Origin of the sequence: Paenibacillus sp. GCM10027626 (assembly GCF_042676285.1) — a bacterium.
Lineage (GTDB): Bacteria > Bacillota > Bacilli > Paenibacillales > Paenibacillaceae > Paenibacillus_Z.
Genome location: NZ_JBHTHC010000013.1, coordinates 115343 through 173013, shown reverse-complemented (window position 1 = coordinate 173013; position 57671 = coordinate 115343). Strand labels below are relative to the sequence as shown.

Sequence of the window (57671 nt, the reverse complement as noted above, 5' to 3'; positions counted from 1 at the left end):
CGATGACCTGGTTGTTATTCTTCACTTTGAAGACAACCAGATTTTTGCCTTTATTCAGCCGAATCGGCGCCGCGGCAAATTTCGAGTCATTGGCCGTGTTGACCGTGTAGGTCTTGCTTGCGCCATTGGCGACAATCGTAACCTGCTGAGCGTTCGGCGCATTGCCTGTAATACTGATATCTGCATAAGGGCGGCCTTTGGATGTAGGCGACTGCACGACTGTCGTGCCGCTGTCTACAATCGGGTAATCGAAGCCGTCCAGGCTCGCTGTCAGGTTGTACAGCATCGGGCTGTTGCGGTACTCGATATAGATCGAGTTCGTAACCTCGCCGCCGCCTTGTGTACCCTTGAACGTTATTTTGTTGACGCCAGGGAATAAAGGAATATTATAAACCTGAATTTTAGAGCCGTTTACAAATACATTGCTCGTTAAATTTTCACGGCTATTCCCATATTTGTCCTCGCCATCATTACTGCTTACCACTTCAAACACACTGTACGAAATCGATTGCGGATCTACATTTGCAATAGTGCCGTCCAAGGTGACGCGCTCATCAGTCACGATGCGCGGAGATTTTACATCATCACTTTCTGCCGGGAAGATAAAATTCCCTGAGACGGCAGCATTAGCGGCCTGCCCGCCGATCGACGGCGTCAGTTGGACAACTAATGCCAGCATGACAATCCACATGGCTAGTTTTCTAATCACTGTATGCCTCCTCCGAATCTAATCCTTTTTCGAAAATACTGTACTCTCTTTATCGGTCCTTCTCCAGGAAAAGTTTAGCCTTTCCGGATATTCGCTGCACAAAAAAGCCCTTATTCTTCGCAAGGAAGAAATAAGGGCGCTGTTTATAGCCTCATCAGCTATTCTGAACGCTGCTCCGTCCGCAGCAGAACACGCTGTATAAAGTTGATCACCGGGCGGCGGGTTTTGTCGACAATACCGATCAATTCCGCGCCTATTTGCAATACAAATACAAGCACACATATGACGACAAATGTAATCCAGTTTGCTCCATTTGCCTGTACAATTAACGACTGGAAGATGGCGCACATTCCAAAAAATGCAGCAATCGCATAAATAATAAGTACAGTACGGCGATGGCTGAAGCCCAGCTCCCGCAGACAATGATGCAAATGTCCTTTGTCCGGGGCGAAAATTGGTTTTTTATTAATCCAGCGGCGTACAATCGCAAAGAAGGTATCGAACAAAGGCACGCCAATGATTAACAACGGTGTTACAAAAGATACGATTGTTACCTGCTTGAAGCCCAGCATCGACAAGGTTGCCAGTCCAAAGCCGAGAAATAATGATCCGGTGTCGCCCATGAAAATTTTGGCCGGATGAAAATTATATACAAGAAATCCGATAATGCCGCCAAGCAAAATCGCGCTTAGCAAAATAACCGGCACGAAGCCCATGACAGCCGCCATGACCAGAATCGTTCCAATGGCAATACCGGACACCCCGGCTGCAAGCCCGTCCAGACCATCAATCAAATTGATGGCATTCGTCACGCCTACAATCCAGAGGATGGTCAAAGGAATGCTGATCCATGCTTCGATTGGCTGCATCGTTTCGCCAAATGGAATATTCAATAAATCAATTTTGATGCCGAAGCCGAACACGACAACGCATGCAGCGATTATTTGCCCAAGCAGCTTCACCTTGGCAGATAATTCAAAGCGGTCGTCCAATACACCAATAATAACGATGATCGTGCCGCCAGCAAGCATGGCATTAATTAAATTTTCATCGTAATGACGAAGCAATCCTGCCGGCAAGAATGGCTTGATCGCAAAATAACCGCCTACGAATGCAGCATATATGCCTAATCCGCCTAGCCGTGGCATGACCTTCGTATGTACTTTTCGATGATTAGGCTTGTCAATCGCCCCGATTTTGTAAGCTAGCTTGATAACAAGCGGGGTGAGGGCAAGCGCTAGACATAATGCAACGACGAATCCTATTGCATAAAGAAAGCCAACAGCCATCTCCATCTCCCTTTCATAGTAGGAATCAGCAATCTATGCCGCTTCAGCAGGCCTAGACTCGATTCACCGCCGGAAGGCACAATAAATCGTGAATTTCAGAACATATTGCCACCGGAATGAATTATACTCCGTTTGAAAAAGAAACTCCACCCTCATTTTCAAGCAATTTGAACGATTTATAGGAACTTTTACGTGGTTGGACGATGTTTTGTTACATTTTCTTTATCACGCAATACTTTTACAACAAATTTCGGCAAGGCTAACATCCGTTTAAACCGGGTCGGCTGCTTCAGCAAGCGATAAAACCATTCCAGACGCAGCCGCTGAAACAGGACTGGAGCCCGCTTGACCACTCCCGCCACGACATCAAAGCTGCCGCCGACTCCCATGATGACCGGAACCGCCAATGCTGCTTTATGCTGCGAAATCCAAGGCTCCTGTGTATCAACCGAACGCGCGACAAAGAGCAAATCCGGCTTAGCGGCGCGTATTTGAGCTACGACCTCCGCATCCTGCTCTGCCCCAAAAAAGCCATTGCGAAAACCGGCAATAGTAATTCGTGGATAAAGCTCCGTTATCTTTCTCGCAGTTTCTTCAATGACTTGCTGCGATGTTCCAAGCAAATAAACTTTCCAGTTATACTGTTCGCCAACTCGCAGCAATTCATGCATCAGATCATATCCCGCTACGCGCTCCGCTACAGGTTGTCCCACCTTAGAGGCGGCCCATACCACACCGGTACCGTCAGGAACGACCAGTTCGGCCTCACGCATGGCCTGATCGAATCGCGGGCTTTCCAAAGCAGCCATCACCATAATGGGATTGCCGGTCACGACATGTGTCGGTACGCGTTGTTCTACGCATGCCGTTAAGTATTTGACCGTATCCGCCATATTTAATTTCGAAAATGGAATACCATAAATGGATACTGTCGGCACAGCCGGCAGCCCGGCTCTCATCTCGGCAGAGCTGGCCGCTGTATTATGCTGCTGCGGCGGCGCCGTTTGCGATTGGATCATCTTGGAAAGTCACCTCAATTGTATTTAACGAAGCAACCCGACAATATGTTGCGCCGGTTTCCGCGCTTCTTGCTTTAATTTGTCAAATTCCTCTCGATGCTGCACCAGCCATGCGTCCCGATTTTCCAGCAAACGCTCCGCTTCAGCAACAAATGCAGCTGCGTCAAGCGATTCGGTTGTGCCGATCGGCTTCATGCCAATACGCTTTAAAAATTGATCGATTTTGGGGTCGTAGGAGAGCCCCAGCATCGGAATCGCCTGATTCGCCGCATAGATGAGCGCATGCAGACGCATGCCAAACAATAAATCGCAGCGGCTTACTTCAAGCAGCATCTGCTGCGGATCATCCCCCGGCTCGGCCAGCTCGACCGAGCTTCCGGCTGGCAGCTCACCGAGCTGCTCCATCACCAGGCGCGACGTCTCCGCGTCGGCCGGCGTGTGAAAGGGCAAAAACCGCAGCCGCACAGCCCGGCTGCGGGCCAGCGCGCCAAGCGCGGCGGCGGCCCGCCCCAGATCGGCTCCATCACTGCGCCAATGGCGCAGCGAGACGCCGATGACGGGCGCGCCCGCCTCAGCCGCCGCTGTACGCCGCGGCGTATCCGCTGCCGTTCCGCCGGCGCCGGACGGCAGCGGCAGCCCCATGACCGGATCAGGTACTACCTCGATCCGGTTGCGCGCCACGCCGATCCGCCCAAGCAGCTCGGCGGATTCGGCATCGCGCACAGACACATATGCGCTGCGCCGCATCACGCCGCGAATGAGCGGATCCATCCAGCGGCGATTGACCGGCCCGATGCCTTGCGCATATACAAAGGTTGGCTTGCGGAGCAGCTGGGCGAGCCGCATAATGCCGGTGTAATACGGGATCGTCAGCTTGCCGGTAGCATCCTGCAGCAGGCTGCCGCCGCCGCTGATCAGGCCGTCGCTGCTCCGAATTGCCCGCATGAGATCGGCAGGACGCATGCGATGCACGGCTTCTACGCCGTACATCCTGCTTGTCCCTTCCGGATCGGCCGACAGCACCACCGGCTCGATACGAACCCCCTGGCGCGCACCTTCTTCCGCCAGCGCGGACAAGATCGATTTCAATACCGCCTCGTCGCCGCTATTGCGAAAGCCGTAATAACCGGATATAACTATACGTCGGACTTCATTTTCTGCATCAGCTTTGGCGCCAGGCGCGACAGCCATTGACCACACACCCTCTCCAAAATCTGCCACACACCGATAAAGACAATCCCGATGATAAGACCGGTACCGAGGCCAAGCAGCACACGAATCAAGGAAATATAGAGCGGTGTATGAATATGCGCGAATGTATCAACCATGGAAAGCTGCCCCATCGCGCCAATAATTAGCAGCACCCAGGCGGCGCGGTAACGCAGCGCTAGAAACAGTCCCAGGAGGAACGGCGGATGCGAAAGCATAAATTCTTTAAACCGCGGCCGTACCCCGAATGTCGATTCCAGTACATTACGGAATACCAATTCCAAAGAAGATACTTGTCCGGCATTGCCAGTACGGGACAAATAATACATGCCGGCAGCGCCGATGACACCGGCAATGATCACCCATAGCACCGTAATCTGCGCAGTGAGCACCTTGCGAATATTAGCAATAACCGATTCACCCGTATACAGCAGCACATAAATCGCCGTCAATCCGATTGGAGCTATATGCAGCAGGCCTACGCCGCGGAATTGCTCCAAGACGAGCGAATATTTAATATTATTCAACAAACCGAATACATATGGAACACCGATAAGCGAGATGACGGACGTAACCGCAAACAATGAAAGTGCCATTGTAAATCTGCGGCCTGCCGGCAGGCCCGGAAACAGCCAGCGCATTCCGCCGCCGGTGCTGACGGAATCGTTGCCCACCGGACGGAGATTGCCTGTTGTATGGGCTTTAACTCGCCCAATCGCCCATATCATGGCAAGTGTCGGCGCGCTTATTGCCGCTCCCAGCGCCAGTCCTTGCTCAAGTGTAGGCTTGGACAATACATAAAGCCCTGCGCTGCCGATTAAGCCGAGCACAAAGATTGGCAGCAGTGACCCTGGAATAAACGCATTTACCATAAGAGCGATTAGGGCAACCGCGCCTGCACAAATAATTAATTTCAACACTTTATGCCAGGATGGCGAGCTGTAGTCGAACGGTTCGGCAGAGCCCATTTTGAAGCCGCGTCCTTCCAGCTTCGCAACTACCCCGTCATTGCCTTGCAATGCACTGTAAATATTGTCAAGCGAGTGCACAAGCATCGCTTTTTCAAAGTTGCGCGATGGCGCCGTCTTTAAATAGAACATGCGAATATTGCGATCCTTTGCCGCCAACTGGAAACGGTCGGCGATGGCGTCCGCGCTCATCGTCGCCGCATCGCCTTCGGATAGCGAGTACAGACGAGCTACATTATAATTCGTTTGGAAGGCAAGTGTATTAAAGCCCTTTTGCCCCTTCGAATTTTCAATTGCTACGATACCCATGCCGTGTTTATTCAGCAGCTCGGCAAAGCTGTCCAGGCTTTTCAGCTCGGCATTGGCATTGACGCCCTTAACCGAACCGCCGTCAAATAAAATTCTTTTTACGCCCAGCTGCTCATATTCGCCCAGCATCTCGTCAACCCATTGTTCGTCGTAAGGCATCCGGTCTGACAAGCGCAGCAAAATAGCCAGATCGTGATCGCGGATCTTTTTCACCGACATTGGGTCGGGAGGCATCCGTTTTAGCAAAGCATTTTCAGTAGGCGTTTCAAGTATAAGACCTTTTCGTCCGTCAAAGCTCCATTCTTTCATTGGAATTTCCCAGGATGTAAATACCTTTTCGATCATCGGCCGCAGAGCCCGTTCCTCTTCGTCGCCTTTAAATAAAATATAAGTGAAGTTTTCATCCTTTGGTGCCGACTTGCCTTGCAGCTCGCTGGCGCTGACTGAATTATAGACAGAGAGGCGGTCAGACCAGATCAGCTCTTCGAGGTAAGTTTCATAAACCGCCATCGAATGTACGCCGGCTTCCTTCATTTTTGTCAGCTGCTCGTCGAGAAATTCCTTCGGTTTGGCCTGATAGGACGTCACCTGAACCAAAGAGCGGTAATCAAATACCAGCTCTACATTTTGCGAAGAATTCTGTTCCATTTGCCAGCGGTCGGCGCCCAGCGGCATAGCCGCGAGCACCCCCACCAGCGTCAGCACCCACATAATCGCGCGCGCCTTACGATTCCATTGCTGCCACCATTGTTGCACGCTTTCCACTCCTTAAGCCTTGTTGTCTACCCGTGTCATAACGACTTCTGCCAATCGCCCGATTGCCGCGGCCGCTTCCTCTGACGAATTGCCGCGTACTGCAAAATAAATTTTAATTTTCGGCTCCGTCCCGGATGGACGCAAGCAGAACCAGGAGCCGTCCGCCAGCATAAATTTCAGGACATTTTCCGGCGGAAGCCCCTCCAGACCAGGTGCGTAATCAAGCATCCGCTCTACGGCAATGCCGTCAATAGCCGCTGGCGGGTTGCTCCGCCAATCTTCCATAATGGCTGCAATCTGCTGAACGCCGTCAATGCCTTTCAACGTTCTAGACTCCAGCTTCTCCATATAAAAGCCGAATTGCCCGTATAATTGCTGTAATACATCGTACAGCGTTTTGCCTTGCGTTTTGTAGTAAGCGGCAGCCTCAGCGATGAGCAGCGATGCTACGACGGCATCTTTGTCGCGGGCATACGTTCCTGTCAGATAGCCGTAGCTTTCCTCGTACCCAAACAAAAACGACTTCTCGCCCGTTTGCTCAAACTGCGTCATTTTCTCCCCGATATATTTGAAGCCCGTCAGCGTATTCTGCACCTCTACCCCGTAGTGGTTGGCGATATCCGCTCCCATTTCGCTCGTTACAATTGTTTTGATAACGACTCCGTTAGCGGGCAGCTGGCCGCGCTCCTGCAAAGTGCTAAGTAAATAATAAATCATAATGGCACCGGATTGATTGCCTGACAGCACGACATACTTGCCTTCGTGATCGCGAACGACCGCTCCCATACGGTCGCAATCCGGATCCGTGCCGATAAGGATATCCGCGGCTACGCGCTCGCCAAGCTCCATCGCTAGCGTGAACGCTTCGCGCTCTTCCGGATTCGGCGATTTTACTGTGCTGAAATAACCGTCCGGCAGCTCTTGCTCTTTCACGATATGTACATTTGTAAAGCCCGCTTCCTTAAGTGCCTCTCTAACCGGCATATTTCCTGCACCATGCAGCGGAGTATAGACGACCGAGCAAGCAGCGCCCGCTCCGCCCTTCAACACAGCCCCGTTCAAGCTTTGTGCTGCAACGGTACCAACGAATTTGCGGTCTTCTTCCTCGCCAAGCCAGCATAACAACCCTTGCGCCTCGGCCTCTTCCCGGCTAAGCCGCTTCACTTCATCAAAGCGCTCTACTTCACGTATCGCGGCAATCGCCTGTTCAGCATCTGCCGGCACCAGTTGGCAGCCGTCTGCGCCATATGCCTTGTAGCCGTTATATTCGGGCGGGTTGTGGCTAGCCGTGACAACAATGCCGCCTGACGCTTGTAGCGCCCGAACCGAGAAAGACAGCTGAGGCGTTGGGCGCAATGACGGGAACAGATAAGCTTTAATCCCGTTTCCAGCCAGTACGAGAGCGGCATCAAGCGCAAACTCCGGCGACTGATTGCGCGAATCATGCGCGATCACGACAGAAGGCTGCTCGTGCTTGTTTTTCAGCCAGTTGGCCAAGCCCTGCGTCGCCTTGCCTACCGTATAAATATTCATGCGATTCGTGCCTGCTCCCATTACGCCGCGCAGACCGCCTGTGCCAAATTCCAACTCCCGGTAAAAGCGATCTTCGATTTCCTTATCGTTACCGGCAATGGCCGCCAGTTCCTCCTTTGTCTTCTCATCGATTGCCGCATCCGCTAACCAGGCAGCGTAGCGCTCTTTAGCCGATTGTGCCATCCACTCCACCCTTTCCATGTTATCTTCTTAACTATTCGCGGAAAATATGTATTTTACTTTCTATTTAGGGTCGGACAAAGCAAACATGATTTCGCCCTCGGCTACAATCTTATCGCCCACCTTGGCAGTCGCTTGTCCTTTGCCGACCGGGCCTTTCAGCCGCGTAATTTCCACTTCCAGCGTCAATGTATCGCCAGGCGTTACTTGGCCGCGAAAACGGAAGTTGTCAATGCCGGCGAAAAATCCGATTTTTCCTTTGTTCGCTTCAACCATCAACATCGCAACAGTACCGACTTGAGCCAACGCTTCCACGATGAGCACACCCGGCATTACGGCATACTCTGGAAAATGTCCGGTAAAAAACGGTTCATTCATCGTCACATTTTTAATGCCTACGGCCCGTTTTCCTTCCTCCACCTCCAAAATGCGGTCAACAAGCAAAAACGGCGGACGGTGTGGAATAATTTCTTGTATTTGGTGAATATTCAACATAATAATACGCTCCCTCCATAATTTTATGTGTAGAATCGTCCGGTTTGGTCCATAATAGTAAGTATCCTTCGTGAACTGCAGTCACGGAGGTTAAGATAAGGGAGTTTGCTCTACTGGCCTGAAGTGTCGATAGTGCAAACTCCTTTTTTCTTCAAATAAGACTAAGCTTGCCGAACGTCCCCGCCCGGTGCTGTCTCCTTCACAGAGACTGGCTCTTCAGCCTCTTCCTCCCTGCAGGCTTCTGCCGCTTCTCCTTCCTTTTGATTCAACCCAACAAACAGCAATATGTAAAAAAACGTGGTGACAAAAGAAAAGATAATCACTCCCCACAAATACGATTGCGCAAAGGGAAGCTCAAAGAAAATAAACATGATGGCAATATAATACAGCACAGTCGTCAGCTTGCCCATCCAGTTGGCCGGCACAGTCTTCATACCGCGAAAATGAAAGAACGCTGAGCCTGAGATCATGCCCAAATCCCGAATGAAAATGGCAGCCCCGGCGCTCCACGGAACGTAACCGGCAATGAGCAGTGACAAAATGACCGTAATCATCATCGTTTTGTCAGCCAACGGATCAAGCATCGCTCCCACCGTCGTTACTTGCCCATATCTGCGGGCCAGGTAGCCATCCAGTATATCTGTCGCGCCCGCGGCAACGACAATGGCGAAGGAACCAATCAAATTCCCGGTCGAAAATACAGCGATATATACCGGAATCAGCGCGAAGCGCAGCATCGTCAACATATTTGGTAAATTCAAACGTCACGCCCCCTACCTTTATCTCATGGATGACGCTTCAAAAGTTCCCCAACCATTATACCGCTACACCGGCAAAAATAAAACTCTGCAAAGCCCCGCAGATATGCGATTCCCTGACTTTATACGCGTTTTTTCAAAAAATCGATTGTAAATCCTCTCCAAAAAACTTCAATTATTGCGTTCATTAGCCGTTATATATTAAAAGGCAACGTACATCAATTGAAATTGGAGGAAACGATTAAAGATGATGAAACGAGTAACATCTGCAGCGCTGCGCCCGTTCGCAGCCGCAGGCATAGCCGTCATTCTTCTCTTGGCAGCACTGCACAACATAGCTGATGCAGCCGATGAAGTCGTCACTGGGGTTCATTTTGAAACGGTGCCCTCGCCGGCCGTAATCTATATCGATGATGAAACGGTGGTTCTGCGCGCCAATGCCAGCATCCAAGGCGCCACATCCGCCAAGGATGTTACCCTCGATGCCGCTTGGTCGTCATCCAACACGTCTGCTATTAAAGTAGATAAAGGCGTCCTGACCGCAATCGCCAGCGGCACTTCCACTATTCGCGCACAGTACAAGGGCTATACCGCCACTGTAGTGGTGACATCCGAATACAAGTTTGATCGCGTAACATTGCTGCAAAATGGCGCTGCGGTCAATGAGACAGAAGAAGTAAAACTGGGCGACAACATTACCTACACGTTGCAGGCGACCAAAGACAATAATAATACCGATGTAACAAAGTTGGCGACATGGACAACCTCGAATGATTCCGTCGCTACCGTCACTAACGGCAAAATAAAGCTGCTTGCCGCTGGTGAAGCAACCATTACAGCCAAATATAAAGGCCGCTCCGATAAGGTAAAGCTGAAAATCGAATCGCCTTTTAATAAGCTGAACTTATCCGGAGGCAAACTGATCGAATTCAAGATCGGCGATGCTGAGCAATCCGTGACAGCGGCAGCTGATTCTAAAACAGGCGGAACGGTTGATGTAACAACTGACGCAACATGGACCTCGTCAGCGCCTGCCGTCGCTACCGTCAAAAAAGGCGTTATCGCTCCTGTAGGCTCCGGCACCGCAACGATTACAGCAGAGCATCTTGGCGTCAAAAGCTCCGTAACCGTTGTGGTAAGACCTCCTTATGAAGCGATGCGCCTTACTCCTTCACAGGATCAGCATGTACTGCTGAAGGATAAGGATACACCGATTCAATTCATGGCCGAAGTGATGAACCATCCGGAAGCCCCAATCGACGTTACGGCTTCAGCCGTTTGGACCTCCGACAATGTATTCGCCGCTACAGTGAGCGATACGGGCCTTGTTGCCGCTAAAGGAATTGGCCGCGCGAACATAAAGGCGGAATACAAAGGATCAAGCAAGCAAATCGCAATCATTGTCTATCCGTCCGTCACAAAGCTGAGCGCGGCCGAGACCAAGGTGGAAGCCTTTGTCGGTGAAAAAATCGCCCTGCCGGCCATTTCAGCAACGACTCTCTCCGATGAAACCGCCGACGTATCGGCAGTTGTCAATTGGAGCAGCAGCAACAACAGCGTCGTTACTTTAGAAGACGACAAATGGGTCGCAAAAGATACAGGTATTGCCATGATGACGGCAACATTGGATGGAAAAGCCGTTTCCGTCAAAGTAGTTGTAAGCGAGAAGCCGCTTCTCCTTGTTGCAGATGTATCCGATCTCTCCGTTATTCTCGGCAAGGATACGCCCCTTCCGAAAGTAAACGTAACCTATGAAAGCGGCAAGGAAGAGGATGTCAGCAATCTGGTGACGTGGAAAAGCTCGTCCAACAATGTATTGGTCAAAGCGCCGATCCTTCGCGGTTTGGTCAAATCCAATGCCACTTTAACCGCCAGTTATTTGGGTAAAACAACAACCGTTCGCGTGACGGTAGAAGAAGAGATTACCAAAATTTATGTTGATGCTACATCGATTGTGCTGAATCCCGGCCGCTCCAAATCGATTAAAGTAACCGGCGTAACGAAAAGCGGCAAATCGGTTTCCTTAAGCACCAAAATGAACTGGACGCTTGACTCGGATACATTAGCGACCGTGAAAGGCAGCACCGTTAAAGCACTTGCCGAAGGAACCGGCAAACTGACAGGCAGCTATCAAGGCAAACCGGTGCAAGTAACGCTTATTGTTAAGCCAAAGCTTAAAAAGCTCACTTTATCGGATCGCGCACTCACAATGAGCCCAGGCAGCAGCAACACTCTTAAACTTACTGCAGAATATGACAATGGCAAGCTTATAGATGTGACTGCAGCTGGCACAGTATGGACATCATCTTCCTCTTCCGTAGCCACTGTCAAAAATGGCGTCATAACCGCGGGTGGAAAAGGAAGCACGACAATTAAAGCAAGCTTTGAAGGGAAAACCGCTTCAATCCGTATAACCGTCAAATGACGCTCTTGCTAGGCGTACAAAATGAAAAGAAGCCGGTAAGCATTGCCGCTTACCGGCTGTTGTAAGAAGAAACGGCTGATGCCGTCCTTGGCGCATCGCCAAGTTTCTTCCCTTAGAAATATAAGCTGTGTATAAGGTAGAACTTATACTTTCTTATACTTTCTTATATTTTCAAAAAAATAGGAGTCAGACCGGACGGCCCTTCTCCTTATTTTCCTTTCCTAAGTATCGGCAAATATTAGATCATACATGTGCTTCCAGGTTTCCCATTTCAGCGCATCGTCAAGAGACTGTTTACCGACAACAACAAAACCGACATATAACCCTCCGGCCAATGCCAATATACAAAGGATCGGGACAATACTTTTGAGAAGCAGCCATAGCACAATACGCAAACCGAGGTTGCGTTTTCGGCGAACCTTATGTTCAGCCGAGACCGTCTTTCCCTCGCTTTGCTCTGCACCCTGCTCATCCTGTTGTACAGTATCGTTAGAGTACGACGGCACGCCGCGCAATGCTGACTGCTCGGCCGCCGTAACTCCTTCTAATGCTGCTGCTGTTTCTTTCTTTGTTTCCATGAAAGCACACTCATTTCCTACCCGCGCAGATTGTTGGCAAGCCCCATCATCGTATCACTGGATGTTAATGCTCTCGCACTCAACTGATACGCCCGCTGCACGTTAATCAATTCGGTCATTTCTTCCGTCATGTTGACATTAGATTGCTCTATATATCCTTGCCGGATTGAAATGTCACTATCCACCCCAGCTACTGCCCGCTGCAAAACGTTATTCTCATTCATTCCCTCTGCGATAACAAATAAATTATCGGCAACCTGCGACAGCATAGCCGGATTGGTCACTTTCACCAGACGAATTTGGCCTAATGTAAATGGACGTCCGGAAGTTGTAACCCCAAAGACAGAACCGTCCTCTTCGATGCGCACAGAATCAGCCTCTTTAGGAATTTCGATCCGGTTGCCGTCCGTTCCAACCACAGTATAGCCATCCTTCGTTGTCAAATAAGCGATACGACTAGTCTGGTCTATAGTCAGCTGCATCGCCCCATTGCGGGTATATGCGCGCTTGCCCTCTTTCGTTTGCAGCTCAAACAGCGCATCTCCGGCAATTGCCAAATCAAACGGTTCGTTTGTTTGAACCAGCGCGCCTTGCGAAAGATCTGGCTGAATGCCTAAGAAACGGGCGCCGCTGCCAAGCTGAAAGCCGCGGGGAGAAGTCCTGCCTGACAATTCAAAGTCTTTCGGCTGATTCGTCAATGTTGTCAGCAAATCAGCGAAAGTCCCCCCCTTACGTTTATATCCTACCGTATTCAGGTTTGCAATGTTATCCGCCAGCAGGTCCAATTTTTGTTGCGAACCATTCATTGAGACCATCGCATTAATCATTGAGCTGTTCATCAGGTACTTCCCTCCTATACGCGGCCGACTTCATTAACCGCTTTATCAAGGCTGCGGTCATAGAATTGAACCACTTTTTGATTAGCTTCATACGCACGCAAAGCAGACATCAGTTCAACCATTGATTTAGCGGGATCTACATTCGAACGTTCAATATAGCCCTGTCTAACCTCAACACGATCCCCTGCCCCAAGCGGCACGGCCTCGTTCTGATTGCCCATCAATCTGAACTTGCCATCCCCTTCGCGCACAAGGTGATGCGGGTTATTCACTTTGGTAATTAAGAGACTGCCGACTACTGTACCGTCTTCCAACGTAAGCTGCCGGTCGCTGTTTAATAACAATTGATTGGCCGCCACGCCTGCCGGCAATTGCTGCGGCCGTCCATCCTGACCAAGCACGCGAGTGCCGTCGCTGGCAATCAAATACCGGTCAGCATCGACCGAGAATTGGCCGCTGCGCGTATAACGGATTTCTCCGGCTGCATTTTGCAGCGTAAAATATGCCGACGGCTGATAGACGACATCGCCGTTCGGTTGTACCGCTTTGCCAGATAGGTCAAAAGTCACACCCGGCACTTGAATATCAGACACAATGGCAAAATCCGTTGAGCGGTTTGTCTGCATTAAATCGCCTTGCAGCTGCAAGGCGAGGCTTTCCTCGGCAAACACGCCCGTATTCAAACGTCCTACCTTGCCTCCCTGTTCAGCCGAAACGCCTGTAATGGCGAGCAGCATCTCCGGAAAAGACCGTGCCAAGGCATGCGTTTGCTTAAAGCCGGGCGTGTTTATATTCGAAATATTGTTTGTCACCGTATCATGCCGATGCTGCTGTGCGATCATCCCGGCAGCAGCCGTCTCTAATCCTCTTAACATGGAGCCGACCTCCTGATTATATCCGATTGTTGATGCCAGAAAATGCGGCATCTTCTATATATATCGGCATCCGTTCTTTCGGCATGAAGAGTGAAAACAGATCTTTCGCATCATTTGCACTTCGGCGCGCCCCCCTTTTATAGGCGCCCTACCTGTACAAATGCGGCTCTCTATATTTTACGCGGGGCGCGGTCCAAATGATCCAGCAGAAGGCCTGTCCCTTTAACGACGCAATGCATCGGATTTTCTGCAATCAGCACGGGCACTTTCAACTGTTCGGCCAGCAGCGCGTCAAGACCGTCCAGCAACGCGCCTCCGCCGGTTAAAATGACGCCCCGATCGATAATATCCGCAGATAGCTCGGGCGGTGTCCGCTCCAAGACTGATTTGGCTGCAGCTACGATAGATGAGATAGGCTCCCACAAAGCTTCGCGTACCTCATCCGAGTAAATCGTAACCGTCAGCGGCAGACCGGATACCATATCGCGCCCGCGAATGTCCATTTCGTTACGTTCGCCGTCCGCATACACCGTTCCGATCTTCATTTTAATATCTTCACTAGTACGCTCGCCAATGAGCAGCTTGTACTTGCTCTTAATATACTTCATGATGGCTGCATCGAACTTGTCCCCAGCAACCTTAATAGAAGAGGCGGTTACGACGTCGCCCATTGACAGTACAGCAACATCCGTCGTTCCGCCGCCGATATCGACCACCATATTGCCGCTAGGCTGATAAATATCCATCCCGGCGCCTATCGCGGCCGCTTTCGGTTCTTCTTCCAGAAATACATCGCGCGCACCACTGCGTTCCGCCGCTTCACGAATCGCCTTCTGTTCGACAGAAGTAATATTCGCTGGCGTACAGATCAGAATACGCGGACGGCTGTACCAGGAACGTCCACCGACCCGGTCGATAAAAGATTTCAGCATAATTTCTGTAATTTCAAAATCGGCAATAACGCCGTCCCGAAGCGGCCGGATAGCCACAATATTGCCAGGAGTCCGCCCTACCATACGGTGCGCTTCCCCGCCTACCGCAAGCACACGCTTGGAGTCGCTTTCGATCGCCACGACCGAAGGCTCATCCAGCACGACGCCTCTCCCTTTCACATGGATGGATACATTAGCTGTACCTAAATCAATTCCGATATCCTTGCTAAGCATAAGTCGTAAGTCCCCCAAAGCGAATAGTAGTCGATTCATTGCTCATCCCGTACATTATTCGCTGAGAGCTTGCAAAAATCCTCTATTTTTGTAGAAAAATTCGTCATGTTTTTGCGGCAGCCATCACCTCGCGCTTACGGCCAGTCGTTTTCTTATATTTAATCTTGGTTGCTTCTCCCCCTCTGAGATGCCGGATCGATTTGTGATACTCCAGTATATGCTTGACCTGGTCTGCCAACTCGGCGTTTATTTCTGGCAATCGTTCGGTTAAATCCTTGTGTACCGTGCTTTTGGAGACGCCAAATTCTTTGGCAATCGTTCGTACCGTATGCTTTGTTTCTACAATGCAACGGCCGATCTTGATGGTACGCTCTTTGATGTAATCGTGCACGCTCCCGCCTCCCTACTCGAGATAGTTTGGTACATTATATGAGGGGTACGGGTATATATTCTTTGTGGCCAAGCGTGACAAGCTAAGTTTGTGCAAATATTTTCATTCATGCCGGCAAAAAAAGGCAAAAGACAAGGATTCACCTGTCTTTTGCCTCTTCGTACAAAGAAATTTTTTTTACAGCTTATTGCTCAAGCAATGTATTCGGGTTGACCGGCTTGCCATTTTGACGCACTTCAAAGTGCAAATGGTTGCCGAGCTCTTTCTCAAGCTCATCGCGGCCAGACTTGGCGATTTGCTTACCTTGCTTCACTTTATCGCCAACCTTCACATTAACATTGGTGAGACTGTGGTAGACTGTGACGAGCCCGTCAGCATGCTTAATCTCAACAACACCGCCGTTTAGCGGATGAGACTCTGCCACAATAACAGTACCGCTTAATGCCGCCATGACGTCAAAAGGCTGATCATCCGCCTTCGACAGGTCGATACCCATATGCGGCGAGAACGTGTTGCCTGTCTGAATCATGGCAGCGGCCCGATCTTCATCGGAGGCTGTGGCATCATAATGCGACATTGCCACGTCATAATCACTATGTTTGACGACTGGCCATTGCATCGTTTCATTCGTTGACGCTACCTCGAGTGTATCGTCTACCGGCAAATCCAATGACTCCTCGCCCGTAACCTGACTCACTTCGGGGTTGCTGTCAGTTGTCGAAGGTGTCTGTTCCGTTCCCCGATAGATCCACATTAAGGTTACGATAATTGCTGCCGCGGCCATAAATGCTGCCGGAGCTGTCCATTTTTTCGACAGCAGCTTTCTCCATGCAGAAGGTTTGACGGCAGTTTCTCCTATCATCGTTTTAGGAGAATCTTCTTTTTTCAGCTTCGGTTTGTTTTGATCTTCCATGTTCGATCACCTCACTAGCCATTGTTGCCACAACCTAGCAGTTTATACGTGAGGTTTCGAATTTTTTAAGATTGCAAGTCTAGCTTGGAGGCAGTCTCCACTTTTGTCCCGGAATAATAGTGTGCCAGTATTTCCTTCGCCGTCTTTCCCTCCTGCGCCATCCCGTTCGCTCCCCATTGACTCATCCCTACACCGTGCCCGTAGCCGTATGTCGTAATTTCCACCTCGTCCCCTTTAAAGCTCCAAGTAAATTGCGATGAGGGAAGGCCCAGCTTCTCTCTTACCTCGCGGCCGCTCAATTGCTTGTCTCCTACTACTAACGCTTTCACCCTTTTTCCCTCCGTTGTTTCAAGCACGCGCATTTGCTTCACTTCACTCGGCTTCACGCCCAGCTTCTCCGCTACTGCAGCAATTTTAAGCTTGGTCGTCTCCTTGTATTCCGGCGAAATTAATTTGTCCCATGGACTGGTTACGCTTCGCAAATAAGGGATATCTGCCGACGCCCAATAATCGGAGGCATTTTCAGTATAGCCATTGCTGGTAGAAAAAAAGGTGGCCTGGATGGGCTCCCCGTCATACGTAACGATCTGCCCCTTCGTCTCCTCTACCGCCCGGTTAAGCTTGGTGAGATACGTCTCCTTCTGCTCTCCTTCCCAGCGGCTCAGCAGCTCCGCAAGCGGCACGTAGACCTGATGCTGTACTGTGTTTCTGACATCGGCTTGAATATTTGCCATTCCGCTGTGATCCCCGCTGCTTAAACGGCGATAAATATAAGTGCGTGCGGCGATCGCCTGCGCCTTTAACGCCTCCTGCTCGAATTCCACAGGCATTTCCCCGGCAATAACGCCGCGTACATAAAGCTCGAGCGGCACTGTTTCTATCCGTTTTTCCTTTTCAAGATACACAGATACTCTAGTACGGTCATAGTCTTTCGGCAGCGCTTTTGCCGGAGGCTTCTTAGCTGCTGTCGCCTTCGCAGCTGCTTTATCCTTCTGCAAATCAATCGATTCTATTTCTGCCAGTCGGGCAAAGCCGTCCTGCTCCACATGACGGCCCAGATCATTTATGTACATCACGCCTCTTGCAAGCACAGCAAGCAAAATACCTGCCGCAAAGCCTGTCCACCATCTTCTGGTATTCCATCTCAATCGTTTTCTGTTCATAGTCTGCTCCTTCCCTTTAACACTACTTCTATAGTCTATGAACCTCACAAGTAGGATAGAACGTGAGAAACAGTATCGGGGCCGGCTCTTGCGAGAATACAAGTTTGACAAGAAGAACTTCTATACGAAGTCCTCCGTGGAGGAGCGATCTAAAGTTTCGCCTGACAAAAATAGACGTACGCTACCCGCTAACGAACCTGACAATCCTTATTCGGCCCAAAATGGGGCCTTGTGGGCTGTAACGAATCTACCGATCGTTATTCGCCGAAAATCGGCCGCTTTCCCGCCTTTTTTCCTCTAATAACGTGTGTCTGGTTCGTTACGCGCTGAGCAAGCTGATTTATTGGCCAATAGCGTGTCTCAGGTTCGTTAGCCCCACTCGTCAACGTCGTGATGATGCCGTGTAGTCGCATGAGGGGGAACAGCTAACTGTTTTCTTCATAAACAGAAGCGGATCGTGGATTCGTTATCTGTTAACAAACGCGCCAAAACGACTCCCTTGCGGACCAGATTAGGCCGCACTAGAAAAAATAAAAAAGACTGTCCCTTATCGCCTGATTTGGCTTAGGAACAGTCTGTATTTGTAATTGCCCGGCAATTCTACGCCCATGTCGGCTGTGCTGTAATACGCGGTAAATCCTTCTCCCGCTTCTTCTCAGGAGCGCCTTCGCTAGCTGCCGATGCGGTAATGGGATCAGCCTGCTGCGCGCCTGCCGCTTGTACTGCCGCCTCAATGCCGGAGGCAATTGTTTGCATTTTATCTACTGTTGAAGCTGTCTCTACAAGCTCGATACGCTCAATATCCGCACCCAGACGACCCAGCTTGCCCGCTATATCGACATATCCGCGATCGATATGTTGCATGCCGGTAATTTCGGTCTCTCCCTCTGCACACAAGGCAGCGCAGATGAGTGCTGCTCCTGCACGCAAATCGGTTGCGCATACTTTCGCGCCCTCAAGCTGAACACCGCCCCGAATAATGGCTGTGCGGCCTTCAACCTTAATTTGTCCGCTCATCTTGCGGAACTCTTCTACATGCATGTAACGATTCTCGAAAACAGTTTCCGTTACAATGCTGGTCCCCTCGGATACCATCAGGAGCGCCATCATTTGCGACTGCATGTCTGTAGGAAAGCCTGGATACGGCAATGTCTTCACATCAACCGATTTCAACGGATGCGGCGCAGATACGCGCAGACCGTTTTCCGTTTCCTCAATCTCTACACCCATTTCCTGCATCTTGGAAATGACCGGAGCAAGATGATCCGCAATCGCACCTTCAACGTGGACATCTCCACCCGTAATTGCCGCTGCAATCATATAAGTACCCGCTTCTACACGGTCAGGAATTACTGTATGTTCAACACCAACCAGCTTGTCGACGCCCTCAATGCGAATAACGCCTGTGCCAGCACCGCGCACCTTGGCCCCCATCGCGTTCAAATAGTTGGCCAAATCGACGATTTCCGGCTCTTTCGCCGCGTTCTCAATCGTCGTCGTTCCTTCAGCAAGCACTGCAGCCGTCATAATATTCTCTGTCGCGCCTACACTTGCTACATCCAAATAAATCTTGGCACCCTTCAGACGGCCGGCCGAACGTGCCTCGATAAACCCTTGACCGAGTTCGATCTCCGCTCCCATCGCTTCAAAGCCCTTCAAATGCTGGTCGATCGGCCTGGTTCCAATCGCACACCCGCCCGGGAGAGCGATTCGCGCTTTACCCAATCTGGCAAGCAGCGGGCCCATGACCAAAAAGGATGCCCGCATTTTGCGGACGAGGTCATACGGCGCCTCATAGGAGGTTAGCTGCTGCGCGGAGATGCGCATCGTTTCTTTCTCATATGTTAGTCTTGCTCCCAGCGAAGCAAGTACTTGCTGAATGGTATTCACATCGTCTAAAAAAGGGACGTCGGTAATTACGCTATCTCCCTCTTGTGCAAGTAACGTGGCCGCGAGAATCGGCAGTACGGCGTTCTTGGCGCCGCTGACACGAACGTTTCCGGTTAGTCGCTGGCCGCCGCGGACGATTATTTTGCTCATCTTTAGGTTTCCCTCCGCGCGCAGTAGTTTCTTTTCCCTGATACTGCAATAATTGGCATCTCATTTTAGTGCACATTCTTCATCATATCATCGGGCTACATGAATCGACAAGCGTTATTTTTAAAAGATAAGGGCTAAGTTGTGACACTATGCTTCACTTATCTTTTTTAGCCGCAAAACGGCGGCCCTGCGCTTGAATATTATAAGCTTTTGCTTCATTAATTTGGCAGCATTTTATACTATTCGCACGGCCATCCTTTTTTTGTACCGTCTTGTACTATCCATTGTTGACATTTTTCAACATAGTTATTCGACAAGAAACTTCAACGCCGACGACCACTGCCAATACGAAAATAAAAAATTTGCAAACAAATGTCCAATAATGACGGCTATCATTACTTGTAAGATTCGCGCCTTCACACCTCGCGGCTGCCGCAAAAATACATCAAAGCGCACATCCTGAATGACGATCCAGGCCGCCAGAATGGAAAACAGTTCCACAATGATTCGCAGCAGTCCCATCAAGCCTGTTGTTGTTACCAGCTGATCAACATTCATATAGTTAATATAGCCTCCTTATAAAGATGTAAGAACCTTTTTTTAATCATGAGAAAAACTTCTGACGGAGTCCTTGGTGCGGAACAAGTTTCTTCCCCTGAAACCTTATTTGCCTTCATCGCCGGCAGCGGTGGTCAGTGGTTTGAGCCCCGGAGAAGAGGCAAGCTGCAAAGCAGTTTCATCTAGACGGAAGCCACAGACCTTATTTCGCCAATAACCCCTCTTTTTGAAGAGGGACGGAAGTGAGCGATCTTAATTCGACGTTTTCTTGCAAAATCAGGCTCAGCATCATCAAATAGCGGCGCATAGTTCCGTTACAATTTCAGACCGGTCGGATTTTCGGAAATAGCGTCCGTGACATCCGTTAGCATTTGCCGCAGCATAGGGTAACTGTGACACGCGGACATACGATCCTTTATTTGGTCGAAAACCGGCTCTTTCGGAGGTTTCGCGGACACACGATCCGTTATTTGCGGACTTTGCCAGGTTTACGCGGCGATTTGCGGCCAATAACGGATCTACGGTCCGCATCCCCGCCATTTTGGCGCGTTTGTTCACAGATAACGGATCCACGGTCCGCTACCGCCCGCTTCGCCCTACTTTCCATAGGAACATAGCCGACCTAGAGCCTCCTAGGTCCGCTCAGATCCACTTCAATCCAAAGCTTTTTGCAGCAACGCGGCGAATTCCGCGCGCGTCGCTATAACTTCCGGCTTGAACAAATTGCCGGAATAACCGCTGATCCATTTCAATCGCTTCATTGCAGCCAGCTCCGCAGCCGACCAGCGAGTAAGAGGAATGTCAGTGAAAGGCGCGCTGTTAAGCTTCTCTACCTTCAATTGAAAAGCTCTGGCCAGCATAACGGACATCTCTTCGCGCGTTATCGCTTTCTCCGGGCGGAACGAGCCGTCTACATAGCCGCTTGCCCATCCGGCATTAACAGCCTTCGCAATAACATCTCTGGCCCAATGCTTATCGGGAACGTCCTTAAAGCTAATGCTTTTGCCGCTCGCCGGCGAATTGCGCGCCCTGACGAGCATCGCGACAACCTCTGCACGCGTAATGCTGCGTGCTGGATAAAAACGCCAATCCAGGCTTTGGCTGACGATCCCCCGCCGGCTAAGCTCCGCTATTGGACGCTCCGCCCAAGTGCCGGCAATATCGCGAAAGCCGGCTATTAACGGCTCTGCCTGCACGCGCAGCTTATAATACTGTTTATCGAACGGTACACTGGCCGTTACCTTGATGTAGTACAATCCCGCCTCCAGCTTTCGCTCACCAGCCAGCGTCCTTCCTTTGGAGGTTAGTGCTTCCTGCAAGGACTGCCGCTTGTCGTACAATTCCGCTTTCATCCGCACCCCCTCGGGGATCTCGGTGATCGCGATCTTGGCAGCACTTTGCTTCGCCAATCTGACTTGGAACCAATCCTCATCGCCGCGAGTGCTAATGACGCCGGAATACGTTGATCCAAGCCGGATAACCGTCGACTCATGCGGCTTATCGTTAGGCTCATTCGGATCGATCAGCTTTTTCTGATACTCCAGCTTTAATTCATACTGGGCAATAGTAGGGCTTGCCTTCGACGAGATCGCATCATGAACGCGAATATAATAGATTCCTGGCGTTACGGCAATCTCCCGGGATATTTCGGGCTCCCCCTCTTTATTTTCATCCGTCTGGATTAATGCTTCCCCTGCACGACCAATCGCCAGCGCGGGGTCAATACGGACCGAATCAGGCGTGACACGTACCTGCAGTGTGCCGCTCTGCTTGAATTCAATCTTGAACCAGTCGCGGTCACCGGTCTGATGAAAATTGGCGGTCAGCGTCTGCGAGCGAGGCTCCAATTCATACGCTTCCTCCATTTTATCATTACTTTCATAGGCATCCGGCAAATGCTTGAACTTCACGGTTAACAAATAAGGAAGCTCATCCTTGCTATAACCGTCTGACAGCTGCAGCAAAATATAGTTTCGCCCTTTCTTTACGTTCCATTCCGCCGTTTGGTTGCCTATTTTCATTTGCTTGACAGATTGCTGCCTTGCCCCCGCAAAATGGGCAAGTTTTACATTCCCTTCTTTGCCGGCGGTCCCCAGCTCGAGCACCAGCTTGCCGTCAAAAGGAACATCAACTGCAAACCAGTCCCGATCGGCGCCGCCTGTCAATTGAGCCGAGATCATGGTTCCGATTGGAATTTTTTTCGCGGCGCTTCTTGTCTCGTTAGGTTCATAACCGTCGGCCTTCATATTCAATGTGACCGCTTTGCCGACCTGCAGCAAACCATAGCCGGTTGCATGATCAATCCCTGGCGGTCCGATATCTTTGGCGCTTTGCCGCAGCACTTCCCGAATTTGGTAAGGTTTATATTCCGGGTGAATCGACCAGACTAATGCCGCCGCCGCGGCAGCCTGGGGCGCCGCCAGCGACGTCCCCTGTTCCTTTTTATAACCGCCGCCCATAGCGGTCGTGTATACATTCCATGGCGCTGCCAGATCAACCTCCGGACCGGAGTTGGCTCGCGGCTCCGGTTTGTTGTCAGGGGTCGCTCCCGATACAGCCAATACAGTTGGATAGGCAGCCGGATACTTCACCTCTACCAAATCGCCCAGCTTTTCGCCATCATTTCCTGTGGCCGCTACAAGCAGGACGCCTTTGTTTTCGGCATATCTAGCAACGTCCTCCAAATAAGGAGAGTACCGATACAGGCCTACAGACAATACGACAATGCGCGCTTTATTTTTAATTGCATATAAAATTGCATCGCCCAACTTCTCCTCATCGCCATATCCATCGGCATCAAGCGCTTTAATCGGCATAATTTTAGCTTTCCAGAGAATGCCCGATACTCCTTTTCCATTGTTACCTACTGCAGCCAGCACGCCGGCTACGCCTGTGCCATGCCCGTTGTCATCCTTGGGCGGCTTGCCTGGGGCTACGAGATTCGTCCCCGCTACCAAGTTATCTTTCAAATCCGGATGCTGCAAATCTACTCCTGTATCTACCAGCGCAATCGTCAGATCGGTCTGATCATGGACAACCGTCCATGCCGCTTTGGCGCCGATTTGATCCAAATAATGCTGCTTGGGCAGCTCCGGGTCATTCGGCACGGAAGACGCTGCCAGCAAAGTTACTCGATTGTTGGGATGTACGTACTCAACCTGCTCCAACGCCTGCAGCCGCTTCAGCCATAACGCAGCGTCAACACCCGTCCCGGATGGCCGTACCACTGCAATCCCGGTCTCTGGCTGCTGATGAACGATTGTAGTCTGCGGCAATGGAACGGTCTGCTCACTGTCGCGCCATTTGAGCAGCCAGCTGGGAGAGCCTGCTTGCTCCGCCGCTGCGGCGCCCCTCCATAATTCGCCCTCTTTCCCTGTAGATTGAAAAAACAACCCTATAACCAGCACCAGCACCGCTAATGCAGTCCGCTTCAAATAAATGCTTTTCATTGTAGATCAACCTTTTTAACTTGCAAATTGTTATATAGAACCTTTCGCGTTCATACCCCTGAATCCTTCCCATTATCGCAAAAAAGACAGCCTCTGCCACCATATAAATCTGGCAGTTGAAGCTGTCTTTTCTTAAATTGGAACATTTTTGAGCCGTCAATAGCGGATCATAAGGTCTGTCAACAAAGAGAAGTGGTCATTTAACCAGCCTGCAAGCCAGCCTGGAACGATACCGAGCGCAACTGTGAGTACGGCACTGACCCAGATGACAACGCCCGTCGTCACCGGCACTCGTATTTCTGACTCCTCTCCAGTACCGCGCATAAACATTTGGCGTATAATTGCAAAATAAAAATAGTAGGAAATTACGCTGCTGATAACCATAATCGCCACAATCCAATACGCATGCGATTGCGCGGCTCCCAGTAAAATAAACAGTTTCCCGAAAAATCCGCCGCTGATCGGCAATCCTGCTAATGACAATATAAATACGATCATGGCCGCAGCCGTCCACGGAGCGCGGTAATATAGTCCGGAAAATCCTTTGACCTCCTCATGCCCGGCAGCTGCCTGAACAATCGATATCACCGCAAATGCCCCGACATTCATCAGCACATAAGCGATAAGGTAAAAGGCAAATTCGCCGAAATTGGCCATATGCGCCCCTTTAATGGATACCCCGATTGGCACAAGCAGATAGCCTGCGTTGGCTACGCCGGACAGAGCCATGAGCCGCTTCACATTGCGCTGCTTCAAAGCTGCGGTCGTACCGACAAGCATGGCGGCAGCGGCCAGGATGAGCAGCAGCAGGAATATATCCCCGCCCACCGGATTTTCCGAGGCCGACAAGGCAAAGGCAAGGTTGTAAATAATCCGAAACAGCACTGCGAATACCGCAGCTTTGGAGACAATCGCCAGGAAGGCCGTAACCGGTGTCGGCGCTCCCTGGTACACATCAGGAGCCCAGGTATGGAATGGAGCGGCGGCGATCTTAATGCCCAGTCCTGCAACGAGCATAAAGACAGCGACATAGAGCAGCTCTTGAAGTTCAGCTCCCGCCATTTGCAGCATACCCGCCATTCTTCCCAGATTCGTCGTACCCGTCAAGCCGTACAGATAGGACATCCCGAACAAAATGAGCGCCGACGATATCCCCCCGGTTACAACATATTTGAATGCCCCTTCCGCGGATTGCGCGGCATGCTTGCGCATGGCAACCAGAACATACGTTGTAACGCTCATCACTTCCAACCCGAGATACAAAGTGACCAAGTCACCCGAGGAAGCCATCATCATAGCCCCCAGAACAGCAGGGAGCATTAAATAATAGAACTCGCTTTTATGCGGAATCTCCTCTCGCCTTACAGTCCCCAGGCTCATTAAGACGATCAAAATAGCAGCAGCTAACAAGATCAGCTTTAGTATACTAGCAAACTGGTCGATTCGATAGCTGTCGCCAAGCAGGCGAATAATTTCCGGCGCCTCTCCTAGTGCGCCTGCGCTCATCTCCGCCAGCCGCCACAGAACAGCGCCCAGCGAAGCGGCAAACCCGGCAAGCGTCAGCCAGCCGATTACATTTCGGCCCATCCGCCGCGGCAGCGCCAGGTCCAGTATAATGAGCAAAACAAAAGCTGCAGCCAGTATCCATTCCGGGGTCAGATAGACGGCATCGGTCCATGTCAACGGCTCAAATTGCGGCATCGAATTGTCCACGCTCATCCTTCTATCCCCCCACTTTCATCGATAGTTGCGCTAAGGCCGCATTCAGGCTGATCTTCATCGGCTCAAGCAAAATCGACGGATAAACACCGAGCAGAATGATAAAAGCTAACAGCGCGATCATCGGCAAAGCTTCAATCAAGCGCACATCGCGTAAAGCCGCGAATCGCTCCGGCATTGCGCCGAATGTAATAGACAGTATACTCCGCAGCATGTAAACCGCTGTTAAAATAACACCCAGCACCGCAATTGCCGTTATAATCCGCATCGAATCGAATAATCCGAGCAGCGCTAAAAACTCTCCTACAAATCCTGACAAGCCCGGCAGTCCTAAAGAAGCCAAACCAGCCGTCAAAAAGATGCCGCTCATAAACGGCAAGCTCCGCGCCAAGCCTCCCAAGTCGGCCAGCATTGTCGTACCGGTGCGCTCCTGCAAGCTGCCCACAATCAAAAAGAGCAGAGCTGAAATCAAGCCATGGGACACTAATTGCACGATAGCCCCCTGCAAGCCGATTTCATTAAGCGAAGCAATCCCAAGAAGAACGATCCCCATATGGCTGATAGAAGAGTAAGCGAGCACAAGCTTTAATTCCGTTTGCACGAAGGCTAGAACGGCCCCGTATAGCAAATTAATAACACCGAGCAAAGCGAGGACAAGCGCCCATTCCTTTGCCTGTGCGGGAAAAAGCAATAATCCGAACCGAATGAGCCCGTATGCCCCCATCTTCAACAACACGCCCGAGTGCAGCATAACAATTGACGGCGGCGCCTCCACATGCACCCGCAGCATCCAGGTATGAAATGGAAAGAAGGGCAATTTAATGCCGAAAGCGATGAGCAGCATAATAAAGATGGACCACTTCATCGTCTCTGACATATAAAAAGGGTTCCCCGGCATTTGTTCCGGCGACAAATTGACATAAGACTCCGGATTGGTCAAATTAGCCTGCAGCGTTTCATAACTGCCGCTGTAAATATAGTGAACGTTTTGCGGGTCCGGCGATTCCATATTGAACCCCGCCGTCGAGACAAGCATTACGAATGCCGCCAGCATAATGGCAGAACCGATACCGTTGTAGAGCAAAAAGCGGGTGGCTGCCTTTTCCCGGTTGCCGCCTCCCCAAATCCCGATCAGGAAAAACATCGGAATGAGCGTCAGCTCGAAAAAGACGAAAAAGAGAAATACATCCCGCGCCATAAATATGCCAAGCATGCCGATCTCCAGCAGCAAAAACCATAGATAAAAGGCTTTCCATCTTTTCTTGATATGGACAGAAGCAAGCGCAGCCATCGACGCAACGATCGTCGTCAGCAGCACGAGCGGCAGCGAAATGCCGTCAATCCCCATGTGATACTGAAACTTGAACATATAGGTCGTGACGCCGCGCAGCATTTCTTTGTTCAGCGGCGCTTCCACCCACGTAGCCTGCTCCGCGTAGGCTGCTCCATTTCCATGATTCTCGAAATTGGCAAACAGCCAGAGCGATAGCAGGAGCGGAATAAGCGTAGCCACAATCGCCGTTGCTTTTAACGAACGAACCTGCTGTTTGGGCAACAGGAGCAAAACGAGAATGCCAAGCAGCGGAGAGAAGGTAATGAGCGTTAAAATAGGAATATCGGCAGGCATTACCAGAACCTCCTTCCGGCAATCGCAACAATGAGCACAATAAGTCCAAGCACTGTAATGACGCCATAGGTTTGCACTTGCCCGTTCTGCAGCCGCGTTCCGCCCTTGCCGAAGACGACAGCGGCGCCTCCGACGAGACGGACGAAGCCGCCGACCACATAATCATCGATCGCTTGAAGAAGTGTGCCAAGCGACCGCAAGCCGCGAACAAAAATAAGCTGATACAATTCATCCAAGTAATAGCCGCGCTCCAGCAGCCTCACCAGCCAAGGCATTCTCGACGAAATCAGATCTCTGGCAATCATCCCTTTGACAAAGACCAGCCAGCCCAAATATAAGCCTAAAATGCCTACCGCTGCCGAAATCACCATCACGAGCCCTCCGCCCGTATGGGCAGCCGTGCCATCGTCGGAAAGCCATCTGCCCAGCGTGTTGTTCCAGGGTGTCTCGATGAAGCCCGCTGCAATCGTGAGCAAAGCTAGTACGATTAAAGGCGTCGTCATCGTCCAGGAAGCTTCCTTTGCCCCTTGCTCTCCCTTGGATTTGCCCGCAAAAACAAGGAAGTAGAGACGCGCCATATAAAAAGCTGTGAAGAAGGCCGTAATGACGCCAATGGCGAACAGCACCGGATGGTTTTCCTGTAAAGCCGTGTTCAATATGGCATCCTTCGACCAAAAGCCGGAAAATGGCGGTATGCCGGACAGCGCCATAGCGCCGATCGCAAAAGTCCACGCAGTTACGCGCATCCGCGACCCGAGGCCGCCCATTTCTTGAATGTTCTGTGTATGTACCGCATGAATGACGCAGCCTGCGCCAAGAAACAGCAGCGCTTTGAAAAAAGCATGCGTCACAAGGTGGAAAATGCCGCCTGTCAGCGAGCCGAGGCCGAGCGCCAGCATCATATAGCCAAGCTGGCTAATCGTAGAATACGCCAGTATACGTTTCAAATCATTTTGCACAAGCGCGATCGTTGCCGCCAAAATAGCTGTAAATGCACCGATATAAGCGACAGTCGTCATCGCCGCTTGCGAAGCTTCAAAAATATCAAAGGTTCTCGCTACAAGATATACGCCTGCCGCAACCATGGTTGCAGCGTGAATGAGCGCGCTAATCGGCGTCGGCCCCTCCATCGCATCAGGCAGCCATACATGGAGCGGAAATTGCCCCGACTTGCCTACGGCGCCGACAAAGATGAGCAGCGCAATCAAAGTTGTGATCCCGGCCGTTATTGTGCCGGCTTGCTCGAACACATTTTGAATCGTTACAAAATCGAGCGCATGATTGGGCATATACCAGAACAGCAGCAAAATCGCCAGCAGCAAGCCGGCATCGCCGATACGGGTAACAATGAACGCCTTTTTGGCTGCCGCCCGGGCCGCCGGCCGCTGATACCAAAAGCCGACCAGCAGGAAAGAGCAGACGCCCACAAGCTCCCAAAAAATATAAAGTGCCAGCATATTGTCAGCAAGTACGAGTCCCAGCATGGAAAAACTGAACAATGCGATGTATCCGTAAAACACCGTAATCCGCTCGTCACCCTTCATATACCCGGCAGAATACAAATTAACCAGGAAGGAGACCGCCGTTACTACTGCCAGCATTAAAGCGGACAAATTGGTGACCTCGAATCCGATTGTCAGCTGGACATTGCCGATCCCGATCCATTTGAATCCGTCACGGTAGTCTTCCATATTCGCAGCCAGCCGCTCAAACAGCACAAGCAGCGCCAAAATGAGCGAAATGAGTGAAGCTCCCGTGCCAATCAGGACGCCTGCACCTTTGAAGCCGCGCCCGAACGCGAGCAGCAGCACAAATGCAGCCAGCGGAAATAGCGGGATAATCCAAGCATAATGTGAAAATACGGTATCCACGTGCGACTACCTCCTCATTTCATCGAATTCGTCGACGTTTACCGTTCCCCTCGCCCGGAACAATGCAATGAGCACCGCAATTCCTACTGCCGCCTCCGCGGCTGCAACCGTTATGGTGAACAAAGAGAACATTTGCCCTGTTAACGAAGGAAAGAAGCCATACTTGGAAAAAGCGACCAGATTCAGATTTACTGCATTTAGCATCAGCTCAATTGAGAGCAATACAACGACCGCATTGCGCTTGGCAAGCGCACCGTACAGCCCGACACAAAACAAAATGGCCGCTATAGTCAGATAGGAAGATAACATTTACTCCGCCTCCTTCTTCGCGACCGCAATCGCCCCGATAAACGCTACGGTGAGCAGCACCGAAACAAGCTCAAATGGTATCACATAAGTGGTAAAGAGCTGCTTGCCGATTTCCATAACATTGTTGTCGCCGCCTGTGAAGGCTTGTGCTTCGGGAAACTCCGTTTGACGAATGGCATAAAACAACATTCCGAAAAGCGCAAGCGCCCCGACACCGGCCAATACCTCCTGCAGCGGCTTGCTTTTCTCCGCCTCGGCATCCTGATGCTTCGTCATCATAATGCCGAATATCATCAGGATCGATACCGAGCCTGCATAAATAAGCACCTGTACAAATGCCAGAAATTCAGCCTGAAGCAATATAAACAGTCCGGCAATACCGATAAATACTGCCGCTAGCGACACAACCATGTGAACGACCTTCGTAAAGCTGACCATCAGTACCGCGCCGCAAATAATGATGACGGACAAGATAAAAAATGCGATGAACTCGCCGGTCATGGGCACGTTAAACATCTTTCTTGCCGCCCCCTTTCGCAGCCTGCGGCGCTCCAATATTGTTATTATCCTTGCGTACCAGCTGATTGTTATTGTCCAGCCACTCCATATCCTTGAACAGATCATCCCGGCTATAAGCAGCGAGCTCGAACTGGTTCGTCATGACGATCGCCTCCGTCGGACAAACCTCGGTGCAAAGATCGCATAAAATACAAATTTCAAAATTAATATCGAAGGTATCGATCACTTTCCCTTTTTTCTCCGGATCAGGGTTCGGCTTCCCTGTCAGCGTGATGCAGTCTGTAGGGCAAATGCGCGCACATTGATTGCAGACGATGCACAAATCCGGAATGAAATGCTGGATACCTCGAAAACGATCCGGCATAACGTATGGTTCATCGGGATAGGAAGTGGTAACTTTCTTTGCTGTCATCGATTTAAAGGTGACGCCAAGCCCTTTCAAGAGACCCTTCATTCCGCTTCCCTCCGTTATCCTTTAATAAAAAGCTCCATATAGATCGCTGTAACAAACACATTAAGCAGCGCAAGCGGCAGTAATACCTTCCAGCCGAGCCCCATTAACTGATCGACCCGGATCCGCGGCATCGTAGCGCGCAGCCAAAATATAAAGAATACGATAAACACAAATTTGAGCAAAAACCAGACAATTCCTGGAACAAAATCCAGAAAGGCTAACGGAGCATGCCATCCGCCCAAAAACAGCACCGTTGTCAACGCGGCAATCGCATAAATATAAACGTACTCTGCAAGCATGAAGAACGCAAACCGAAATCCGCTATATTCTACATGATAGCCGGCCACCAGCTCCGATTCCGCTTCCGGCAAATCAAAAGGCGTGCGGTTCAGTTCTGATATCGCCGCTATAATAAAGACTGCGAAGCCGATAATTTGTGGAAGAAAATTCCACTGCCAAAACCAGTCTCCCTGCTGCTCGCCGATCGAACGCAAATTCATCGTGCCTGACAGCATAATGACTCCTACGACGGAAATAACGAGCGGCACTTCATAGCTGATCATTTGCGCCGCGGAACGCATGCCGCCCAGTAAGGCATATTTGTTGTTCGAGGCCCAGCCGCCCAGTACAATTGCAAGCGTCGTGATGCCGGATAGCGCCACATAGTAGAGCAGCCCCACATTAATATCTGCAAAGTACAGCTTATTCGTATAAGGGATGACTGCCAATACCGCAAATGCCGGAATATAGGCGAGAGCCGGCGCCAGGATGAACAGCACGCGGTCTGCCTTGCGCGGGATGGTATCCTCCTTCATGAGCAGCTTGGCAATATCGGCAACCGTCTGCAGCAAACCAAGCGGTCCTACCCGATTGGGCCCGATCCGCAATTGCATCCAGCCGATAACCTTCCGTTCAAAGTAGATCGCATAGGTGACAAAGCCAAGTACAATGACAAGCAAAATAACAGCCCATAGAAAAAAAATCAAAGCGTTTCCCCATGTCAATGTTTCATCCAGCCATGCCCCCATCAGCCATCCACCTCCCCAACGACAATATCAATTCCGCCTAATATCGTAATCAGATTTGTCATCGTCTCGCCGACAAGCAGCTTCGGCAATATTTGCAAATTAACAAAGGAGGGCCTGCGGAATTTTAAACGGTAGGGCTCCGCCTTCCCCTTGGATACAATGTGGCAGCCGATTTCGCCGCGCGGTGATTCTATACTAACATATACCTCGCCTGCCGGGGGGCGAATAACCCGCGGAACTTTCCCCATCGTCTCGCCTGAAGCCGGAAATTGTTCGATCGCTTGCTTTAATATTCGCAACGACTGGCGAATTTCCTCCATACGAAGCAAATAACGCGCGTAACAGTCCCCCCCGCTAGAAACCGGCACATCAAATTCAAAGCGCTCATAGAGGCTGTACGGCTTCGCTTTACGCAGATCCCAATCTACCCCTGTGCACCGCAGATTCGCTCCTGAGAGACCGTACTGAATCGCTGTATCAGCGTCGTAGTGCCCAACACCTCTAATCCGGGCGAGAAAAATTTCGTTGCCGCTTACCAATTTGTCATACTCCAGCATCCGCTTCTCCATATGCGGGATAAAATCGCGCACTTTATCGATCCAGCCGCTCGGCGCATCCCACTTTACGCCACCGACCCGCATATAATTGTATGTCAATCTGGCACCGCACAATTCATTAAAAAGATCAATGATGATTTCCCGATCGCGAAACGCATATAGAAACGGGCTCATCGCCCCAATATCGAGCAGATAGGTTCCCCACCAGACCAGATGGCTGGCTACCCTCTGCAGCTCCATGACGATCAGGCGCAAAAACTCGGCCCGCTCCGGGATTTCCAGCTCCAGCATCGTCTCAACGGCGTGGCATAAGACATAATTATTCGTCATCGCCGAAACATAATCCATCCGATCGGTATACGGAATAATTTGCGTATAATTCAACGACTCCGCAAGCTTCTCCGTCCCGCGGTGCAAATAGCCCATCACAGGCGTCGCTTCCGTAATCATCTCGCCGTCCAGCTTGACGATAATGCGAAAGACGCCATGTGTGCTGGGATGCTGCGGTCCTACATTAAGCAACAATTCCTCGGTACGAATCACGGCCTTCTACACCTCCGGATCAAGCGGTTCGTAATCTTTGCGCAGCGGATGCCCCGCCCAGTCGTCAGGCATCATAATGCGCCTCATATCAGGGTGACCGGCAAAATCGATGCCAAGCAAGTCATAGATTTCCCGTTCATTCCAGTTTGCGGTTGCCCAGATTGGCGTCGCTGAAGGCACAGAAGCCGCTTCGCGCTCTGTGCGGACCTTCACCGCCAGTTCCTTCTTGGTCTCTAACGACACCAGATGGTAGACAACCTCCAAATACGTTTCATAATCGACACCAGACACATTCCGCAAATAATGAAATGCCAGTTCGCTCTTGAGCAGCTCCGCGGCAGCAGGCCAATGTTCCGGCTGAACGACGATATTCGGCATATGACCATTCAGCTCATTAATTTGCGCTTCCACAATCGCGCTATTATCCAGCTTTGTCTGTAAAAGCTGGACAATCTCATCCAACTCAGGCTGTTTAGGAGACGGCGCCTTCGCTTCCACGGCGCCAGCCGGCTCTCCCCCTGCCGCCGCCGCTTTCGCCGCAGCCTTCGCAGCGCGCGCCTCGGCAGCTGCCTTCAATTTGGCCTCCCGCTCCGGATCAGCCGCCGCCTTTTGCTTCTCTTGCTCCTCGCTCATCGGCCAGTCACCTGCTTTCCGGTCTTGGCTTCATAACGGATTTTTTCCTGCAGTTTATTTATCCCATAGATTAAAGCAGCCGGGTTCGGCGGACAGCCCGGAATATAGACATCGACCGGCACAACCTGGTCGACCCCTTTCATCACTGCGTAGGAATGGACGTACGGCCCTCCTGCAGTGGCGCATGAGCCCATCGCAATTACCCATTTTGGCTCAGGCATCTGGTCGTACAGTCTACGCAATAATGGCCCCATCTTCTTCGTTACTGTTCCGGCCACAATCATAACGTCGGACTGCCGCGGAGATGTGCGGAATATGACGCCGAACCGGTCCAGATCATAATGTGAAGCGCCCGTCCCCATCATTTCGATCGCGCAGCAAGCGAGGCCGAAAGTCAGCGGCCACAGCGAGTTGCTGCGCGCCCATGCCTTCAATTGTTCCAATGTGCCCATAAATACGTTGCGTTCCAATTCCTGACGCTCTGCCGGCGTAATCGAGGCTAAATTGAATTCCATTTGAACACCTTCTTCTTCCAGGCATAGATGAGTCCAGTTGCTAACAACGCCACAAAAATGAACATTTCAACAAGCACAAAAAGGCCGAACTGTTTGTACACAACGGCCCACGGATATAGGAAAACGGTTTCTACATCAAATACAACAAACATAAGCGCGAACAAGTAGTAACGCACGTTGAAGCGGATCTGGCCTTCCCCTGTCGGTTCATTGCCACTCTCATAGGTTGTCTTCTTCTCGTCAGTCGGCTTATTCGGCCGCAGCAAACGACCAACCGTCAAAGCAACGACCGGAAGGAGAATGCCCAAAATGATGAAAATCGTTACAATCACGTAGTTATTGATGTACTTCTCCATACAATCGCCTCCGTGCGCATCGATATTCGTGCAGAGCAAAAATACGCCCCGCTTGTCAAAATTCCCTCACAATTATAACAAAAGCTACCACTTCCGTCTATGATGGATTAGTTTTCCCCCTGTTCCTCAACCAAAAAACAACGCCGAAACATCATATTGAACATGATGTTTCGGCGTTGTTGACTGTACCATTATTTCCTAACCCTGCTTAACGCCCAGACGATTCATCGCCCGTTGCAATGCAAGTTCAGCACGACGGAAGTCATACTCGTCTTGTTTGCCGGTTAACCGTTGTTCAGCACGCTGTTTAGCCGCTTTGGCACGATCAACATCGATATCGCCGGCAAGCTCTGCGCTTTCTGCCAAGATAACGACCTTTTCCTTGCGAACCTCAACGAAACCGCCATTCACAGCAAGAACTTCTTCGGAACGGCCTTTCTTGATTCTCACAGGTGCAATATTAAGCGGCGTTACAAGCGGTACGTGATTAGGCAAAATACCCATTTCACCCTCGGTGCCTTTAACAATAACCATATCAACATCCTCAGCGTACACTTTACGCTCAGGCGTGACGATTTCTAATAAAAAGGTGCTCATGCGGATCCCTCCATCAACGGCGTATTACAGCCCTTGAGCAAGCGTCTTAGCTTTCTCGACTGCGCCTTCAATCGATCCGACGTTGTGGAACGCCGGTTCCGGAAGATCGTCATGCTTCCCTTCAAGAATTTCCTTGAAGCTGCGGACGGTGTCTTTAACCGGCACGTACACGCCTGGCATACCGTTAAACGCTTCAGCAACGTGCAGCGGCTGCGACAGGAACAGCTGAATGCGGCGCGCACGGTGAACGATCTGCTTGTCTTCCTCGGACAACTCATCCATACCGAGAATCGCGATAATATCAAGAAGCTCTTTGTATCGTTGCAGAAGCTTCTTAACACCTTGTGCAACTTGATAGTGCTCTTCGCCCAAAATTTCTGGAGCCAGAATACGGGAAGAAGAAGCTAGCGGGTCAACAGCTGGGAAAATACCCATCGCTGCAATGTTACGCTCCAAGTTTGTCGTTGCATCCAAGTGAGCAAACGCCGTAGCTGGAGCCGGGTCAGTATAGTCATCGGCAGGAACGTAGATCGCTTGAATCGACGTTACTGAACCTTTTTTAGTGGATGTAATCCGCTCTTGCAATTGTCCCATCTCAGTTGCCAGCGTAGGCTGGTAACCAACCGCGGAAGGCATACGGCCGAGAAGCGCCGAAACCTCGGAACCCGCTTGCGTAAACCGGAAAATGTTGTCGACGAACAACAGCACGTCACGGCCTTCTTCGTCACGGAAATATTCCGCCATTGTCAGACCAGTCAAGGCTACGCGCAGACGCGCGCCTGGAGGCTCGTTCATCTGACCGAATACCATTGCCGTTTTGGCAATAACGCCGGAGTCGCTCATCTCGTGGTACAAGTCGTTACCTTCACGAGTACGCTCGCCAACGCCTGCGAAAACGGAAATACCGCCGTGCTCTTGGGCAATGTTGTGGATAAGCTCTTGCATCGTTACCGTCTTGCCTACGCCCGCGCCGCCGAAGAGGCCGATCTTACCGCCCTTCGCGTATGGGGCCATCAAGTCGATAACTTTAATGCCTGTTTCCAAAATTTCTTGTTGCGTCGACAGGTTTTCGAATGTCGGCGCTTGGCGGTGAATCGGATTGGAGATCGAACGGTCTACATCGCCGTTGTTGTCGATCGGATCGCCAAGTACGTTAAACACGCGGCCAAGAGTTGCTGGTCCTACAGGTACAGTAATTGGACGACCTTGGTCGACCGCTTCCGCTCCTCTAACCAGACCATCAGTAGAAGACATCGCTACGCAACGCACCAGGTTGTCACCAAGGTGAGTCGCAACTTCAACTGTGAGGTTGATGTCGCGCTCATTAGCGTTTTGAGCTTTCTTCTCGATTTTTATCGCATTCAGGATATCCGGCAAATGGCCATTGTCGAATGCAATATCGACTACTGGTCCTGTTACCTGGACAACGCGCCCGTTGCTCATTGAGGTACCTCCTAAAAGTTTTCTCGCTTCCCGTGCGTTAGCTGCCGGGAACTATTATTGCTGTGCGTTTGCGCCGCCGACAATTTCCGCAATTTCTTGCGTAATCGCCGCTTGACGCGCACGGTTGTATGTCAAGCTCAATACATCTATCATCTTCGTAGCATTTTTCGTCGCATTGCCCATCGCAGTCATCCGCGCACCAAATTCACTCGCTTTGCCTTCCAGCAGAGCACTGTAAATAACAGTCTCCGCATACTTCGGCAGCAGCACATCCAATACCGCTTCCGGCGACGGCTCATATTCGTAGTCCGCTTTTTCGCCAGCTGGTGATTCCGTTACATCACCAAGCGGCAGCAGCTTTTTGAGCACCGGAATTTGCGTCATGGCATTGAGGAACTGGTTATAGACAATATACAGTTCGTCGTAGGCGCCTTCTTCAAAACCGCGTACTGCTGAGGCAGCTACGCTTTTAATGTCTGAGAAGCTAGGCGAATCGGAGAGGCCGGTAATTTCCTCCTTGATCGCAATGTTGCGGCGCTTAAAATAAGCACTGCCTTTGCGGCCAAGAACAAAAAGATCGTATTCACTCGCCGATTTATGGTTTTCCTTCAACGCTGTCGCTATTTTACGGAGTACGTTGACATTATAACCACCAGCAAGACCACGGTCAGAAGTGATCACGAGATATGCAGTCCGCTTTACTTCGCGGGACTCCAGCATGGGATGTTTGACGCTGCCTCCACTGGAAGCTATAGCTGCAACCACCTCCCGAATTTTATCGGTGTATGGTCTAGCTGCGACTGCCGCTTCCTGCGAGCGTCTCAGCTTTGCCGCTGCGACCATCTCCATCGCCTTCGTGATCTGTTTCATGCTCTGTTTACTCTTGATCTGGCGTTTGATTTCGCGCATTCCTTTAGCCAATCGTTGTCACCACCTTATTGCCGGGCACACTCTTTAGGAAGTACCCGGCTCGATTCCGCTATAATTATACCGATGCCGCAAAGCCTTTCTTGAAGCTGTTGATCGCTTCAACCAAAGCTTTTTCATTGTCGGATGTCAAATCGTTCGTATCGCGGATGGAAGCAAAGATCTCAGCCTTGTTCGCATCCAGATAGGACAGAAGTTCCGCCTCAAAACGGCGTACATCCTGTACCGGAATATCATCCACATGTCCACGTGTAATGGCATAGAGAGATACAACTTGGCGTTCTACTGGCATTGGCTGGTTAACGCCCTGCTTCAGAATTTCCAGTGTTCTCTCCCCGCGATTCAGACGGGATTGTGTTACTTTATCAAGGTCGGAGCCGAACTGGGCAAATGCCGCGAGCTCACGATATTGGGCAAGGTCGAGCTTCAGCGTACCGGCAACCTTTTTCATTGCCTTGATTTGCGCAGAGCTGCCTACCCGGGATACGGAGTTACCAACGTTAACGGCAGGACGCTGACCGGAGTAGAAAAGATCCGACTCCAAGAAGATCTGTCCGTCCGTGATCGAGATCACGTTCGTTGGAATATAAGCAGAGATATCGCCTGCTTGCGTCTCGATGAACGGCAATGCAGTCAAGGAACCGCCGCCCAGCTCATCGTTCAGCTTCGCTGCACGCTCCAGCAAACGGGAGTGCAAGTAGAAGACGTCACCAGGATAAGCTTCACGACCCGGAGGACGACGAAGCAGCAAGGAAAGCTCGCGGTATGCCGCTGCTTGTTTCGAAAGATCATCATAGATAACGAGTACATGCTTGCCATTGTACATGAAGTGCTCACCCATCGCACAGCCTGTGTACGGAGCGATGTACAGCAATGGAGAAGGCTCAGAAGCACTTGCCGTTACAACAATCGTATAGTCAAGTGCATCTTGCTTGCGGAGAGACTCAACAACTGTACGAACAGTCGATTGCTTCTGGCCGATTGCAACATAGATACAAATAACGCCATTGCCTTTTTGGTTGACGATCGTATCGATTGCGATTTGCGTTTTACCCGTTTGACGGTCGCCGATGATCAATTCCCGTTGGCCGCGGCCGATTGGAATCATCGCGTCGATCGCTTTGATGCCTGTTTGCATTGGCTCAAATACGGATTTACGCGCCATTACGCCTGGAGCAGCCGATTCGATCGGACGCGCTTCAGTTGTTGCGATTGGACCATTGCCGTCAACCGGCTGACCCAATGCGTTTACTACGCGGCCAAGCATAGCTTCGCCGACTGGCACTTCCATGATGCGGCCCGTTCTTTTTACCTGGTCGCCTTCGCGGATGCCTGTGTACGGTCCCATAATAACGACACCGACATTGTTTTCTTCCAAGTTAAGCGCCATGCCGACAACGCCGTTCGCGAACTCAAGAAGTTCGCCCGCCATTGCATTTTCAAGGCCGTGTACGCGAGCAATACCGTCACCGACTTGGATGACCGTACCGACATCAACGACTTGAATCTCGGATTTATATTGTTCGATCTGTTGTTTAATCAGCGTGCTGATTTCATCAGGTCTGATACTCAATTCCGCTCACCCCTATCTACAGTGCTTGAGATTTCAACGATTGTTCTAGACGTGCCAGTTTGCCGGACAAGCTGCCGTCATACAAACGGTCGCCTATGCGTACTTGTACGCCGCCGAGCAAAGATGGTTGTACAACTTGCTGAGCCTGAATGGCTTTACCGGCAATAGCACCAAAAGTTGTCTCAACCTTGGCCAATTCCTCCGGCGACAGCAGCTTTGCAGTGTAGACAGTAGCCTGGGATCTGCCCAGTGCTTCACCTGCCACTTTCGTATATGCCGCATACACAGAACCAATCTCTTTCTGGCGCCCACGGGCAATCAGAATTTCAACGGTGTGCATAACGACAGCGGACACTTTTTCCGCTAACACGCTTTGAAGCAGCGCGATTTTTTTCGCCACACTAATGTTAGGCAATCCGAAAAACTTGCGAATTTCGGCATCTCCGTCGAGCACGTTCACGACGAGTTGCAACTGCTGCTCGACTTCAGCGATTACGTTCTGCTCCCGCGCGATTTCAAACAACGCTTGGGCGTAGCGCTTCGCTACTGCGCTTTCGCGGCTCATTTGCTGCCAACCTCTTTCAAGTATTGGTCAACAAGCTGCTCTTGCGACTTCTCGTCGATTTGCTTCTCGATAATTTTCGAGGCGATTTGCACGGAAATGCCGCTCACTTCGCTGCGCAGGGCAGCGATTGCCTTGTTCTTCTCGCTTGCAATATCTTGAACTGCATTCTCTTTCAGGCGGTTCGCTTCGGCTTTAGCCGTTGCTACGATTTCATCCGCTTGCTTCGTGCTAGTCAATTTAGCTTGCTCGATAATGTCATAAGCTTCTTTGCGTGCTTGCTGCAACGCTTGCTTCTGTTCTTCCAGATGTTGTTCTGCGTTTTTACGACTAGTTTCAGCGGTGTTCATTTGCTCCAAAACAAGCTGTCTGCGCTTCTCCATAATGCCAAAAAGCGGCCCAAACGCATATTTGCTCAACAGCCAGTACAAAATCCCGAAAGCGATTAGCGCATAGACTGTCGATTCCCAATGCAAGTTATCCAAGCTGCATAACTCCTTTCTGTTCGCAGGTTCCTCTTAATCAAAACGAAGGCGTGGAGGGCTAAGCCTTCCCCGCCATGGTTCGTTATCCCGGTTTCTATTAGCTGAAGAACGCCAAGAAGCCGATAACAACGCCGATAATCGGAACAACCTCGACGATACCAACGCCGATAAACATAGTTGTTTGCAGTTTGCTTGCGTTTTCTGGTTGACGAGCGATACCTTCAACTGTTTTACTAACGATCAGACCGTTACCAATACCAGCGCCAAGAGCGCCCAATCCGACTGCTACTGCTGCTGCCAATACTTCCATTGTTAAAATCCTCCTCGAAAATGTTAAATAGTTTTGGGTTACTATACTTCCATATACTTACTCCCGATTTGTACTCACAAAGCAATCAACATTACTCTGTTCGTATATCGAGCCAAGACAGAATTAATGATCCTCGTTATGGACGGTTGCCTGCGAAATATAGACCATTGTGAGGATTGTAAACAAGAACGCCTGAATTGCGCCAACAAATATACTAAAGCCTTGCCATGCAATCAGGAATGGTATTCCTGTCCAGCCAAGCATCAAAATCGTCGCAATCAGAACCTCGCCGGCAAAGATGTTGGCGTAAAGACGAAGCGCCAATGTGAGCGGTTTCGACAGCTCCTTGATCACATTAAGTGGGAAGAAGATCGGAAAAGGCTCGAAATAGTGTTTGAGATAGTGCTTGCGATTCAATTTCAATCCCAAGTAATGCACCATGACAACAACAATCAGAGCTAACCCAGCTGTTACGGATAGATCGGCAGTTGGCGATTTCCACCAAGCTATCTCCGCATGTCCGCCATGTTTGTCCAAATCTGCTTGTGTAATGTTCAGTGTTTCATTGACAGTGCTTGTCTCCGTAACAATACCAAACGGCAGTCCCAGCAGGTTGGAAATGAAAATGAACATAATCAGCGTTATGCCGAGCTTCAAGAAAGGCTTAACTCTCTCAAGCGGCATTGTACTCGCGATCGTATTGTGTACGAACTCGACCACCCACTCAAGGAAGTTTTGCATTTTCGAAGGGTTTTCAACCGACAAATTACGTACTGCCAATCGCGCCACAATAAATGTTACAAGTACAGAAACTGTGATCGCAATAAACGTGGCAATGTCAATTTGTAATCCGCCAATATTCAGCACGGGAATTAAATGCATACCGTATTTCACCCCTTTCCGCTAAGAATTTCGTTTGTTCAGAATAAAAGCGTATGCCAACATTACAAAGGGCATAAGGAAGCAGGAGAGCAAAGCTGCAGGCAGATTGAAGTATTCGGGATAACGGTAGGCCAGCATAGCTACGAGTAGCACCATAGCCATCCGTCCTGCCGCGCCGAGCCCCACCTTGCGGGAACCCTGTTCGGCGACCATCCTCCCGATCCATTCCACCCTTCTGCGCAGCATAAGCGCATTCAGCACGCTCGCCAGCACGCCAAGTGCCATCCCGGCCATAACAGTGCGCCATTCCGGTACAACGCCCCAGACAATTAAGCAACACGCCATAAATAACAGAGCTGCCCGGATTGCCTTGTTCATCATCTCATCCATCGCTGTCCTCCAACACTTTCTTGACAATAAGGATGGCTGAGAAAATGCCGACAGCCAGACCAAAGAGCACGCCAAAAACGATCCACCCCGGCGTCCCGCCAAGCCATTTGCCGATAAAAAAACCGAGCAAAGTACATATTGCGACATCGAAGCCAAGCGCTCCGACCATGGCCAGCGCCCGCCATGGGTTATCTCCACTGCTCTTTTGCTTCATGGTTTGTACCCCTGTCAATCCTCATACATTTTAGCGGAGCATAGGGAAGTTTGTCAATTCACATATTATCAAACATTCCGTGAACAGACGCCTTCAAACCCTTGATATCTCTAGCTTTCTCATGATTGCAAACCGTACAGTACCACTGTATGCTGTAATGTTTTACATTTTGCTGCCGGAGCGGACCAACTTATGAACGTTGTGTGAACAACGCCGGCCGTTCGGCCCGTCTGCCAAAATGGTGCAAAATCGCTTGCACGATGCGAACAGACGCTTGTCCATCGCCATACGGATTAGCCGCCTTGCTCATGCGCTCATAAAGCGCTGCATCAGTCAGCAATGCATGTGCGCGGGCATACACATCGGACTCTTCTGTCCCGACAAGCTCCAACGTTCCCGCCTCTATTCCCTCAGGACGTTCGGTTGTATCGCGAAGCACAAGGGTCGGCACGCCAAATGACGGCGCCTCCTCCTGCAAACCGCCAGAATCCGTCATAATCATATACGTATGCGGGTAGAAATTATGGAATTGAAACACATCCAGCGGATCAATCAGCTTGATGCGCGGATGATTGCCCAAAATTTCATTAGCCGGTTCGCGCACTGCCGGATTCGGATGAACAGCGTACACGAAGGCGACATCTTCAAATTCATCGGCAATCCGCTTCACAGCACGGAAAATATTGCGATGCGGCTCGCCCAGCGACTCACGGCGATGCGCGGTCATCAAAATCATCCGCTTGCCTTGCGCCCATTCGATTACCGGATGGGAGAAGGACGGGTCAACAGTATACTGGAATACGTCGGTTGCCGTATTGCCGGTAATGTATATCGAAGATTCCGGTTTATTCTCTTTGCGCAAATTGCCCGCGGATAGCTCCGTCGGCGCAAAATGGATGTCCGACAGCACCCCTGCCAATTGGCGGTTCATTTCTTCCGGATACGGCGACATCTTGTTCCATGTACGCAGACCCGCTTCGACATGTCCGACTTTGATTTGCTGCAAAAACGCTGCATAGCTTGCCAAAAACGTCGTCTGGGTATCGCCGTGGACAAGCACGATATCCGGCTTCGCATCGCGCAGTACCGGCTCAAGCCCTTCGAGCACCCGGACAGTCGTCTCCGTGAGCGTCTGCCGATCCTTCATCACGTTCAAATCATAGTTTGGCACAATCTCAAAAAACTCCAGCACTTGATCCAGGATTTGCCGATGCTGCGCAGTGACGCATACAATCGATTGAATCTCATCCTCGTACTTTTGCAGCTCGAGGACGAGCGGCGCCATTTTTACCGCCTCCGGACGTGTGCCAAATATGGTCATTACCTTCAGTTTAGCCAATCTTTGTCACTCCTATGAATTATTTTGTACCATACATACGGTCACCGGCATCGCCAAGTCCCGGTACAATATATCCATGGTCATTCAAACGCTCGTCCAGTGCCGCTATATAAATATCAATGTCAGGATGAGCCTCCTGGAATGCCTTCACGCCTTCAGGAGCGGCAATGAGACACATCAGTTTAATTTGGGTGCAGCCGCGCTGCTTCAATGTTTGTACCGCAGCAATAGCCGACCCTCCCGTAGCGAGCATCGGATCAATGACGATCAATAGCCGCTCGGTTGCATCTGTCGGCAAGTTCACGTAATATTCGGTTGGTTTTAACGTTTCCGGATCGCGAAACAATCCGATATGTCCAACCTTGGCAGATGGAATAAGTTTGAGCATTCCTTCAACCATGCCAAGTCCTGCCCGTAAAATCGGTACGATGCCGAGCATTCTGCCGGAAAGGACTTTGCCTTCCGCCTCTACAACCGGCGTCGAAACCGGGATCGACTGAAGCGGCAAATTGCGTGTAATCTCATAGGCCATCAAAGTCGCGACCTCGTCGACCAGCTCGCGGAAATCTTTTGTGTTCGTATTTTTGTCTCTAATGTACGTCAGCTTATGCTGAATGAGCGGGTGATCGCAAATGGTCAATTGGCTCAAAAATATCGTCCTCCTGAAGATGCTTGATTGCCGGCGCTCTGCCCTCCATCTTTACGAATGGATCACAATCTTGTCTATTATAGCATTTGCTGTTTCTTTTTTGCACCAACTCGCATGATTTTCGGCAGATCACACAAAAAATATCGGCAAGTCGCACCTTGCCGATTCCTTTTTTTTCACTTTAACTGCTGCACCCTCCGCCGCAACTGCTGCCACAGCTGCTGCCGCAGGACGATCCGCCGTCGCTGCCGCCGCTATCGCCGCCAGAGCTGCATGAGGCGCCTGCTGCGCCATCATGACCCCCGCTTTCTCCGCTGCTGCCCGTATCGACCATTAACCCGCTATCTGAATGTGCTCCGCCCTTAATATGCCCGGACTCTGTCATAGCGTCATCCATTTGCTGGTCAAATTCCTCCCGTGGGCCTAAGGAGGAAAAAAACAATGCGCCGGACAGCACGCCGGTTACAAAGCCAAAATCGCTCCCGCCGCCATGCAGGCCAGCATGCTCTTGCCCGGATTCTCCGTCTCCGCCCCGTCTACTGCGCGCTTCTGCCGCCAAATTGCGCCCGCGCTCTAGCAAATAATCAATGACGTGCGAAATATCCGGAAAAGCTTGGGCCGAAGCCATGTTGAACAATCTGGCCCGGAGCTGCTCAGCGGGGGCTTCTTCCAGTTCCCCTATATTATCAAGCGGCTTCCGATAAAAGGAGCCCCACAATTGCTCGCTCGCCGCAGTTATTACAAATAGTTCGCCATAAATCCAATCGAACCACGCCCGGTCTGCGGGTTTGGGCTTGACGCCCGTTTCATGCGGGGCATGATGAATAAAAGCGCCGCAGAACTGCCGGCAAAACTCCTCATACTCTCTAGTGAACATAAGCATCTCATGCCATACGGCATCGACCTTCTGACTATACATCGGCACGCCGCGAAGCAAGCTGCACATTAAAAAATACCGTTTCAGCTCGAACCAGCGCCAGCGCCACTCATGATCCGTCAGGCTGGGCTCCAGCTTCAGCACCCGATCCTTTACGCGCTCCTCCAGCCCGCTTGGAATAGACGCCTCTAACCGCTCTGTAATTGATCTGGCCGGATGCCCCTCAGGCACTCCCAATTTCTCCGGCGGTGCTACAGGCACCCTCCGCAGCTGGGTATGCCTCCCGCCATACGCGCCGCGCTGCGTTCGCGGGCGGCCATCGAACCTCACGCCTGCCTTCCTTCTAATAATGAAGCCGATGGCCGTGACAGCAAGAATGGCAATAATGGTTAGCTCAGTCAACTGTGCATCACCTTCTTTAATTCATTTAACACTATCATACCATGCAGAAAGCAAAATTAAAAAAAAGCTTGCCGGCGTCCGAAAGACAACCAGGCAAGCTTCCTTCCCTTTATTATTAGTAGCTCATGCCCGGATAAAGCGGATATTGAGCTGTCAAGTCCTGAACCATTTTACGCGCTTTAGCCAAAGTAGCCTCATCCTTCGGATTTTTCAGCGTCATCGCAATCACTTCAGCAATAATCCGCATGGCGTCTGCGCCCATACCGCGGGAAGTTGCAGCAGGCGTACCAATGCGAATACCGCTCGTTACAAACGGGCTTGTCGGGTCAAATGGAATCGCATTTTTGTTCGCTGTAATTTGCACGGAGTCAAGCACATGCTCGGCATCCTTCCCTGTAATATTAAGATTGCGCAAGTCGATCAGCATCAAGTGGTTGTCTGTTCCGCCGGAAACAAGGTTTATTCCCTGGGCAATAAGCGCCTCGGACAATACTTTAGCGTTATCTACTACGTTTTGCGCATAGGTTTTGAAAGAGCCATCCAGCGCCTCGCCCAAAGCAACGGCTTTTGCAGCGATGATGTGCATCAATGGACCGCCTTGCGAACCTGGGAATACCGCTTTATCAATCGCCTGCGCCCATGCTTTGCGGCACAGGATCATGCCGCCGCGCGGACCGCGCAGCGTTTTATGCGTCGTCGTCGTTACAAAATGAGCATGAGGAACCGGGTTTGGATGCAGGCCAGCTGCTACTAGGCCGGCAATATGCGCCATGTCAACCATAAACAATGCGCCTACATCGTTGGCGATTTGCCCCATTTTTTCAAAGTCAATAATGCGCGGGTAAGCGGAAGCGCCGGCAACGATCATTTTAGGACGATGCTTGAAAGCCGCCTTGCGCACTTCTTCATAGTCGATTGTGAAGGAGTTCTCATCTACTCCGTATGCCACAAAGTTGTAAAGCAGGCCGGAAGCATTAACAGGGCTGCCGTGCGTCAAGTGACCGCCATGCGCCAGATTCATGCCAAGCACTGTATCGCCAGGCTTCAAAGCAGCCAGATATACAGCCATGTTCGCTTGAGCGCCGGAGTGCGGTTGAACGTTGGCATGCTCTGCGCCGAACAATTCTTTTGCGCGGTCGCGCGCAATATCTTCGACGATATCAACATGCTCACAGCCGCCATAGTAGCGTTTGCCCGGGTAACCTTCAGCATATTTGTTGGTCAAGACTGTACCCATAGCCTCCAATACTGCTTCGGATACGATGTTTTCAGACGCAATCAGCTCAATATTGTCGCGCTGGCGCTGAAGCTCAAGGCCAAGCGCTTGTAATACTGCCGGATCCTGTTTACGCAAATGTTCCATTGTTCAATTCCTCCTGTAATGTCGTATATATTTTTTACTATCTATCGCTCAGCATGAACGCTGGTTATCCTCCAGTCCATACACCGCCCGCTCACCGCCGATAAGCTTCGGCCTTGTGTATGCCATGGTCAAATGCGCTTCTCCGATCGAGCGAATTGTCGGACGAAGCGGCACCGCAACCCGCCGCAAATGCATCCCGATAAAAGTATCTCCTATATCAATTCCTGCGTGGGCCTGAACGGACTCAACGAGACAAGCATCCGGCAAAGTGCGGTAAGCGTAGGCAGCCATCGAGCCGCCGGCCTTGGCCACCGGCACGGCCGCAACCACTTCCAGGCCATAACGCTCTGCCGCCGCCCGTTCAATGACCAGCGCCCGATTAAGATGCTCGCAGCATTGAAATACCGGATGAAAGCCGATCTCCGCCCGCACCGCTTCAATGCCTGCATAGATCGCCTCTGCAGTTGCGCTTGTCCCTGATGTGCCGATCTTCTGCCCGGCAACCTCGCTGGTGCTGCAGCCGATCACGAGAAGCTGGCCGGCCTGCAGCCGCGCTGCCGCTGCCAATTCACGGACTACTGTCTCAATTTGCTTACTTATTAGCATGAGCCGCCTCGATATTCATCACTTTATTGATGCGCCCGATATGTCGCTCGCCGCCCGAAAAAGGCGTCTCCACCCATGTACGGACAATTTCCTGTGCCAGTCCCGGGCCAATTACCCGCTCTCCCAGCGCCAATACGTTCGTATCATTATGCTCGCGCGTTGCTTTGGCCGAGAACAAGTCATGAACAAGCGCACAGCGGATTCCAGCTACCTTGTTAGCTGCAATCGACATTCCGATCCCTGTGCCGCAAATCAGAATACCGCGGTCCACCTTGCCTTGAACGACCCGTTCGCAAACAGGAAGCGCATAGTCCGGATAATCGACTGACTGCTCACAATTACACCCAAAATCTTCCACCTCGTGACCAAGCGATTGCAGTAATGGAACAATCTCATCCTTCAGCCGATATCCTGCATGATCGGCGCCAATAGCGATTTTCATGGAAAAAACCTCCCGATTATTTCGTCTCCTGACGAAAAATGTCGAATTGCATCGTTCCAATTATACCCCAATTCGCCGTTAAAGTGCGTGTCCAAAAAGCAGGTTTTCAGCACCGGGGGGCTGCGGTCCCTCTTTACAAGAAAGTCAGCTTTTTGAACAGCCTTATAAAAGACAAAAAAGAGCATAACGTGCATCTACGCACGCTGCTCTTTGCCCAGGCGACCGGCCGTATGATCCGATGCTCCACCGTGGTTTGATCCACTTTCGTCGCCAGTCACATCGGAAACCGTCTTTTGTTGTCTTTATCATACCGGATCGGTACATAAAAATCAATCCGCTTTTATTCCCCTAGCGCATCGAGCCGGTTGCGGTCTTCCCCGCGCTCCAGCATATCCAGCAGCTTGTCGAGCGCTTGGCCAATTTCGGCAGCGCATTGTTCATACGTCTCCTGCGAGCCCCCGAACGGATCGGCAATATCGAATTCGGGAACGAGCCGCTCCAGCTCCAGCAGCCGCCTTCTCTCCACTTCCGACAGCTGCTGGCCCAATGCCTGCTTCATCTGCCATTCCGTGTATATCCCCTCAAGCTCGGCAATCGTCGCCAGCACTTCCTCATCGCAATTCACATATTCTTTTAATGTAAATGTCTTGTTCACCGCTTCAGGGAATTGATGCAGCAGCGATTTCTTATGTCCGCTCGTCATCGTGAGCACCAAATCTGCCCAATTGACCATTCCGCCATCCAGCGCCTTCGAGCAGCCTGTGTGCTTAATCCCTCTCCGCTCCAAAGCTGTGCGGGAATGAGCCGAGACCGGAAGGCCGTCTATCGTGGAAACTCCGGCTGACCGCACCTCAATCTGCAAGCCGCGGCGGCTGCCATTTGCATTTAACAGCGCTTCTGCCATAGGCGAACGGCATGTGTTGCCCGTACAGACAAATAAAATCCGTTTTACGGAGCTCACCTGATCTCCCCCCTCTTGCTGCTATAGTATAAACAATAATCCGAAAGTAAACAAAATAATACCGCCACACGCTTCGCCATATTCGCCGAGATTCGGGCTGACGCGTCTGCCGATCAGCAATCCGACAATAGACAGCACCCCGCCAAAAAAGCCGAACGACAGCACGGTCAAAACAATATCCGCTGAAAACATGCCCAGCGATAGTCCGACCGAAAAGGAATCAATGCTGACGCTGAGAGCGAATACGAGCATTCCCCAAGCTTTACGGTGATCGATTGAACGCACCGCCTCACCGCGCAAGGAGCTGTATACCATATGAGAACCGAGCAAAAGCAGCAGCGCCCCGGCAACCGTTGTAGCGACATGACCTAGAAGCGAGCTCATATACTTTCCGGCAAACATCCCCATCAGCGGCATTAAAATATGAAATAATGCTATGAGTGTACTAATTTTCAGTATATCTAGCAGCCGGATCCCTTTTAAGCCGATTCCGATTCCGAGCGAAAAAGCATCCAGCCCGAGCGCAACTGCCATAATAAGAATCGTGAGCAGTTGCCCGGCCAACAAGCCGGCCTCTAGCATTGTCATTCCCCCTGTCCCATACTTCTCCATCATATGCGGACAAGTAGGGATTCATGACGGGGGAAAGAGCTTCAGCCAAGCTATAAATCAACGATTTGATGTCCTGCCGCTTTCACAAGCCTGTTCATCAACGCGCGGCCGATGCCCGATTCAGAGCAAGCCTCCGCCCATATTTGCGCTGTCTGCCGCTCGTCAAATGTTCGTAAGGCGGCGTACAGGCCAGCTGCCGCTGTCTGCGGGTCAGCCGCGCTGCCAACGACAATAACATCGTCTGCGGCAAAATAACCGGCATGTTCAGCAAAAGCCAATACACCGGTTCGCTCTCTGCGCTGAGAAGCAGCCTTCACTTCAGCATTAATATAAGCGGCCACAGCATGGATTTCGCCGCGCACAATCCGCATCTTGCCTTGAGGCGCATAGTGGGCATATTTCATTCCGGGGGAGCGCGGCGCACCATCCAGGACACTGCTGGTGAGAGCGGCATCCTCTTCCACTTCAGGGGCGATCTCGCGCAGCGCCTCAGCCGTCACTCCGCCCGGCCGCAAAATGCGAACAAGCCCCTGGTCGACTTCTACGACAGTCGATTCTACTCCAACACGGGATGGCCCGCTATCAACTATGCCATCGATCAGCCCTTGCAAGTCATGCCGCACATGCTCAGCATGCGTCGGGCTCGGGCGTCCGGAACGATTCGCACTGGGCCCGGCAAGCGGGCACCCCGATCTGGCGATCAGTTCCAAAGCAATCGGATGAGCCGGCATGCGGACAGCTACCGTATCAAGCCCCGCCGTTACAGCCGGCGGGAGCGCACCGGGACGGACGGGCAGCACAAGGGTCAGCGGCCCCGGCCAAAAGCGCTCCATTAGACGCGCTTCAATCTCCCCATAGGGCAGTACAAGCTGATCCAACTGTCTGCGGTTGGCAATATGCACGATCAGCGGATTGTCCGAAGGCCGGCCCTTCGCCGCAAATATTCGGGCGACCGCCTCGGCGTTGCGCGCGTCAGCACCCAGCCCGTAAACCGTTTCGGACGGAAAAGCTACGGTGCCGCCTTCCCGCAGCATGTTTGCCGCTTCATTCAATGCCTGCGCGGCTGCCTGTGTAAAACCGCCGCTCTGAATGTCTGCCTGCTCCCGCTCCACATGCCAAATTTGAGTGTCAATACTCATGAATACTTCCCAATCCTTCGCCTCGATATTCAATCATGTCTCTCATTATAGCACACTGCTATTTTTGACAAAATTAATATATGAAAGACCGGGTCTGCAGCGAACCCGCTAGCATGCCCGACCCGGCCACGCAATAGATTTAAAACAAGTTTTTAAAGAAATCGATAATAGCCTCGATGAGCTCCCACAAGAAAAATTTTACTTCCGGCTGTTCCGAAGCGTCATGGGCACTCCCATTGTCCTGTGCCGCAGTGCTCGCCGCCGCATCCGCGGCAGCAGGGGCTGCAGCTGCCTCGCCGCTCACCGAGTCGACGAAGCAAAGCGGAGGAAACAGCACACACCACCAGTTTTGCCCTTCACCGCTTCCCAAAGTGATGCGCAACGCTTCATAATCGCCGGCAGGATATACAGTATTGCCGTACATTTTAGTCGGAAAAGGCACCACGCCAAGCTCCGCTTTAAATCCGTATGTGAAGCCGCGCTGCTGCAATTCGTGCGCGACAATCTTTTCGATTTCACCCATATGAGCGTGAATGGTTGCTCTGGCCTGTTCAATCGTTTGCGGCTCAGTCACCCATGTGTTCATCGCTTTGACGACCGCATCGCGGACAAACCGTTTGACGGCTTGATCGGCTGCGCCATCGGAATTCGCAAGTATGCGCAATCGGATTGATTCTGCAGGAATTTCGCTGCCGGCAAGGGCGGCATCGGCATGCTGACTCTCCCAGCTCATTAAGAGAACTGCAATCACAAACAATAGATAGCCAAACGATTTACGATAGGAAAAACGGGAATGAGTGCGAATCATATACACAAGCTCCTTTGTGGCACCCGTCGGTGCGTGGCTTGCGTTCCGGAACGTTTCTATCCCCTATTATGTCCGGCGAATCTATCATTTAAACCTGTGAGAAGAAAATGCTGATGCCTTCCTTGGCGCGAGGCAAGTTTCTTCCCCTTAAATTTTATCGAATTTATCAGGTAAACCATATAAACTCTATAAAATCGAAAAAATCCTATCAGGCTGCAATAGAAACTTGCAAAATGCCTGATAGGATCTATTAATTCTGAGTATCTTTCAATAGCGAAATAATCGTGTCAAAATCTTGGACGGTTGGCGCTTTGGCATCCTCCAAAATATCTTTGTAGCCGAACCGCACCTGCTCGCGCCAGAACTCCGCCAGTTCCAACGGCGTACTGCCCGACTCTGATTTGATCGCGGGATTAGCGCCTTCCTTCAGCAAAAACTCGACAACCTGAGGCAGCCCCTTCTTGACCGCATTATGCAGTAAAGTATATCCCGCATAATCCGCGCTGCGTTTATCAATTCCCATGCCATGCTTGATAAATAATCCAATGATATCGGTCGACTCATCGGCAAAAGTAAAGATCGCCGGTCCTACCGGGCCAATCAGCACTTCCGGGTCGGCTCCTTTACTTAATAGCTGAGCCACTTTATCCGTATCCTTGGCCTTTACGGCCTCGTATAAATCATTTTGCAGGGATGACAGCACCCAGACCACGTTCAGGCCCCCCTGATACAGCTCAACCTTGCCGCCGCTTGCTGTGCCGGCAAAACGAAGCGGAATATAGGTGACGCCATTTTTTATGACCGGCGCCAGCGGCATTGTCTCCGCCTTTCCATTGATAAGCGCTGTTGCAGAATTAACCGTGAGCACGATGCTGCGCTCTTCATTTTTACCTACTATTTGCTGCGTCTTCTTGTTCCAGCTTACGCGCAAGCCCAGCTGCTCGAACACCGAACGAAACGGCACCATCGTCGTGCCTTTTTGAATATAAGGCTGAATGGGCAGCTTTAATTTATTGCCATCCATATAAATATCGAAGGTCGGAGTAGTATCATGAATTTTCTCAGCGGCAGATACAGGAGCAACCGCCTGCGACAAAAGCATTGCCGCAGCTACTAAAATAGCGCCGAGCCTGATCTTCTTCATATCGCTCCTCCTAATCATAGATTGGGACGCATAGTACTTGAGGGCTGCTAGGAATGTTGGCAATTTACTCTATGTTAATCGGGCTGCGACGCATAGTCAATCGCCATTACATGACGTTTTATACCCGCATAGTCGCTAATAATCTTTATATCTCGCCATTTTTCACAATTACGAAGCAGCCTGGCCACCGCTTCCGCCTGCCCCTGGCCCAGTTCGAAAGCAACAATGCGCGGTACGTCTGCAAGACCATCGAGCTGCTTAATAATTGCGCGATAGGGATTCAAACCATCCTCACCGCCGTCAAGCGCCATAAGCGGCTCAAAATCGCGTACCTCCGGCTGCAGCTCCAGGATATCTGCTGCTGGTATATAAGGCGGATTAGAAACGAGCACATCGATCCGCTGCTGCGACTGCACAAAGGGCTGCAGCAAGTCGCCCTGCACAAAAGTAAGCTGCCCGGCAACTCCATGACGCTGTGCATTCAGCCGGGCGACTGACAAGGCATCCGGGGACAGATCAGATACGATCAGCTCCCACTGCGGCCGCTGTACAGCCAGCGTGACCCCAATCGCCCCGCTGCCTGTACCGACATCCAGTACAACCGGGCGCGCCGGCGCAGGCCACAAGCGGTCCGCCTCTGCGAGCACGGCCTCTACAAGCAGCTCCGTTTCCGGACGCGGGATCAATACAGCGGGCGTTACTTGAAAAGGCAGCCCGTAAAACCACTGCTCTCCGATAATATACTGTACCGGCTCCCCCTCCGCTTTACGCCCAATCCAATTTGCCCACTTTGCAAATCGTTCTTCCGGGAACCTTTCGCGCCAATCGCGCAAGAGGCCTGACCGCTCCAGGCCAAGCAGATGCTGCATAAGCAGCTCGGCATTAGCTCTCGCTTCTCCAACGCCATGCCCTTCTAAAAATAAAGAAGCCTGAATGCAGGCTTCTCCTATAGTCGCCGGCGTCTGCCGCAATGCAGCCTCCGCACCGTTATTGTTCAAGCGCTCCATTATACAGCGCCCCTCTCTACTTGTTACGCAAGATTTTCCTGCTCGAGCATCTCGGCTTGCGAAGCGATGGTCAATGAATTCACGATTTCATCCATATCGCCATTCATAACCGCATCCAGCTTATGCAGCGTAAGGCCGATCCGATGATCGGTTACCCGGCTTTGCGGATAATTATATGTTCTGATCCGTTCGCTGCGATCGCCTGTGCCGACTTTGCTTTTCCGCTCTCCGGCATATTTTGCTTCCTCTTCTTGGCGGCGGACGTCGTAGATCCGGGCGCGCAGCACCTGCAGCGCTTTGGTTTTGTTGTCATTTTGCGATTTGCCATCCTGACAGGTCGCCATAATGCCCGTCGGGACGTGCAATACGCGAACCGCCGATTTGGTTGTGTTGACCGACTGTCCGCCAGCGCCGCTGGAGCAGAACGTGTCGATCCGAATATCTTTATCCAAAATTTCCACTTCAACTTCCTCTACTTCCGGCATAACAGCTACCGTAGAAGTGGAGGTGTGAATCCGTCCGCCCGATTCTGTAACCGGAATACGCTGTACGCGATGCGCGCCGCTTTCGTATTTCATCTTGCTGTACGCGCCCTTGCCGTTAATCATAAAGATAACTTCTTTAAATCCGCCCAAATCGCTCTCGCTGGCTTCCATCAATTCGACGCGCCAGCCTTGAGAGTCCGCGTATTTGGTATACATCCGGTACAAATCATAGGCGAACAAAGCCGCCTCGTCGCCGCCGGCTGCGCCGCGGATTTCCACGATGACATTCTTATCATCATTCGGATCCTTCGGCAGCATCAGTACACGGATTTTTTCCTCCAGCTCTGCGTGGCGGGCGCTTAACTCTTCAATTTCCAGCTTAACCATTTCACGCATTTCATCATCTAGCTTCTCGCCCTGCATCAACTTCGCATCCTCAAGCTGAGAAGATACTGATTTATATTCTGTATATGCGCTGTATGCTTCCTCCAGGTCGGACTGCTCTTTCGAGTAGTCGCGAAGCCGTTTCGGATCACTTGCCACATCTGGATCACACAATAGCTCGCTTAACTTCTCATACCGGTCGGCGAGCGCCTGTAAACGGTCAATCACGTTAGTTCACCCCTAATGTCGCTTATCAAACTTTCCGATCAGTTCATTATAGCACAAAAAGGAACGGCTTGCGCCGTCCTTTCATCGTCCTTTATTTACACATTAAAGCGGAAATGCATAACATCTCCGTCCTGTACGACATAATCTTTGCCTTCCAAACGAAGCTGCCCCTTCTCCTTCGCCGCATTGATCGAACCGGCAGCTACAAGATCTTCGTAGGACACGACCTCCGCCCGAATAAAGCCGCGCTCGAAATCGGTATGAATCACACCCGCCGCCTGCGGCGCTTTCATCCCTTTACGGATTGTCCATGCGCGCACTTCCTGCACACCTGCGGTAAAATAAGTATACAGCCCCAATAATTTATAGGCCGCGCGAATCAAGCGGTCGAGGCCCGATTCTGTCAGTCCGAGCTCTTCCAGGAACATCTCCTTGTCTTCGCCTTCCAGCTCCGCGATTTCGGATTCCACTTTGGCGCTTATCGGCACCACTTCCGCGCCTTCTGCCGCCGCAAACTCGCGAACGCGCTGCACGAACTCATTATTATCCGCATTCGCCGCTTCGCCTTCGCTTACATTGGCCGCATAAAGCACCGGTTTGATCGTCAGCAAGTGAAGATCGCGAATAATCAGCTTCTCCTCATCGCTTAATTCCACACTGCGTGCAGGACGGTCGTTATACAACGCCTCTTTAATCCGCTCCAGCGTCTCCACTTCCTGCGCGTATTTCTTGTCTCCGCCCTTCATATTTTTGCGGCTGCGGTCGATCCGCTTCTCGACTGATTCCAGGTCGGCCAAAATCAGCTCGAGATTGATCGTCTCGATGTCGCCGATTGGATCTACTTTACCCGAGACGTGGGTAATATTTTCATCTTGAAAGCAGCGGACAACATGAACAATAGCGTCCACTTCGCGAATGTTCGCCAAAAATTTATTGCCAAGGCCTTCACCTTTGCTGGCGCCCTTAACAATACCGGCAATATCAATAAACTCAAACGCTGTTGGAACGGTCCGGTTCGGTACAACCAGTTCCGTCAGCTTGGTCAGACGCTCATCAGGCACTTCCACCACGCCGACGTTCGGGTCAATCGTACAGAACGGGTAGTTGGCAGATTCAGCGCCCGCCTGAGTAATAGCATTGAACAACGTCGACTTTCCTACATTCGGAAGACCGACAATACCACAAGACAGCGGCATATCGTAACACTCCTCATCTTCAATAATAGCCTTTCGCCATTATACATGATGACCGGTCACAAAAAAAGCCCCAGCCCGTCCCTTGCAATTGCACATGAAAGAGCCGCTCGCCGTTTGCGCCCTGCAGGCGCTGGATAAGCGAGCGGCTCGTGCGTATGACTAGCTAAATAATCGAAACGATGATCAGTACAACGACAGTGTAGATCGTAACAGCCGGTGCGATAAACGAGAATTGCTGCTCCCGTGAAATGCCGAACAGCTCCATAGCTGATACAAAGGACAACAAGAGCATAATAAGCAAATTAATAACAATTAAGAGCAGGGAAAGTTTATAGCTCATCAATGCCACCAGACCGGCCACCACGAAACCGGCTCCCGACAAATAATGCATGCTGCCAAAATACGTTACGAAAGCCTGAATCGATACTTTACGGCTGCCGCGCCAGGAGCCGACAAGCCACATCGAACCGAGAAACGCTACCATCGAGACAATGGCAACCAGCAGCATATTGCCGACGATTCCCCCTACCAACGATTGCGGCTTGACGCCGAAGCTGCCTAGGCCTCCAAAAAAACCGCCCACCATGCTGTCGATTTGCATGCCAACAATCCATGCATAAATGACAAAGCCGATAATCGATGCCGCAATGCCAAGCAAGCCATAGATTAGATCCTTTTGCGGATTGAGATTTAAGCCGCTTTGCGGATTTTTCAATAAACCAAGGATAAGATTGCCATCCACCTGTTTCATCGAATCAGCGACAGAACGGGAAACGCCGGAATAGCGGCTTTCCCCGGGAGCCGGTCTATCATGAACAGACTCTTCCTCGCTCACAGTGTGCTCTGCTCCGTTTCCATCTCCGCTTCCATTTCTGCTTTCGGTACCGCTTCCGCAAACATGCAGCTCGCCCTCAGTCAGGCGCTGGCCGCAATTTGTACAAAATGCCATATTATCTCCTCCTGAAGTCAAGTAATTTTTTCCTCAATATCCTTTCACCGCCACTCGCTACTGCTTAATATTACTCAATTTTTCTGTCGATTCAAGCAGAATTTTGATTTTTCATGAAATCTTGATGATTGTGTAGCAGCTTCCCTTACACAAAAAGACCTTTGCACCCAGCTGCTATCACAGCATAGATATAAAGGTCTGTCTTCTTATAGAACAACTTTTTAGAGGGGCTTGACCAAAGTAGTTCCAAATTGGCCCAATGTAAAGACGCATCGCCAGTCAGCAGAGGTCAGCGTTTCGAGCTCTTCATCTAACGGAAGCTACCGACGCTATTTTGCCAATAGAACCTCTTTTTGAAATCTAACGGAATTGAGCGACCTTATTTGGCCTTTTTCTTGCGAAATAGTGCTAACTGTCCTCAAATAGCGGCTCACAGTTCCGTTACAATTTCAAATCGGTCGAATTTTCACAAATAGCGGCCGTGTCATCCGTTAAAGTTCACGCGCCAGGCAGTATGTACGATACCGCTGAATCCCGCTTGCGATGGAAATCCAATTTTTGTCTACTAATTCATGAAGAATAACTCTCGTTTGGCGCTCTGAAAGCCTCAAATGTGCAGCAAGCTCTTTAGGAGCGAAAGGGCGAAACAGTCTGCGGGCAAATCGCAGCGTCTCCGCTTCTGCCCAGTTAAGCTGTGATGAAACTTCAATCGACAGAAACTTGCCTACAAAGGAAAGCACCAACTGCTTGCAAACTTCGGGGTTGTCACGAATCGACAAATAAGCGACAGGAAGGAAGTACCAATCATCAAGGACAAGCAATGCCTGCTTCATACATAAATCTTTAAAGCGGCTGACCTCGACATCCCTGGCATGGGATCGATAACCATGAATCTCTATGCAGCCTTTAGCACTACCCGGCATGTAGGCCAGATCCAGATAACGATATCCATTACTGAAGTCGCGCACCTCATATTCGGGGTATAGATGATCCAGGTTGCCAATAGCAGGAAACCAGATCGAGCGTAAAAACTCAATCGTTCCATGCCCCAATCCCTTTCGCAAAAGTTCTCGTCTTCTAGGGTTTTTCTCTTCGTTCATTTGTTTCTGCAGCCAATCTTCACAAATTTCGTCGAATAAGCTCATCTTCTTCACCCTAACTTAATGGGATAATAAAAAAAGCCGCCCTGACACACAACATTCGCTCATAAGAGCTGTGTGGTCAAAGCGGCATGTGCTTCACACCGTCAATTTTAAAATACCATATGCTGAAAAATGGATCAAGCAATCCATGGCCGAAAAAGCATTATGCTTCGGCGCCCCAGTTTATGAGAAAAACGTCTGACGGAGTCCTTGGTGCGGAACAAGTTTCTTCCCCTGAAATTTTATTAGCATTCATCGCCGGCAGCGTGGTCAGTGGTTTTAGCCCCAAAGACGGGGCAAGCAGCAAAGCGGTTTCTTACGGAGGCCACAGACCTTATTTCGCCAAAAACCCCTCTTTTTGAAATCTAACGGAAGTAAGCGACCTTAATTCGACCTTTTCTTGCAAAATCGGGCTTATCATCATCAAATAGCGGCTCACAGTTCCGTTACAATTTCAAATCGGTCGAATTTTCACAAATAGCGGCCGTGTCATCCGTTAGATTAGGCCACACTAGCCTGTGGTAATAAAGGCTATAATAGCTCTTGATACTTGTTCATCAAGAGCAACACTATTTACGAAAAGAACCTCTCCATCTTAAATAAGCGGCTCCATCCCCCACTCCAGCCATTGCTCCCGGGTAGGGCCGTATACGTCCGGCACCCGCAAGCCGGCCTGACGCATCAATATCGTCATTTGCCCGCGATGATGAATTTCATGTTTGATCAGAATGTCGAGCGTTAGCCCCTTCGGCCATTGTGCACCATACATATCGTTAGTCTCCTGCAAACTGGCATCCGTCCA

Annotated in this window: 57 protein-coding genes and 1 riboswitch (2 of these 58 running past the window's edge); of the genes, 1 reads left to right on the top strand and 56 read right to left on the bottom strand. The window is 50.9% G+C overall.

All coding sequences use genetic code 11. The features are described from left to right. The 8 genes from ACFQ0N_RS23750 to ACFQ0N_RS23715 form a co-directional block, all read right to left on the bottom strand. A protein-coding gene (locus ACFQ0N_RS23750; protein WP_379330920.1) for an S-layer homology domain-containing protein crosses the window boundary here: on the bottom strand, window positions 1–709 show its beginning. The gene continues 3500 nt to the left of window position 1, outside the view; 709 of the gene's 4209 nt are visible here — the first part of the coding sequence; the start codon lies at window positions 707–709; the stop codon falls past the left edge of the window. 158 nt (window positions 710–867) lie between these two features. Then, a complete protein-coding gene (locus ACFQ0N_RS23745; RefSeq protein WP_379330918.1) occupies window positions 868–1998 on the bottom strand; it encodes a glycosyltransferase family 4 protein in 1131 nt (376 codons plus the stop codon). A 188-nt stretch (window positions 1999–2186) separates the two neighbouring features. Then, window positions 2187–2957, bottom strand: coding sequence for a WecB/TagA/CpsF family glycosyltransferase (locus ACFQ0N_RS23740; RefSeq protein WP_379331061.1), 771 nt, complete (start codon window positions 2955–2957; stop codon window positions 2187–2189). Window positions 2958–3041: 84 nt separating this feature from the next. Next, window positions 3042–4208 carry a polysaccharide pyruvyl transferase CsaB gene (gene csaB / locus ACFQ0N_RS23735; RefSeq protein WP_379330916.1) on the bottom strand — a complete coding sequence of 389 codons (1167 nt, stop codon included), beginning with the start codon at window positions 4206–4208 and terminating at the stop codon, window positions 3042–3044. Next, on the bottom strand, window positions 4154–6259 hold the full coding sequence (locus tag ACFQ0N_RS23730) for a DUF5693 family protein (RefSeq protein WP_379330914.1): 2106 nt from the start codon (window positions 6257–6259) through the stop codon (window positions 4154–4156). The genes csaB and ACFQ0N_RS23730 overlap by 55 nt, the downstream gene beginning before the upstream one ends. A gap of 12 nt (window positions 6260–6271) precedes the next feature. Next, window positions 6272–7984: a phospho-sugar mutase gene (locus ACFQ0N_RS23725; RefSeq protein ID WP_379331059.1), complete on the bottom strand. Its 1713-nt coding sequence runs from the start codon at window positions 7982–7984 to the stop codon at window positions 6272–6274. 51 nt (window positions 7985–8035) lie between these two features. Further along, window positions 8036–8467 carry a 3-hydroxyacyl-ACP dehydratase FabZ gene (gene fabZ, locus ACFQ0N_RS23720; protein WP_379330912.1) on the bottom strand — a complete coding sequence of 144 codons (432 nt, stop codon included), beginning with the start codon at window positions 8465–8467 and terminating at the stop codon, window positions 8036–8038. 161 nt (window positions 8468–8628) lie between these two features. Then, on the bottom strand, window positions 8629–9228 hold the full coding sequence (locus ACFQ0N_RS23715) for a CDP-alcohol phosphatidyltransferase family protein (RefSeq protein ID WP_379330910.1): 600 nt from the start codon (window positions 9226–9228) through the stop codon (window positions 8629–8631). Between the two features lie 244 nt (window positions 9229–9472). On the opposite strand from ACFQ0N_RS23715, the gene ACFQ0N_RS23710 reads away from it, so the two are divergent. Beyond that, window positions 9473–11650 carry an Ig-like domain-containing protein gene (locus tag ACFQ0N_RS23710; RefSeq protein WP_379330908.1) on the top strand — a complete coding sequence of 726 codons (2178 nt, stop codon included), beginning with the start codon at window positions 9473–9475 and terminating at the stop codon, window positions 11648–11650. A 221-nt stretch (window positions 11651–11871) separates the two neighbouring features. Here the strand turns inward: ACFQ0N_RS23710 and ACFQ0N_RS23705 are convergent, their stop codons facing one another. The 48 genes from ACFQ0N_RS23705 to ACFQ0N_RS23470 all read right to left on the bottom strand — a co-directional run. Further along, complete coding sequence (locus ACFQ0N_RS23705; RefSeq protein ID WP_379330906.1) at window positions 11872–12228, bottom strand: DNA-directed RNA polymerase subunit beta; 357 nt, start codon at window positions 12226–12228, stop codon at window positions 11872–11874. A 17-nt stretch (window positions 12229–12245) separates the two neighbouring features. Further along, complete coding sequence (locus ACFQ0N_RS23700) at window positions 12246–13067, bottom strand: flagellar hook-basal body protein (RefSeq protein WP_379330904.1); 822 nt, start codon at window positions 13065–13067, stop codon at window positions 12246–12248. A gap of 14 nt (window positions 13068–13081) precedes the next feature. Next, a complete protein-coding gene (locus ACFQ0N_RS23695) occupies window positions 13082–13942 on the bottom strand; it encodes a flagellar hook-basal body protein (protein WP_379330902.1) in 861 nt (286 codons plus the stop codon). A 170-nt stretch (window positions 13943–14112) separates the two neighbouring features. After that, a complete protein-coding gene (mreB, locus tag ACFQ0N_RS23690; protein ID WP_379330900.1) occupies window positions 14113–15108 on the bottom strand; it encodes a rod shape-determining protein MreB in 996 nt (331 codons plus the stop codon). 103 nt (window positions 15109–15211) lie between these two features. Continuing rightward, entirely contained in the window at window positions 15212–15499 is a 288-nt protein-coding gene (spoIIID, locus tag ACFQ0N_RS23685; RefSeq protein ID WP_379330898.1) for a sporulation transcriptional regulator SpoIIID, read from the bottom strand. Between the two features lie 184 nt (window positions 15500–15683). After that, window positions 15684–16412, bottom strand: coding sequence for a peptidoglycan DD-metalloendopeptidase family protein (locus ACFQ0N_RS23680; RefSeq protein ID WP_379330895.1), 729 nt, complete (start codon window positions 16410–16412; stop codon window positions 15684–15686). A 65-nt stretch (window positions 16413–16477) separates the two neighbouring features. Continuing rightward, window positions 16478–17575 carry a stage II sporulation protein D gene (spoIID, locus tag ACFQ0N_RS23675; protein ID WP_379330893.1) on the bottom strand — a complete coding sequence of 366 codons (1098 nt, stop codon included), beginning with the start codon at window positions 17573–17575 and terminating at the stop codon, window positions 16478–16480. A gap of 600 nt (window positions 17576–18175) precedes the next feature. Next, the gene (murA, locus tag ACFQ0N_RS23670; protein ID WP_379330891.1) at window positions 18176–19615 is read right to left on the bottom strand and encodes a UDP-N-acetylglucosamine 1-carboxyvinyltransferase; all 1440 of its coding nucleotides are present in this window, start codon (window positions 19613–19615) and stop codon (window positions 18176–18178) included. Window positions 19616–19921: 306 nt separating this feature from the next. After that, a complete protein-coding gene (locus ACFQ0N_RS23665) occupies window positions 19922–20173 on the bottom strand; it encodes a DUF1146 domain-containing protein (RefSeq protein ID WP_379330889.1) in 252 nt (83 codons plus the stop codon). 653 nt (window positions 20174–20826) lie between these two features. Next, window positions 20827–23622, bottom strand: a complete 2796-nt coding sequence (locus ACFQ0N_RS23660) for a S8 family serine peptidase (RefSeq protein ID WP_379330887.1) — start codon at window positions 23620–23622, stop codon at window positions 20827–20829. A 156-nt stretch (window positions 23623–23778) separates the two neighbouring features. Continuing rightward, window positions 23779–25341 carry an NADH-quinone oxidoreductase subunit N gene (locus ACFQ0N_RS23655; RefSeq protein ID WP_379330885.1) on the bottom strand — a complete coding sequence of 521 codons (1563 nt, stop codon included), beginning with the start codon at window positions 25339–25341 and terminating at the stop codon, window positions 23779–23781. A gap of 4 nt (window positions 25342–25345) precedes the next feature. Further along, on the bottom strand, window positions 25346–26968 hold the full coding sequence (locus ACFQ0N_RS23650; RefSeq protein ID WP_379330883.1) for a complex I subunit 4 family protein: 1623 nt from the start codon (window positions 26966–26968) through the stop codon (window positions 25346–25348). Further along, on the bottom strand, window positions 26968–28839 hold the full coding sequence (gene nuoL / locus ACFQ0N_RS23645) for an NADH-quinone oxidoreductase subunit L (RefSeq protein ID WP_379330881.1): 1872 nt from the start codon (window positions 28837–28839) through the stop codon (window positions 26968–26970). The genes ACFQ0N_RS23650 and nuoL overlap by 1 nt, the downstream gene beginning before the upstream one ends. Window positions 28840–28845: 6 nt before the next feature. Then, complete coding sequence (gene nuoK, locus ACFQ0N_RS23640; RefSeq protein WP_379330879.1) at window positions 28846–29148, bottom strand: NADH-quinone oxidoreductase subunit NuoK; 303 nt, start codon at window positions 29146–29148, stop codon at window positions 28846–28848. Beyond that, window positions 29149–29664, bottom strand: coding sequence for an NADH-quinone oxidoreductase subunit J (locus ACFQ0N_RS23635; protein ID WP_379330877.1), 516 nt, complete (start codon window positions 29662–29664; stop codon window positions 29149–29151). Continuing rightward, complete coding sequence (gene nuoI / locus ACFQ0N_RS23630) at window positions 29657–30121, bottom strand: NADH-quinone oxidoreductase subunit NuoI (protein ID WP_379330875.1); 465 nt, start codon at window positions 30119–30121, stop codon at window positions 29657–29659. The genes ACFQ0N_RS23635 and nuoI overlap by 8 nt, the downstream gene beginning before the upstream one ends. A 14-nt stretch (window positions 30122–30135) precedes the next feature. Next, the gene (nuoH, locus tag ACFQ0N_RS23625) at window positions 30136–31149 is read right to left on the bottom strand and encodes an NADH-quinone oxidoreductase subunit NuoH (RefSeq protein ID WP_379330873.1); all 1014 of its coding nucleotides are present in this window, start codon (window positions 31147–31149) and stop codon (window positions 30136–30138) included. Then, window positions 31149–32249, bottom strand: coding sequence for an NADH-quinone oxidoreductase subunit D (locus ACFQ0N_RS23620; protein WP_379330871.1), 1101 nt, complete (start codon window positions 32247–32249; stop codon window positions 31149–31151). Before ACFQ0N_RS23620 ends, nuoH begins: the two co-directional genes overlap by 1 nt. Window positions 32250–32255: 6 nt before the next feature. Further along, window positions 32256–32882: an NADH-quinone oxidoreductase subunit C gene (locus ACFQ0N_RS23615; protein WP_379330869.1), complete on the bottom strand. Its 627-nt coding sequence runs from the start codon at window positions 32880–32882 to the stop codon at window positions 32256–32258. Then, entirely contained in the window at window positions 32879–33397 is a 519-nt protein-coding gene (locus ACFQ0N_RS23610) for a NuoB/complex I 20 kDa subunit family protein (protein WP_379330867.1), read from the bottom strand. The genes ACFQ0N_RS23615 and ACFQ0N_RS23610 overlap by 4 nt, the downstream gene beginning before the upstream one ends. Beyond that, a complete protein-coding gene (locus ACFQ0N_RS23605; RefSeq protein WP_379330865.1) occupies window positions 33382–33753 on the bottom strand; it encodes an NADH-quinone oxidoreductase subunit A in 372 nt (123 codons plus the stop codon). Before ACFQ0N_RS23605 ends, ACFQ0N_RS23610 begins: the two co-directional genes overlap by 16 nt. A gap of 198 nt (window positions 33754–33951) precedes the next feature. Further along, window positions 33952–34350 carry a F0F1 ATP synthase subunit epsilon gene (locus ACFQ0N_RS23600; protein ID WP_379330863.1) on the bottom strand — a complete coding sequence of 133 codons (399 nt, stop codon included), beginning with the start codon at window positions 34348–34350 and terminating at the stop codon, window positions 33952–33954. A gap of 24 nt (window positions 34351–34374) precedes the next feature. Further along, window positions 34375–35793: a F0F1 ATP synthase subunit beta gene (gene atpD, locus ACFQ0N_RS23595; RefSeq protein ID WP_379330861.1), complete on the bottom strand. Its 1419-nt coding sequence runs from the start codon at window positions 35791–35793 to the stop codon at window positions 34375–34377. Window positions 35794–35847: 54 nt separating this feature from the next. Beyond that, a complete protein-coding gene (atpG, locus tag ACFQ0N_RS23590) occupies window positions 35848–36714 on the bottom strand; it encodes an ATP synthase F1 subunit gamma (RefSeq protein ID WP_379330859.1) in 867 nt (288 codons plus the stop codon). 64 nt (window positions 36715–36778) lie between these two features. Next, window positions 36779–38293, bottom strand: coding sequence for a F0F1 ATP synthase subunit alpha (gene atpA, locus ACFQ0N_RS23585; RefSeq protein ID WP_379330857.1), 1515 nt, complete (start codon window positions 38291–38293; stop codon window positions 36779–36781). A gap of 16 nt (window positions 38294–38309) precedes the next feature. Next, window positions 38310–38858 (bottom strand): F0F1 ATP synthase subunit delta, encoded by a 549-nt coding sequence (locus tag ACFQ0N_RS23580; RefSeq protein ID WP_379330855.1) that lies wholly within the window; start codon window positions 38856–38858, stop codon window positions 38310–38312. Next, complete coding sequence (atpF, locus tag ACFQ0N_RS23575) at window positions 38855–39340, bottom strand: F0F1 ATP synthase subunit B (RefSeq protein ID WP_379330853.1); 486 nt, start codon at window positions 39338–39340, stop codon at window positions 38855–38857. Before atpF ends, ACFQ0N_RS23580 begins: the two co-directional genes overlap by 4 nt. A 97-nt stretch (window positions 39341–39437) precedes the next feature. Then, complete coding sequence (atpE, locus tag ACFQ0N_RS23570; protein WP_379330851.1) at window positions 39438–39650, bottom strand: F0F1 ATP synthase subunit C; 213 nt, start codon at window positions 39648–39650, stop codon at window positions 39438–39440. A gap of 123 nt (window positions 39651–39773) precedes the next feature. Next, window positions 39774–40532 carry a F0F1 ATP synthase subunit A gene (gene atpB, locus ACFQ0N_RS23565; RefSeq protein WP_379330849.1) on the bottom strand — a complete coding sequence of 253 codons (759 nt, stop codon included), beginning with the start codon at window positions 40530–40532 and terminating at the stop codon, window positions 39774–39776. Between the two features lie 21 nt (window positions 40533–40553). Continuing rightward, the gene (locus ACFQ0N_RS23560) at window positions 40554–40922 is read right to left on the bottom strand and encodes an ATP synthase subunit I (protein ID WP_379330847.1); all 369 of its coding nucleotides are present in this window, start codon (window positions 40920–40922) and stop codon (window positions 40554–40556) included. After that, the gene (locus ACFQ0N_RS23555; RefSeq protein ID WP_379330845.1) at window positions 40915–41136 is read right to left on the bottom strand and encodes an AtpZ/AtpI family protein; all 222 of its coding nucleotides are present in this window, start codon (window positions 41134–41136) and stop codon (window positions 40915–40917) included. Before ACFQ0N_RS23555 ends, ACFQ0N_RS23560 begins: the two co-directional genes overlap by 8 nt. 190 nt (window positions 41137–41326) lie before the next feature. Then, entirely contained in the window at window positions 41327–42475 is a 1149-nt protein-coding gene (gene wecB, locus ACFQ0N_RS23550; protein ID WP_379330843.1) for a non-hydrolyzing UDP-N-acetylglucosamine 2-epimerase, read from the bottom strand. Between the two features lie 19 nt (window positions 42476–42494). Then, entirely contained in the window at window positions 42495–43124 is a 630-nt protein-coding gene (gene upp, locus ACFQ0N_RS23545) for a uracil phosphoribosyltransferase (RefSeq protein ID WP_379330841.1), read from the bottom strand. A 181-nt stretch (window positions 43125–43305) separates the two neighbouring features. Beyond that, window positions 43306–44403, bottom strand: coding sequence for a glycine-rich domain-containing protein (locus ACFQ0N_RS23540; RefSeq protein WP_379330839.1), 1098 nt, complete (start codon window positions 44401–44403; stop codon window positions 43306–43308). 115 nt (window positions 44404–44518) lie between these two features. After that, window positions 44519–45766, bottom strand: coding sequence for a serine hydroxymethyltransferase (locus ACFQ0N_RS23535; RefSeq protein WP_379330837.1), 1248 nt, complete (start codon window positions 45764–45766; stop codon window positions 44519–44521). A 48-nt stretch (window positions 45767–45814) separates the two neighbouring features. Beyond that, a complete protein-coding gene (locus tag ACFQ0N_RS23530) occupies window positions 45815–46372 on the bottom strand; it encodes a TIGR01440 family protein (RefSeq protein WP_379330835.1) in 558 nt (185 codons plus the stop codon). Beyond that, on the bottom strand, window positions 46359–46814 hold the full coding sequence (gene rpiB, locus ACFQ0N_RS23525) for a ribose 5-phosphate isomerase B (RefSeq protein ID WP_379330833.1): 456 nt from the start codon (window positions 46812–46814) through the stop codon (window positions 46359–46361). Before rpiB ends, ACFQ0N_RS23530 begins: the two co-directional genes overlap by 14 nt. Before the next feature lie 205 nt (window positions 46815–47019). Continuing rightward, window positions 47020–47102, bottom strand: a riboswitch (ZMP/ZTP riboswitch). A gap of 52 nt (window positions 47103–47154) precedes the next feature. After that, window positions 47155–47775: a low molecular weight protein arginine phosphatase gene (locus ACFQ0N_RS23520; protein ID WP_379330831.1), complete on the bottom strand. Its 621-nt coding sequence runs from the start codon at window positions 47773–47775 to the stop codon at window positions 47155–47157. Window positions 47776–47796: 21 nt separating this feature from the next. Beyond that, window positions 47797–48357, bottom strand: a complete 561-nt coding sequence (locus ACFQ0N_RS23515) for a manganese efflux pump MntP (RefSeq protein WP_379331057.1) — start codon at window positions 48355–48357, stop codon at window positions 47797–47799. 80 nt (window positions 48358–48437) lie between these two features. Next, window positions 48438–49526, bottom strand: a complete 1089-nt coding sequence (locus ACFQ0N_RS23510) for an L-threonylcarbamoyladenylate synthase (RefSeq protein WP_379330829.1) — start codon at window positions 49524–49526, stop codon at window positions 48438–48440. A gap of 139 nt (window positions 49527–49665) precedes the next feature. Beyond that, on the bottom strand, window positions 49666–50334 hold the full coding sequence (spoIIR, locus tag ACFQ0N_RS23505; RefSeq protein ID WP_379330827.1) for a stage II sporulation protein R: 669 nt from the start codon (window positions 50332–50334) through the stop codon (window positions 49666–49668). Between the two features lie 250 nt (window positions 50335–50584). Then, complete coding sequence (locus ACFQ0N_RS23500; RefSeq protein ID WP_379330824.1) at window positions 50585–51478, bottom strand: stalk domain-containing protein; 894 nt, start codon at window positions 51476–51478, stop codon at window positions 50585–50587. Window positions 51479–51552: 74 nt separating this feature from the next. Further along, window positions 51553–52485 carry a peptide chain release factor N(5)-glutamine methyltransferase gene (prmC, locus tag ACFQ0N_RS23495; RefSeq protein WP_379330822.1) on the bottom strand — a complete coding sequence of 311 codons (933 nt, stop codon included), beginning with the start codon at window positions 52483–52485 and terminating at the stop codon, window positions 51553–51555. Between the two features lie 23 nt (window positions 52486–52508). Next, entirely contained in the window at window positions 52509–53582 is a 1074-nt protein-coding gene (prfA, locus tag ACFQ0N_RS23490; protein WP_379330820.1) for a peptide chain release factor 1, read from the bottom strand. A gap of 95 nt (window positions 53583–53677) precedes the next feature. After that, complete coding sequence (gene ychF / locus ACFQ0N_RS23485; RefSeq protein ID WP_379330818.1) at window positions 53678–54778, bottom strand: redox-regulated ATPase YchF; 1101 nt, start codon at window positions 54776–54778, stop codon at window positions 53678–53680. A 163-nt stretch (window positions 54779–54941) separates the two neighbouring features. Beyond that, a complete protein-coding gene (locus ACFQ0N_RS23480; RefSeq protein WP_379330816.1) occupies window positions 54942–55727 on the bottom strand; it encodes a hypothetical protein in 786 nt (261 codons plus the stop codon). A 491-nt stretch (window positions 55728–56218) separates the two neighbouring features. Next, window positions 56219–56872, bottom strand: a complete 654-nt coding sequence (locus ACFQ0N_RS23475; protein ID WP_379330814.1) for a transcriptional regulator — start codon at window positions 56870–56872, stop codon at window positions 56219–56221. A gap of 592 nt (window positions 56873–57464) precedes the next feature. Next, window positions 57465–57671, bottom strand: the 3' end of a protein-coding gene (locus ACFQ0N_RS23470; protein ID WP_379330812.1) for a DinB family protein. Its footprint extends 294 nt past the window's final position; 207 of the gene's 501 nt are visible here — the last part of the coding sequence; its start codon lies beyond the right edge, outside the window; it ends in the stop codon at window positions 57465–57467.

Excerpts from the sequence above, each read along its gene's own strand:
- ACFQ0N_RS23745 (WP_379330918.1), bottom strand. The coding sequence starts at position 1,998 with ATGGCTGTTGGCTTTCTTTATGCAATAGGATTCGTCGTTGCATTATGT.
- ACFQ0N_RS23740 (WP_379331061.1), bottom strand. The coding sequence starts at position 2,957 with ATGAGAGCCGGGCTGCCGGCTGTGCCGACAGTATCCATTTATGGTATT.
- csaB (WP_379330916.1), bottom strand. The coding sequence starts at position 4,208 with ATGGCTGTCGCGCCTGGCGCCAAAGCTGATGCAGAAAATGAAGTCCGA.
- fabZ (WP_379330912.1), bottom strand. The coding sequence starts at position 8,467 with ATGTTGAATATTCACCAAATACAAGAAATTATTCCACACCGTCCGCCG.
- ACFQ0N_RS23710 (WP_379330908.1), top strand. The coding sequence starts at position 9,473 with ATGATGAAACGAGTAACATCTGCAGCGCTGCGCCCGTTCGCAGCCGCA.
- ACFQ0N_RS23705 (WP_379330906.1), bottom strand. The coding sequence starts at position 12,228 with ATGGAAACAAAGAAAGAAACAGCAGCAGCATTAGAAGGAGTTACGGCG.
- ACFQ0N_RS23700 (WP_379330904.1), bottom strand. The coding sequence starts at position 13,067 with ATGAACAGCTCAATGATTAATGCGATGGTCTCAATGAATGGTTCGCAA.
- ACFQ0N_RS23695 (WP_379330902.1), bottom strand. The coding sequence starts at position 13,942 with ATGTTAAGAGGATTAGAGACGGCTGCTGCCGGGATGATCGCACAGCAG.
- mreB (WP_379330900.1), bottom strand. The coding sequence starts at position 15,108 with ATGCTTAGCAAGGATATCGGAATTGATTTAGGTACAGCTAATGTATCC.
- ACFQ0N_RS23680 (WP_379330895.1), bottom strand. The coding sequence starts at position 16,412 with ATGGAAGATCAAAACAAACCGAAGCTGAAAAAAGAAGATTCTCCTAAA.
- spoIID (WP_379330893.1), bottom strand. The coding sequence starts at position 17,575 with ATGAACAGAAAACGATTGAGATGGAATACCAGAAGATGGTGGACAGGC.
- murA (WP_379330891.1), bottom strand. The coding sequence starts at position 19,615 with ATGAGCAAAATAATCGTCCGCGGCGGCCAGCGACTAACCGGAAACGTT.
- ACFQ0N_RS23665 (WP_379330889.1), bottom strand. The coding sequence starts at position 20,173 with ATGAATGTTGATCAGCTGGTAACAACAACAGGCTTGATGGGACTGCTG.
- ACFQ0N_RS23660 (WP_379330887.1), bottom strand. The coding sequence starts at position 23,622 with ATGAAAAGCATTTATTTGAAGCGGACTGCATTAGCGGTGCTGGTGCTG.
- ACFQ0N_RS23655 (WP_379330885.1), bottom strand. The coding sequence starts at position 25,341 with ATGAGCGTGGACAATTCGATGCCGCAATTTGAGCCGTTGACATGGACC.
- ACFQ0N_RS23650 (WP_379330883.1), bottom strand. The coding sequence starts at position 26,968 with ATGCCTGCCGATATTCCTATTTTAACGCTCATTACCTTCTCTCCGCTG.
- nuoK (WP_379330879.1), bottom strand. The coding sequence starts at position 29,148 with ATGTTATCTTCCTATCTGACTATAGCGGCCATTTTGTTTTGTGTCGGG.
- ACFQ0N_RS23635 (WP_379330877.1), bottom strand. The coding sequence starts at position 29,664 with ATGTTTAACGTGCCCATGACCGGCGAGTTCATCGCATTTTTTATCTTG.
- nuoI (WP_379330875.1), bottom strand. The coding sequence starts at position 30,121 with ATGAAGGGTCTCTTGAAAGGGCTTGGCGTCACCTTTAAATCGATGACA.
- nuoH (WP_379330873.1), bottom strand. The coding sequence starts at position 31,149 with ATGGGGGCATGGCTGGATGAAACATTGACATGGGGAAACGCTTTGATT.
- ACFQ0N_RS23615 (WP_379330869.1), bottom strand. The coding sequence starts at position 32,882 with ATGAGCGAGGAGCAAGAGAAGCAAAAGGCGGCGGCTGATCCGGAGCGG.
- ACFQ0N_RS23610 (WP_379330867.1), bottom strand. The coding sequence starts at position 33,397 with ATGGAATTCAATTTAGCCTCGATTACGCCGGCAGAGCGTCAGGAATTG.
- ACFQ0N_RS23605 (WP_379330865.1), bottom strand. The coding sequence starts at position 33,753 with ATGGAGAAGTACATCAATAACTACGTGATTGTAACGATTTTCATCATT.
- ACFQ0N_RS23600 (WP_379330863.1), bottom strand. The coding sequence starts at position 34,350 with ATGAGCACCTTTTTATTAGAAATCGTCACGCCTGAGCGTAAAGTGTAC.
- atpD (WP_379330861.1), bottom strand. The coding sequence starts at position 35,793 with ATGAGCAACGGGCGCGTTGTCCAGGTAACAGGACCAGTAGTCGATATT.
- ACFQ0N_RS23580 (WP_379330855.1), bottom strand. The coding sequence starts at position 38,858 with ATGAGCCGCGAAAGCGCAGTAGCGAAGCGCTACGCCCAAGCGTTGTTT.
- atpE (WP_379330851.1), bottom strand. The coding sequence starts at position 39,650 with ATGGAAGTATTGGCAGCAGCAGTAGCAGTCGGATTGGGCGCTCTTGGC.
- atpB (WP_379330849.1), bottom strand. The coding sequence starts at position 40,532 with ATGCATTTAATTCCCGTGCTGAATATTGGCGGATTACAAATTGACATT.
- ACFQ0N_RS23560 (WP_379330847.1), bottom strand. The coding sequence starts at position 40,922 with ATGGATGAGATGATGAACAAGGCAATCCGGGCAGCTCTGTTATTTATG.
- ACFQ0N_RS23555 (WP_379330845.1), bottom strand. The coding sequence starts at position 41,136 with ATGAAGCAAAAGAGCAGTGGAGATAACCCATGGCGGGCGCTGGCCATG.
- ACFQ0N_RS23535 (WP_379330837.1), bottom strand. The coding sequence starts at position 45,766 with ATGGAACATTTGCGTAAACAGGATCCGGCAGTATTACAAGCGCTTGGC.
- ACFQ0N_RS23530 (WP_379330835.1), bottom strand. The coding sequence starts at position 46,372 with ATGCTAATAAGTAAGCAAATTGAGACAGTAGTCCGTGAATTGGCAGCG.
- rpiB (WP_379330833.1), bottom strand. The coding sequence starts at position 46,814 with ATGAAAATCGCTATTGGCGCCGATCATGCAGGATATCGGCTGAAGGAT.
- ACFQ0N_RS23515 (WP_379331057.1), bottom strand. The coding sequence starts at position 48,357 with ATGCTAGAGGCCGGCTTGTTGGCCGGGCAACTGCTCACGATTCTTATT.
- ACFQ0N_RS23510 (WP_379330829.1), bottom strand. The coding sequence starts at position 49,526 with ATGAGTATTGACACTCAAATTTGGCATGTGGAGCGGGAGCAGGCAGAC.
- spoIIR (WP_379330827.1), bottom strand. The coding sequence starts at position 50,334 with ATGATTCGCACTCATTCCCGTTTTTCCTATCGTAAATCGTTTGGCTAT.
- ACFQ0N_RS23500 (WP_379330824.1), bottom strand. The coding sequence starts at position 51,478 with ATGAAGAAGATCAGGCTCGGCGCTATTTTAGTAGCTGCGGCAATGCTT.
- prmC (WP_379330822.1), bottom strand. The coding sequence starts at position 52,485 with ATGGAGCGCTTGAACAATAACGGTGCGGAGGCTGCATTGCGGCAGACG.
- ychF (WP_379330818.1), bottom strand. The coding sequence starts at position 54,778 with ATGCCGCTGTCTTGTGGTATTGTCGGTCTTCCGAATGTAGGAAAGTCG.
- ACFQ0N_RS23480 (WP_379330816.1), bottom strand. The coding sequence starts at position 55,727 with ATGGCATTTTGTACAAATTGCGGCCAGCGCCTGACTGAGGGCGAGCTG.
- ACFQ0N_RS23475 (WP_379330814.1), bottom strand. The coding sequence starts at position 56,872 with ATGAGCTTATTCGACGAAATTTGTGAAGATTGGCTGCAGAAACAAATG.